Below are 56,259 nucleotides of genomic sequence, written 5' to 3' on the forward strand. Positions count from 1 at the left end.
CGCCGCTCCTCTTGAAGCTCGCCGAGCAATATGGCCGCTTCGGTGCGGAGACCGAGGCGGAAAAGTTCGAGCTGCTGCGCTGGCTGTTCTGGGACAACCACAAGCTCACCGGCTACATGGCGACCTATCGCTTCATGCGCGCCTTCACCGAGAAGAACGATCCGCAGGTGCTGAAGCATTTCCGCCGCCGGCTCGACGACTTCCTCGGCATTCTCGACGGGCATCTCCAGCACAACGCCTTCGCGATCGGCGCGAGGCCGACCGTCGCCGACATCTCGATGATGGCCTATCTGCACTATCCGAGCGACGAGCACGGCTTCGATTTCGCCGCGAGCCATCCCGCGATCCATGCCTGGCTCGGCCGCATGGCGGCGCTGCCCGGCTGGAAGCCGGCCTATGAATTGCTGCCGGGCAAGCGGATGACGAATTACGCGAAGTGAGGGCTTTTGCGCCGATCCTTCGACGCCGTCATGGCCGGGCTTAGCCGTCCGAAGGACGGCGTCGCTTCCGCTCGCCTGTGTCCCGGCCATCCACGACCTTGAGCGCGGGGACGAGAACGTGGATGCCCGGGACAATCCCGGGCATGACGAAGAGAAGCGCAGCTACCTCAGTGCCAGCCAGCCCAGCGTGAACAAAATCCCGCCGACGATGACGACCACCGCGACCGCCCAGGTGCTGACGCGGACGCTGCCGGTAATCTGCTTGGCTTCCTCATTGCGCGCGATCTCGCGATTGCGCTCCTTGTCGGCTTCGCTGGTGTCCGTCATGGGTCATCCAAATCGCAATCGGGTGTTATCTTGCGCGTGATCTCTCCGGAAAACTTTCCGGATCACACGCTAACGCGTCTTGATGAAGCACATGCCGATGCGGCGCGAGGCCGCGGCAGCCTGACAGGTCAAGCCTGTAGCACAGCTCCATGACGTAAAACTCTTGTCCCGCGTTCCCGATCCCGCATTTTCCAGGGAACAATGTGCGCCCCAGCCGTCCTGATACTCGGTGCCGGCGAGCTCGGCGCTGCCGCGGGTCTGCGGCCGGCTGGCAAATCCGCGTGAGAAATCAGGCTGTTTGCCGGCGGCGAATGCGGTCAGGATGTCGCGGCGACGGAGTTGGTCGCCGATAAAATGCGGCGAGGCCGGCACGATGGTGGAATTCGACGGCTTGTCCGCCAGCCAGTCGACGCCCGGGAAATGGAAGCCGCCGATGCCGCGGGTCTGGTGGCAGCCGGCGCAGGTCACGTCGTTGAGGCGGCGCTGGAAGCCCGCGACCGAGCGGATGTTCTGCAACTCGCCACGCGCTGCGGCCTGCTTCAGCGCACCGACAACGTCGTTGTCGGTGAAGACCGGGCTGTCCTTGCCCTCCCCTTTTCCTTCCCCCTGCATCATGCCGAACTCCGGCTGCATCGCCGAAGCATCGAGGCCCGCAGGCGTCGGCACGACCGCAGCCCTGGCCAGAAATTTCTCGGGGATCAGCACCGTGCCGCGATCGAACTCGCGAAGGTTTTCCGGCGCCAGCAGCCACGCCTTGAAGTCGCGCCGGAGATCATCATCGGCGAGGATGCGGTCACGGTCGATCTGGTTCTCCAGCGTCGATTCCTCGAAGGTCTTCGTCGCGGGATCGTACTTGAACACCTTGAGCAGGTAGTCGGAGCGGAAATCGTGCAGCGCCGATTTCGGCGCGATCGAGATCTGGATGTTGGTCTCGATGCGGTCGAGCATCGCATCGGTGGGATGGACGCCGCCGCCGATCAATCCCTGCCAGTCGCCGTTGTCGAGCCAGCGCCGCGCGACCTCGGCGCAGGTGACCGGCTTGCCGTTCGCATCCATCTGGCGTGCATCGCGTGCCTTCAGCACCAGGTTGAACGTCATCGGCAGGCGCGTTCCGGTCCTGCTGCCGTCGGGCTTGGCCTCGAAGCGCGCCAGACGGTAGATCAGCCGGATCTCGCCGCAGGATTCCTCCGAGACGTAGGCGCGGTCCATGCGGTTGACGATCCCGGCCAGCACGAAGCGCGTGTCGGGGGATTTCAGGTTGGCGCGATCGAACAGCTGCACGTCAAAGCCTTCGCCGACGCCGATGGTCTCGGTCGGCCAAGCCGCTTTTTGCTGCGCGACGTAGCGCTCGAACTCCGCGTCGATCGCGGGCGGAATCTGCTTGAGCTGCGGCAACGAGGAGAACAGCAGATCGGTCGTCAGCGGAAAGTTCGCGTTGCGCTCCGGCCAGAGCAGGCGCGAGATCGTCAGCGTATCCTGCTCGTCGAGCCTGCGCAGGAGAGCGGGATCGGTGATTGCGGTGCCGCGCGTCAGCGGCGCACTCTCCGCTGCGACAAGCGAGACAGTGCCGGCCAACAACACGACGGCAGCAAGGAGAATTCGCAACGCGCGGCTCATGCCTGAGGTAACACCGCGCAAGGACACCTATTCAAGTAAAAAGGCGCCTCACATGGTGGTGAAGCGCCTCTTCAAAAGTCGAATATCGACAGCTCAGCGCGCGACGATCAGGCCCTTGCTGGTGACGACCACCCAGCGGCCGTCCTGGCGACGGATCGCATCGACGCGGCCGACGCCCGGGATGGGATCGCCGGCATAGACCTCGTAGAGGCCGTCGCGGCCTTCGATCAACGCGCCGCCATTGGCGACGTCGCGCAGCCTCCAGCCTTCGAGCGTCGGCAGGCGTCCGACCTCGGTCTTGGGTGCGGCGGGAACGGGAGCCGGTGCGGCAGCCGCGGTCGCAACCTGCGCCGGCGCGATCGAGCCGGTGGTCTCCCTGGCGGGTGCAGCGGCGGCCTGCGCGGGGGCTGCGGGCGGCGTGGCGCGAAGCTTGTCCACGGTCTCGGACAGTTTTGCCAGCTTGGCCATCGGCTCGGCCTGCGCCTTCTCGAGCTTGTCGAGACGGTCATTGGCACGGTTGGACTGGCTGAGGCCGGTCTTGGAGCTATGCTCGACATTCGCCTTGAGCGCGACGAGATCCGCATCGATCCGCGCGACGGACGCATCGAGCGCGCTGGTGTCGGCGACCTGCACCGGCGCGGCGGCCGGGGCAGCAAAATGCATCATGCCGGCGGTCGCCAGCGCGCCGCTGATGGCGCCGACGCTTGCGGCAATCGCCACCACGGCGGCCATCGCGGACAGGCGACGCGTGCTGCCGGTCTCGCGCGGCGCGTCCGCCGTCGCATGCGGAGCAAACTCCTCGCGCTCCCAGGCGCGGTCGGCCGGAGCCATGACGATGAGCTTGCCCAGCTTCGGCTCGGGCTTGGCTTCGGCTTTGATTTCGGGCTTGGCGTCGAACTTCGGCACCACGATCGGCGGCGGCTCGACCTTGGGGGTCTCCGCCTTCACCGGATCGGCCTTGGGCAGCGTCTCATGGTCGGGGGCGATCGAGGGGGCCTCGATACCGGCGGCAGCCTCTACGGCCTGCGGCGCTGCGGCATCGACAACACCGGAATCCTGGGCAGCCTGCTCGGACATTGGTTCGCTCACGGCTCAAATACTCCAGTCTGGATTGACCTTTTGGTAACTTTCATTGCTTGCGAAATCCTTACCTTCGGACCCGCTTACCGAAATTTTAGGAACTCTTCCGGGGCCGAATTGGGCCGGGAAAGTGGAACCGGTGTGGCGAGCGTGAAACAGTTTGTCACCACGAAGATGAACGGCGGCGCAATGGGTGGGGCGCGACACGAGGGCGCAATTCCCAACCCGTCATCCCCGCGCAACGGCGAAGCCGTTGTCGCTGGAGGTGCGAGCCCTGCGGTGCGGAGCACTGCAGCGGGAGCCTCGAAGGATGAACGGCCGAGCGGATGCAGCCGGGCCGTCGCCCTTCGAGGCTCGCTGCGCTCGCGCCTCAGGGTGACGGAGAAAGTGGAGAGCGCGCTGCTGCCACATCGTCATTGCGAGGAGCGAAGCGACGAAGCAATCCAGAGTCTCGCCGCGGCGGACGGTCTGGATTGCTTCGCTGCGCTCGCAATGACGGCGGCTGGAGCGGCGGACTACATCACGACCGGCGCATCCGGCAGCTCGTTCGCATGCGGGCCCTGCGGCGGAAAATGCCGTGCCAGCTCGCGCGACACTGCGGCGATGCCGCCGATCACACCCTGCTCGAACCGGCCCGAGGCGAACTCGGCCTCCATCGCACGGCAGATGCGCTCCCAGCCTTCACCGCCCACCTTCGCGTCGATGCCGCGGTCGGCGATGATCTCGACATCGCGGTCAGCGAGCAGGAGATAGATGAGGACACCGTTGTTGTGCGCAGTGTCCCAGATGCGCAGATGCGAGAACACGTCGAGCGCCCGATCGCGCGCCGGCTGGTTGCGGAACAGCGAGCCGCCGTCGAGCGCGCCTTCGACCACGAAGCGGACCTGCCCGGAATGCGTGCTCTCGCCCTGCCGGATCGCCTGTTCGATGCGGTCGAGGACGGCTTGCGGGAAGATCTGCCTGGCCCGCCAATGATGCTGCACGAGATGTGTGGCAATGCGCTTGATGCTCATGACCGCTACCAGCTCCCCGAGGCGCCGCCGCCGCCGAAACTGCCGCCCCCGCCGCTGAAGCTGCCGCTGTCGCTGCTCGACGATCCGCTGCTCCAGCCGCCTCCCGACGAGCCGCTCGACCACGAGCCCCCGCGCGACGACCGCGTGGCTGGCCCCATTGCAGAAAATAGATCGGCAATGAACCCGATGACGAAACCGACGGCGCCGAGCGCCAGCGCCAGCGCGGCCGAGCCGAGAATGATCCAGCTCAGCACCGCGATGATGCCGCCGGTCGCCAACGATCCGACCAGCCGACCCAGCATGGCACGGAAGAACCCGCCGACACCGAGGGAGGCGAACAATGTGACGATGAAGAGCGGCGCGAGATCGTCGATATTGCCGAAATTCACCGTGGGGGACGGAACGGGCAGCGGCTCGCCGTCGATCACCTTGATCATGCGATCGACACCATCGGAGATGCCGCCGCCGAAATCGCCGGTCCTGAATTTCGGCGTGATGATCTCGTCGATGATCCGCCGCGAGGTGACGTCGGTGAGCGCGCCTTCGAGGCCGTAGCCGACCTCGATGCGCAAATGCCGGTCGTTCTTGGCGACGACGAGGATCGCGCCGTCGTCGACCTTCTTGCGGCCGATCTTCCAGGCCTCCGCAACGCGGATCGAATATTGCTCGATCGTCTCCGGCTGCGTCGTCGGCACGATCAGGACGGCGACCTGACTGCCCTTGCGCGTCTCGAAATCGCGCAGTTTTTGCGTGAGCGCGGCAATGTCGCCGCTGGACAGCGTCCCGGTCTGGTCGACCACGCGGCCGGTGAGCTGGGGGACGGCGACGTCGGCGGAGGCGGGCGTGAGGGAGACGGCCAAGGTGAGGATGAGCGCGAATACGGCGATCGCCCGCCACAACATCGCTGTCATCGCCCGCGAAGGCGGGCGATCCAGTATTCCAGAGGCGGCAGTGCTTGAACCGTGAAGCCGCGGCGTACTGGATTCCCCGCCTTCGCGGGGAATGACAGTTGTGGGTGGGGTGAAGCGCATTCGAAAAAACGGCGCGCGCTTACTTCGACGGCGCGGGGGCCGGGTTGAAATCCACCTTCGGCGCGGTCGAGATCTCCTTCTCGTTCGCGACCGAGAAGTTCGGCTTCTCCTTGTAGCCGAACGCCATCGCGGTGAGGTTGGACGGGAACGAGCGGATGGTGATGTTATAGTCCTGCACCGCCTTGATGTAGCGGTTGCGGGCGACCGTGATGCGGTTCTCGGTGCCCTCCAGCTGCGACATCAAATCCTTGAACAGCGCGTCCGACTTGAGCTGCGGGTAGTTTTCCGTGACCACAAGCAGCCGCGACAGCGCGCTTGAGAGCTCGCCCTGGGCGGCCTGGAACTTCTGGAACGCGGCGGGGTCGTTCAAGACCTCCGGCGTCGCCTGGATGCTGCCGACCTTGGCGCGGGCATTGGTGACGCCGAGCAGCACGTCCTTTTCCTGCTGGGCAAAACCCTTCACCGAGTTGACGAGGTTGGGCACCAGATCGGCGCGGCGCTGATACTGGTTCACGACCTCGGACCAGTTCGACTTGATCTGCTCGTCCTCGCTCTGGATCGCGTTGTAGCCGCAATTGGTCAGGCTCAGCGAGGCCAACGCCGCCAGCACGGTCAGGATCTTGCGCATTAAATTTCTCCCGGTGGAATCTGGCGCAAAGTAGCAGATTGAGCGTGAAAAGCAGCCGATTTACGCAAGCCTCTTGCCTATCCGCAGGCGACATAGTCAACTCTCGGCAACAAGACGAAAAACGCCAGGGGAGAGCGCGATGAGCTCGTTCGAGACCATCCTCGTGGAGAGGCCGGAGCCGGCGATCGTCCGTGTCGTGATGAACCGGCCCGAGGCGCGCAACGCGCAGAACCTGCAGATGACCTACGACCTCAACGCCGCCTTCGACGAGGCGGTGCAGGACGACGCGGTCAAGGTGATCATCCTCGCCGGCAACGGGCCGCATTTCTCCTCCGGCCACGATCTGCGGCCGGGCGGCAAGAACACCGCCGGCACGGATTTTCCGCCGATCGGAAATTGGGGCGGCTTCGCCCAACCGAATGCCCATGGCCGCTTCGCGCGCGAGCAGGAAATATATCTCCAGATCACGCGCCGCTGGCGCAATCTGGCAAAGCCGACCATTGCCGAGGTGCACGGCAAGTGCATCGCGGGCGGATTGATGCTGGCCTGGGCCTGCGACCTCATCGTCGCCAGCGACGATGCGCAGTTCTGCGACCCTGTCGTCACCATGGGCGTCTGCGGCGTCGAATGGTTCGTGCATCCCTGGGAGCTCGGCCCGCGCAAGGCCAAGGAGTTCCTGTTCACCGCCGACAGCTGGAGCGCGCAGGAGGCGCATCAGCTCGGCATGGTCAACCAGGTGGTGCCGCGCGCGGAGCTGTCGGCGCGTGTGCTGGAGCTGGCGCGCCGGATCGCATCAAAGCCGTCGTTCGCGCTCAAGCTCACCAAGGAAGCGGTGAACCGTTCGGTCGACGTGATGGGGCAGCCCGCCGCGATCGACCAGGCCTTTGCGCTGCATCAGCTCTGTCACGCCCACAATCTCCAGGAGTTCGGCATGATCGTCGATCCATCGGGTTTGCATCCCTCCGTGCGCAAGCCGCCGGCGGCCGCGGAGTAGACACCATGGATCTCAACCTCAGCGACGAGCAAAAGCTGTTGCGCGAAAGCGTGGAGCGTTTTGTAGCCGAGAGCTACGATGCCGATCACCGCCGCAAGATGGCGAACGATCCGCTCGGATACAGTCCGGCGGTCTGGAAACAGTTCGCCGAGCTCGGCTGGCTCGCGCTGCCGATCCCCGAGGAGTTCGACGGGCTCGGTGGTGGCGCGGTCGAGATCGGCATCCTGATGGAAGCGTTCGGCCGCGGGCTGGTGTCGGAGCCCTATGTGGCAACGGTGGTGCTGGGCGCGGCGCTGATCGATCGATGCGGCAGTGCAGCCCAGAAGCAGGCCATCCTGCCCAAGGTCGCGGACGGCTCGCTGAAGCTGGCCTTTGCGCATTCCGAGCGCGCCGCGCGGTTCGATCTTGCCAAGGTCGCGACCACCGCGAACAAGACGTCGCAGGGCTGGCGCCTTGCCGGCAGCAAGATCGCGGTGCTCGACGGTCACGCCGCCGATGAGATCATCGTGTCGGCGCTGATCCATGATCATCACGGCCCTTCGGGACGGATCGGACTGTTCCTGGTGCGGGCGACCGCACCAGGCCTTTCGATCAGCGACTATCAGCGCCTCGGTGGCGGCCGGGCCTGCAACATCGAGCTGTCAGGTGTGGAGCTGCCGGACGACGCGCTGCTCGGCGACGGACACGACGCCCTGCCCGCGATCGAATGGGCCGTCGACCGCGCCATGGCCGCTCTCGGTGCGGAAGCCGTCGGCATCATGCAGACGCTGCTCGACACCACGCTGGAATATACCAAGATTCGAAAACAGTTCGGACGGCCGCTCTCCGCCAACCAGGTGATCCGCCATCGCCTTGCCGACATGGCGATGCAGGTGGACGAGTCACGCTCGATGGCGCTGCGGGCGGCGTTGAAGGTGGAGAGCCCGCCACTGGATCGCGCACGGGCGGCTTCCGGCGCGAAAGCGAAGATCGGCAAATGCGCGCGCTTCGTCGGCGAGCAGTCGATCCAGCTTCACGGCGGCATGGGCGTCACCGAGGAGCTCGAGGTCGGCGCCTATTTCAAGCGCCTCGTCGCCTTCGACGCGCTGTTCGGCGGCAGCGCGCATCACTATGCCCGCCACGCCCAGCTTGGCCGCACATCCGTGCCCGCCTGACAGTAGGAGCGCATCATGGACCTGACGTTCAATGCCGAAGAGCGCGCCTTCCAGAGCGAGGTGCGCGGCTTCATCGCCAAAAATCTCACCGACGAGATGAAGCGCGCCACCGCGCTGACACCGTCGGTGTTCTCCGACCCCGATATCGGCATGGCCTGGCAGCGCGCGCTGCACAGGCAGGGCTGGGGCGCGCCGGGCTGGCCGGTCGAATATGGCGGTCCGGACTGGACGCCGGCGCAGCGCTGGATTTTCGAGACCGAGTCCGCGCGGGCCGGCGTGCCCAATGTCAACGTCATGGGTGTGAAGATGGTCGGCCCCGTCATCATCGGCTTCGGGAGCCCTGAGCAGAAGAACTTCTACCTGCCGCGCATCCTCTCCGGCGAGGACTATTGGTGCCAGGGCTATTCCGAGCCGGGCTCGGGGTCCGACCTCTCCTCGCTGAAGACGCGCGCGGTGCGGGACGGTGACGACTACATCATCAACGGCACCAAGATCTGGACCACGCATGCGCATCACGCCAACCGCATGTTCGCGCTGGTGCGCACCAGCGACGGCGAGCGCCAGCAGGACGGCATCAGCTTCATCCTGATCGACATGACGACGCCGGGCATCACCACGCGCCCGATCCTCACCATCGGCGGCGACCATGAGGTCAACCAGGTGTTCTTCGACGACGTGCGCGTGCCCGTCGCCAACCGCGTCGGCGATGAGGGCAAGGGCTGGACCTACGGCAAATATCTGCTCGAGTTCGAGCGCGGCTCCGGCATCGCCTCGGCCAAGCTGCGCGAGGGGCTGAAGGCGATCGCCGAGCTCGCCGAATCCGACCTGACCGGCCGCGCCATCGACAGCCCCGATATCGCGAGCCGCATCTCCGAAGTCGAGGTCGACATCGATGCGCTGGAGATGACCGAGCTGCGCGTGCTCTCGGCGCTGCAGACCGGACAGAATCCCGGCGCGGTGTCGTCGATCCTGAAGCTGCGCAACAGCGAGATCCGCCAGGCCGTGACGCGGCTGGGCGTCGACGTGATCGGCCACGACGCCCTCGCCGTCGAGCCGATGCGCCCGCTCTACAAGCTCAACCACGAGCCGGCGACGCCCGAGGACATGCTGACCGTGGTGCCGGAATATCTCAACGGGCGGGCCTACACGATCTTCGGCGGCACCTCGGAGATCCAGCGCGACATCATTGCGAAGATGATGCTGGGGATTTAGGGCTAGTAGCCCGGATGGAGCGCAGCGCAATCCGGGACGGTGTTTCGGCGAGGCAGCGGCCCCGGATTTCGCTTCGCTCCATCCGGGCTATAGCAGCCAGTTCCACACTCCGCCGTCGTCCCGGCGAAGGCCGGGACCCATAACCACCGAGTTCAATTTGGCGAAGGTTGGTGGTGACTAGCTCGCGCCTCACTCCTGCCTGGGAGTATGGGTCCCGGCCTTCGCCGGGACGACATCGAGTTTGAGGCAACAGCCGAGCCGAATTACCCCGCCTTCGCGTCCCTGATCGCATGCCAGATCTTCTGCGGCGTCAGGGGCGTGTTGAGCTGGGTGATGCCGAGTTCGGCGAGCGCATCCATCACGCCGTTGGTGACGCAAGGCGGGCCGCCGATGGCGCCGGATTCGCCGCAGCCCTTGGCACCGAGCGGATTGGTGCGGCAGGGCGCGGAATCGTCCAGCGTCACCACGATTGCGGGCACGTCGTCGGCGCGCGGGATGCAGTAATCCTGGTAGCTCGCGGTGAGGAGCTGGCCGTCGGCATCGTAGGACACGCCCTCATACAGTGCCTGGCCGATGCCCTGCGCGACGCCGCCATGGATCTGGCCGGTAACCAGCATCGGGTTCACGGCGACACCGACATCATCGACGGTGGTGTAGCGCACGACCTTGGAGACGCCGGTCTCCGGATCGATCTCGACCTCGCAGATATGGGTGCCGTTCGGCCAGCTCGGTCCGTCCACCTCACCTTCCGAATCGACGCTGAGCTTGGCGCCGCCTTCCTTCTCGGCGAGATCGAACAGGCTGATGCGGCGGTCGGTGCCGACCACGGTGAGCATGCCGCCCTGATACTCGATGTCCTCGACCGAGGTCTCCAGCACGTTGGCCGCCTTCTCGCGCGCCTTCTGGATCAGGTCGTTGGAGGAGACCGCGACCGCCGTGCCGCCGACGAACAGCGAGCGCGAGCCGACGCTGCCAAAACCCATGGCGAGATCCGTGTCGCCCTGGACGACGTCGATCTTGTCCATGGCAATGCCGAGCGTGTCGGAGATCATCTGGGTGTAGGTGGTCTGCAGCCCCTGCCCCATCGCCATGGTGCCGGAATGCAGCACGACGCGGCCCTGCGAGGTCGCATGCAGGCTGACCTTCTCGGTGTGCGCGCGGCCGCCGGTCCACTCGATGTAGGAGGTGAGCCCGCGTCCGTAGAGCAGGCCCTTCTTCTTCGCAGCCTTCTTGCGCGCGGCAAAGCCGTCCCAGTCGGCGAGCTTGACGGCGCGGTCGAGCATGTGGGCGAAGGCGCCGGAATCGTAAACCTGCCCGGCCGCGTTGGTATAGGGCAGCTGACCCGGCTTGATGTAGTTCGCTTTCCGGATCGCACGCGGATCCATGCCGATCTTGCGGGCTGCGGCATCAAAGAGACGCTCGACGATGAACACGGCTTCGGGACGGCCCGCGCCGCGATAGGCACCGACCGGCGCGGTGTGGGTCATCACCGACTGCACCTCGAAATGCACCAGCGGCAGGTCGTAGACGCCGGTCTGCACGAACGGCCCGAGCACCAGCGGAATGATGTTGGCCGCGCCCGAGGAATAAGCGCCGGTGCAGCCGATCGACTTGACGCGATAGGCCAGCACCTTGCCCTTCTCGTCGAGCGCAAACGATGCCGTCGAGGTCAGATCGCGGCCATGGGTGCCACCGACGAACTCGTCGGTGCGGTCGCCGCGCCAGCGGATCTTCTTGTTCAGCTTGGTCGCGGCGTAGGCGACGATGCCGTCCTCGGGATAAAGGTTGGTCTTCTGGCCGAAGCCGCCGCCGATGTCGCCGACCAGCACGCGCACGCTGTCCTTGGGACGCTTGAGCACGGCTTCCGCCAGCACGTCGCGGGTCGAGGCCGGGGTCTGCGACTGCACATGCAGCAGCAGACGTCCGGTCTTCTTGTCGATCTCGGCAATGGTCGAGCGCGGCTCCATCGCCGAGGGCACGAGGCGCTGGCTGACGATGTCGAGCTCGACGGTGTGGGCGGCCTTGGCGAACGCCTCGTCCGCCTTGGCGGCATCGCCATAGCTCATCGCGCCGACGATGTTGTCGGGCGCCTCCGGCCACACCACGGGCGCGCCGGGCTTCACGGCTTCGACGGGATCGACCACCGCAGGCTGAACGTCGTATTCGACCACGATCGCTTCCGCCGCGCTCTGCGCGTCGGCGCGCGAGGCGGCAACCACCGCAGCGACGGCCTCGCCGGCATAGCGCACGATCTCATGGGCGAGCAGGCGGCGCGGCGGCACCGTCATCGGCTTGCCGTCGGGGCGCTTGAAGATGCTCAGGGTCGGGATGGTGCCGATGTCGTCCTTGATCAGGTCCGCACCGGTGTAGACCGCGGCAACGCCCGGCATCGCGGCCGCAGCGCTGGTGTCGATCGAGACGATCTTGGCATGCGCATGCGGCGAGCGCAGCACATGCAACCACAACGCGCCATCTTCCGGCTTGTCGTCGATGAATTGCCCCTTCCCGGTCAGCAGCCGCTGGTCTTCCAAACGCTTGACGGGCTGGCCCGCTCCGAAACGCAAATTGCCGGGAAGAATGTTCATTCCGTGGGGTCCTCAGGGTCTTTTCGAAACTGCGGGCAGCCTTTTAGCGGATCGACCAGAGGCATGCCAGCCACGGATTTAGGCGGGATATCCGCGGTTTCGTCATGCCCGGCTTCTCATGGGACGTCATTCCGGGGCGTCCAAAGGACGAACCCGGAATCTCGAGATTCTCAGGTGCGCAACTGCGCACCATAGTTCGATGCTGCGCATCGCCCCGGAATGACGACTATGGAGAGAGCTCCCTGAGCGCCGCCTCCACGACCTTGCGCGCATCTGATGTCAGCGGGGCCTGCGGCGGGACGGGATCGCCGACGTCGTAGCCCTGGATCGCCAGCCCGGCCTTGATGCAGGCGGCGAGGTTGAAGCGGGCGAAGGCCTCGTTGATGCGCCACAGCCTGCGCTGGAGCGCCATGGCCTCGTCCCAGCGGCCGGCCCTGCCGAGGTCGTAGAGCTGAACGCTCTGGCGCGGGATGATGCAGGCCGGGCCCGCCATCCAGCCGACCCCGCCGATCAGCATCACCGCCGCCGGGATGTGCGCGGAGGCCGAGAACACGCGCAAGGCATCGCCGCAGCGGTTCATGATCGAGAGCAGCCGGCCGGTATTGGTCGAGGCGTCCTTGATGTAGCCGATGCGCGGATGTTCGGCGAGGCGCGCGATGGTGTCGAGGGTCAGGTCGGAGCGCTGGAATTGCGGGTTGGTGTAGATGACGACGGGAATGTCCACGGCATCCGCGATGGCGCGGAAGTAGGATTCCACCTGGGCATCGGTCAGCGGGAAATAGGCTTCCAGGATCGCCAGGATGCCGTTGGCACCGAGTTTTTGATACGCCCTCGCCTGCGCCACCGCATCCGCGGTCGAGGTGGAGGCGACCCCGGCCACAACAGGCACGCGGCCCTTCGCGGCTTCGATCGTGGACTTGACGATCGCGCTCCGCTGCGCGGCATTCAGGTAGGCGAACTCGCCGGTCGAGCCCAGCGGCGTCAGTCCATGCACGCCGGCGCCGATCAAATCGTCGCAGAGCCTTGCGAGCACGTTGGTCCGAACGTTGCCATCGGCATCGACGGGGGAGACGAGGTAGGGAAAGACGCCGTGGAATTCGGACATGTCGGGGCTCCGGAGGCTGGCACCCCGGAGGTATTAGCAATGCCCGCCCCGGCGATCAAACCTTGAGCAGGCGCACCCGCGTGCCCCAGGGATCGATCGCCTCCAGGCCATCGGCAAGCGCGGTGACCTTCACGCCGCTCTTGCGCAGACGCTCTTCCTGGGCGGCGAGCAGCTCCTGCTTCGCCATCACCAGCGAGAACCAGGCGAGCCCGGTCGCGGATTCGTCGCGCTGGCCGGCGCCCTCGCTCTGCCAGACATTCATGCCGAGGTGATGGTGGTAGCGCCCCGACGACAGGAACGCCGCGCCGTTGCGCTTGCGGGTCGGGTCGAGGCCGACCGTGCCGTGATAGAATCGCTCGGCCTCGGCGAGATCGCCGACACGCAGATGCATGTGGCCGACGCGCAGCCCGTCCGGCGCCTTGGCATAGTCGGGAACGCGCGTATTGGTCAGCGACAGCAAATCGGGGATGTTGAGCTCGTCGGTCGCCATCTTCACGCTGCCCTCGCTCCACTGCCATTGCGAGGGATCGCGGTCGGCATAGACCTCGATGCCGTTGCCTTCGGGGTCGTCGAGATAGACGGATTCAGAGACCAGGTGATCGGCAAAGCCCGACAGCTTGACGCGATGCGCGGCCGCGTTCACCAGCCAACGCGCCAGGTCCTTGCGCGTCGGCATCAGGAAGGCGGTGTGGTAGAGGCCGGCGGCGGTGCGCTGCTCGATCGCGGCATCGGGACGGGCCTCCAGCACCAGCAGCGTAATGCCGGCCGTGCCGAGCCTTGCGGTCGCCGACGAGCGCTCCATCACGGTGAGCCCGATCACGTCGCGATAGTAGTCCGCGACCTTGTCGAGATTCTTGACCCGGAGCGTGACCATGCCGACCCGCATCGGCGTCCGGCTGGCATAGGTCGGGCCGCCGCCTTGCGGGTTGCCCTCGGCGCGCGCGGCCGCGGCGGCCGCCATCGCGAGCGAGCTGGCGCCGGCAAGTTGAAGCAGGGTGCGGCGGGTGAGGTCGATGGTCATCGGGCGAGGCTCGCTGAAATCCTGGAGGCCATGGGGCGCAATTTCGGGATAGCTACACGTTCCCGTGAAGGGCTCCCAATCACATGTTCGTCGGCCGTGGTCCTACGGAGGCCCGTCCTGGTTCGAATCCTGGCCACCCGGCCAGTTTCGCAATCGCCCGCGACATCCCAGATTGAGGACAACGTTCAGGAGCTCGCCATGACCGACTCAACTTCTCTGTCCTCGCTGTCGTCCGCGCTCGCGGACGTGGTGGCGCGCGCCGCGCCGTCCGTCGTCTCCGTGCATTCGCATCGCTCCCGCTCAACCGGCTTCGTCTGGAGGAGCGGGCTCATCGTCACCGCCGACGAGGTACTGGCCGACGAGGGCGAGGTCGAGATCGGCCTCGCCGACGGCAGCCGGGTCGCCGCCACGATCGCCGGCCGCGACCATACGACCGACATCGCGCTGCTGCGCGCCGACATCGCGCTCGCGCCGGTCAAGCTGGACGCCACGGTGCCGCCGCTCGGCGCGTTGTCGATCGTGGTCGCCACCCACCGCGAGGCCCCGAGCGCCGCGCTCGGAATGGTCTCGGCGTCCGGCAAGGGCTGGCGCTCGCTTCGCGGCGGCGACATCGACGCCCGGATCGAGCTCGACGTCCGCCTCGGCGGCAGCCAGCAGGGCGGCCTCGCGCTCGACGCATCGGGCGGCGCCTTCGGCATGGCAGTGCTCGGACCGCGGCGGGTGCTGGTAATACCGGCCGCGACGATCGAGCGCGTCGCGCCGCAGCTCGAGGCGCGCGGCCGCATCGCCCGCGGCTATCTCGGCCTCGGCCTCCAGCCGGTGCGGCTGGACGACGGCGTCGGCGCGATGGTGATGAATGTCGACAAGGCCGGTCCGTCGGCTGCGGCCGGCATCCGCCAGGGCGACGTGATCGTGGCCGTCAACGACCAGAAGCTGTCGGGCGTGCGCGCGCTGTCGCGGACGCTGGGTCCGGCCAGCGTCGGCGCAATCGTCGATGTGGCGGTGCGCCGCGGCGGCGAGCCGGTCAGCTTCAAGGTCACGGTCGGCGAGAGGCCGGAGGCGTGAGCGCGGACAAGACGGCCGAGATCGTATTGTCGCTGGAGATCGACGATCCCGCGCTGGCCGATCGCCTGGCGGCATTGCTCGGCAATGTCGCCGGGATTCGCCTCGCCGCACCCGGCGAGCAGGCTGCCGCGGCGATCGTCGCCCGCGATGTGCGGAGCATGCCCGCGGACATCGCGCTGACGCAGCGCGAGCTCGACGTGCTGGCGCTGATGGCCGAGGGCGCCTCCAACAAGATGATCGCGCGGCGGCTCGGCATCTCCGTGCACACCGTGAAATTCCATGTCGGCTCGCTGCTCGACAAGCTCGATGCGACCGGTCGCACCGATGCAGTGGCCCACGCGGCGCGCCGCGGCGTGATCGAACTATGATGAGCGTTATGGCGCCGAGGTCTTGGGGAAGCGGAGCTGGACCGTCAGGCCCGGCGCATTGTCGTGCAACGCGATCTCGGCGCCATGAAGACGCGCCACCGCGGCGACGAGGCTGAGACCGAGGCCGTTGCCCGGCGTGTAGCGGCTCTGCTCGAGCCGGTAGAAGCGCTTGAAGACGTGCTCGCGTTGTTCGGCGGGAATGCCCGGGCCGTCGTCGGTGATCGCGATCTCGGCGCTGCCATCGGCGCTGCGGCAGGTCACCGTCACCTGGCCGCCTTTGCAGCCGTGCTTGATCGCGTTGTCGACGAGATTGGCGACGGCATCGAACAGGAGGTCGCGGTCGCCGGTCACCGGCACCTCGCGATCCCCCTCCAGAACGAGCTGCGTCGCGACCTGCTCGGCCGCGGCGTCGTAGAGCTCGACCACCTCGCCTGCGATTTCCGTCAGGTTCAGCGCGCGAAAGGCGCTCCGGCGGGCCCGCGTCTCAATCTCCGAGATGCGGGTGATGGAGGCGAACATGCCGAGCACGGCGTCGAGATCGGCGATGGTGTCGCCGATCAGGGCGGCATCGCCCGCGCTGTTGCGCGGGGCATGATAGGCCTTCTCCAGCCGGCCGCGCATGCGCGTCAGCGGCGTGCGCAGATCGTGGGCGACGTTATCGCTGACCTGCTTCACCTCGCCCATCAGCGTCTCGATGCGGTCGAGCATCTGGTTGAGGTTTTCGGCGACGCGGTCCCACTCGTCGTGGCTGCCGCGCAAGGGGATGCGCCGGTCGAGGCCGGACAGCATGATGGCGCGGCTGGTGGCGTTGATCTCTTCGATACGGCCGACCGTGCGCCGTGTCACCAGCACCGCCGCAAGCCCGGCGAGGGCGAGGAGCAGCACGGCGACAGCGACCATCGCAAGCTCGATCATGCCGGTGAAGCCGTCATGATCGACGGCAGTACCGAGCTGGCGCTCGACATAGGCGAGCGTCCCAACATAGACGTAGGCCATGATCGCCGCGACGATCAGCCCGAATGCGGCGATCGCCATCAGCGCCAGGCGGAAGGTCGATGAGCGAAGCGTGTTAGCCAGGAGCACGGAGGCAATATCCGATGCCGCGGATGGTGTGGATCAGCGGATAGGCCTGGGCATCGTCCACCTTGCGACGGACGCGTCCGACATAGACGTCGATGATGTTGGTGGAGGGATCGAAATGCAGGTCCCAGACATGCTGCAGCAGCATCGCGCGGGAGACCACGCGGCCTTCGTTGCGGACGAGATATTCGAGCAGCTGGAATTCGCGCGGCAGCAACGGGATCTTGCGGCCGCGGCGGAAGGCAGCGCGCGCAATCAGGTCGACGGCGAGGTCGCCGACGCGCAGCAGCGTCTCCTTGGCGATGACGTCGCTGCGCCGGCCGAGGGCTTCGAGCCGGGCCAGCAGCTCGATGAAGGAGAACGGCTTGACGAGGTAGTCGTCGCCGCCGGCACGCAAGCCCCGGACGCGGTCATCGACCTCGCCGAGCGCGGAGATGATCAGGAAGGGGGCGGCGATGCCGTCGTCGCGCAATTGGCGCATCACGGTGATGCCGTCGATGTCGGGCAGCATGCGGTCGATGGTGATCACGGCATAGTCGCGCGCGGCGCCGTGGCTCAGGGCTTCGCGCCCGGTGGCGGCGAGGTCGACCTCATAGCCGGAGGTCGTCAGCTCCTCGACGAGCTGGCCTGCGGTTTCCGGATCGTCCTCGACGACCAGGATGCGGCGGTGACCTCCGGTCATGCAAAACTCCGCGCGACGATCGCCACCAGACTATCCCGTTCCGGGGCTGAGCGGAACTGTCCGATGGCGATCGCGACAATGGTGCGGTACGGCGATGCGACTACCAGTAGTCTCCGCACACATTGACCCATCGCCATCCCCAGGGCGTCCAGTTCCTGCGCCAGCAGCCGTCATCGTAGCCGGCGTAGAGGAAAGGCGCGCCGAAGACGGCGAAACGACGGAAGTGGTGATGGCGGAAGAAGCCGTGATGGCCGTGCCAGCCGGCGCCGGCAAAGCGCGGCCCGATCGCCGCATGGGCGAAGCGCGCGCCGCCGAAGGCGGGACCGCCGACAAACCGGGCGCCGCCCATGCCGCCGACACGCATGCCGCCGAAACCGCCCGCGTGCATGCCGCCACCGAAATGCCCGCCGCCGAAATGGCCGCCACCGCCAAAGCCGCCGTGACCTCCGCCGCCGAAGCCGCCGCCATGGCCGCCACCGCCGCCGCCACGGGCCAGCACCGGTGACGCGAGCGCCATCGTCGCGGCGACGACCACCGCGGTGAGGCCCTTGAGAAGCCTGTTGTGCATCGAAGCATCCTCCTTGCAGCGCGGCAGTCTCCGTGCCGCACGAGGAGGATCAGACGAGAGGAAGCGCCCTTCAACTTACAAACACGCCAGATTCTGACGCGGGAGTTAGGGAGGGGACGCGCCACGCTCTCTCCTCGTCATTGCGAGGAGCTCTTGCGACGAAGCAATCCAGACTGTTTCCGCGGAGACAGCCTGGATTGCTTCGCGGAGCCTGTCATCGGATCGCTAACGCGGTCCGACCTCTCCCCGCAAAAAGGCGGGGAGAGGTTAAGAGCTACGCCCGCTTGCCGTTGTTCTTCTCCGCCGCGCGGCGCATCGCCTCGGCGAGCGCGCCGCCGCCGGAGGATTCCTGCTTGCGCGGCGCCGACGAGGTCATGCGGCTGGCGTTGCGCGAGCTGTTGTCGCGCTGCATGCCGGGGGCGTCCTTCTTGGCGCCGACCTCGTCGTCGAGGCGCAGGGTCAGCGAGATGCGCTTGCGGGCGACCTCGAAGTCCAGCACCTTCACCTTGACGATGTCGCCGGGCTTCACCACCTCGCGCGGATCCTTGATGTAGTTCTTCGACATCGCCGAGATGTGGACGAGGCCGTCCTGGTGCACGCCGATATCGACGAAGGCGCCGAAGGCGGCGACGTTGGTCACGGTGCCTTCGAGGATCATGCCCTTCTGGAGGTGCTTGATCTCTTCGACGCCCTCCTTGAACACGGCGGCCTTGAACGCCGGGCGCGGATCGCGGCCGGGCTTTTCCAACTCCTTCAAAATGTCGGTGACGGTCGGCAGACCAAAAGTCTCGTCGACGAAATCCTTCGGCTTCAGCGTGCGGACGATCTCGCTGCTGCCGATCAGCGCCTTGATGTCGCTCTTGGTCGCCTCGAGAATCCGGCGCACCACCGGATAGGCTTCGGGATGCACGCCCGAGGCATCGAGCGGGTCCTCGCCGCCGAGGATGCGCAGGAAGCCCGCGCACTGCTCGAACGCCTTCGGGCCGAGCCGCGGCACGTCCTTGAGCGCCTTGCGCGACTTGAACGGGCCGTTGGCGTCGCGGTGCGCCACGATGCTCTGGGCCAGGCCGGAGCCGACGCCCGACACCCGCGCCAGCAGCGGCGCCGAAGCGGTGTTGACGTCGACGCCGACGGCGTTCACGCAGTCTTCGACCACGGCATCGAGCGATTTGGCGAGCTTGGCCTGGCCGAGATCGTGCTGATACTGGCCGACGCCGATCGCCTTGGGCTCGATCTTGACGAGCTCGGCGAGCGGATCCTGCAGGCGCCGCGCGATCGAAACCGCGCCGCGCAGGGTGACGTCGAGGCCGGGCAGCTCCTCCGAGGCGAAGGCCGAGGCCGAGTAGACCGACGCGCCGGCTTCCGACACCACGATCTTGTTCATCTTCAGCTCGGCGAGACCCTTGACGAGATCGCCTGCGAGCTTGTCGGTTTCGCGCGAGGCCGTGCCGTTGCCGATCGCGATCAGCTCGACGCGATGCTTCATCGCGAGCCGGCCCAGTGTCGCCAGCGACTCGTTCCACTGCCGCTGCGGCTCATGCGGATAGATCACGGCGGTATCGACCACCTTGCCGGTCGCGTCGGTGACCGCAACCTTGACGCCGGTGCGGTAACCGGGGTCGAGCCCCATGGTGGCGCGGGTGCCGGCGGGCGCCGCCAGCAGGAGGTCGCGCAGGTTCGATGCGAACACGCGCACGGCCTCGGTCTCGGCCGAATTCCACAGCCGCATGCGCAGGTCGATGTTGAGATGCACCTGGATCTTGGTGCGCCAGGCCCAGCGCACGGTGTCGATCAGCCAGCGGTCGCCGGCGCGCTTGAGGTCGGCGATGCCGAACCGCTTCATGATCTTGAGTTCATAGGCGCTGGGCACGCCCGGCGGCGGCGCCTCCGCCTCGGGCTGGATCTGCAGGTCGAGGATCTCTTCCTTCTCGCCGCGGAACATCGCGAGGATGCGGTGCGAGGGCAGCTTGGTCAGCGGCTCCGAGAACTCGAAATAGTCGGCGAACTTCTCGCCTTCGGTCTTCTTGCCCTCGCGCACCTTGGAGGCCATGCGCGCGTTGGTCCACATCTCCTCGCGCAAGCTCCCGATCAGGTCGGCATCCTCGTCGAAGCGCTCGACGAGGATGGCACGGGCGCCGTCGAGCGCGGCGGCGGCATCGGCAACGCCCTTCTCGGCGTTGATGAAGCCTTCCGCCACGACCTTCGGATCGTTGCCGGACTCGGCCATGAGCTGATTGGCGAGCGGCTCGAGGCCGGCCTCCTTGGCGATCTCGGCCTTGGTGCGGCGCTTCGGCTTGAACGGCAGATAGATGTCTTCGAGACGCGCCTTGCTGTCGGCGGCCATGATGGTGGCTTCCAGCGCGGCGTCGAGCTTGCCCTGCTCGCGGACCGATTCGAGGATGGCCTTGCGGCGGTCTTCCAGCTCGCGCAGGTAAACCAGGCGCTCCTCCAGGGTGCGCAATTGCGCGTCGTCGAGCGCACCGGTCGCTTCCTTGCGGTAGCGGGCGATGAAGGGAACCGTGGCGCCGCCGTCGAGCAGCGTCACCGCCGCCTCGACCTGCTCCGCCCGTACCCCAAGCTCCTGCGCAATCTTCTGGTTGATATTTGCCACGCGAGAATCCCTCTATCCAAGCACGCGACGCAGACCGAAATCCGGCCGCGGGACGCCGCTTATGGACCAACCAAGGTTGATTCATCAAGGTGCGGCGCGCAACCGTCGACAGAGGATTTTTTTGCTGGAGCGATGCGATCTCGCCACAATCGTGGGGTGGCGGAGGTTGCTATCGCAATGCAAGGTCTCGTAGCCCGGATGGAGCGTAGCGAAATCCGGGTTTGCGCCAGAAGCACGAAGGTCCCGGATTACGCTGCGCTCCATCCGGGCTACGGACTTCCGCCAGGACGACGACAGGGATTGACAGCCGCCCCCGTACCACGGCTGGTTGGCCTCGCCGGACCACCGAACTGCATGCGAGGACTACAATGCCCACCACATCGGTCGGCGTCTTCAAGATCGCCACCAGCGGCCCCGGCGACGTCTCCGGCCTCATGGCCATGATTGGCTCCGGCGCGATCGACCCGACATCGATCCTGGCGATCCTCGGCAAGACCGAAGGCAATGGCGGCGTCAACGATTTCACCCGGGAATATGCCGTGGCCGCGCTGTGCACGGCGCTGGCGCCAAAGCTCGGTCTGTCGCCGGAGGCGGTCGAGCAGCGTATCGCCTTCGTGATGTCGGGCGGCACCGAAGGCGTGCTGAGCCCGCATCTCACGGTATTCACGCGGAGCGCGGCCGAGCGCCCGGCAGGCCTGTCCGGCAAGCGCCTCGGCATCGGCATGGCCCACACGCGGGACTTCCTGCCAGAAGAGCTCGGGCGCTCCGCGCAGATCACGGAGACGGCCAAAGCGGTGAAAGCCGCGATGCAGGATGCCGGCATTTCCGATCCCGCCGACGTGCATTTCGTGCAGATCAAGTGTCCGCTGCTCACCAGTGAGCGCGTCGAAGCAGCAAACGCGCGCGGCAACAAGACGGCGACGACGAGCGCCTACAGCTCGATGGCCTATTCGCGCGGCGCCTCCGCGCTCGGGGTTGCGGTCGCGCTCGGCGAGATCGGCCCTGATGTCCGCGACGAGGACGTGCTGCGGCGCTACGACCTGTTCTCGAACGTCGCCTCGACCTCGTCGGGGATCGAGCTGATGCACAACGTCGTCATCGTGCTCGGCAACTCCGCATCATCCGCGAGCGAATTCGAAATCGGGCATGCCGTGATGGACGATGCGATCGATGCCGCGGCGGTGACGTCGGCGCTGAAGAGCGTCGGGCTTGGCGCCACGCCGCAGCCGGGCCGCGCGCTCGTCAACATCTTCGCCAAGGCCGAGGCCTCGCCGGATGGCACCGTGCGCGGCTTCCGCCACACCATGCTCGAAGACACCGACATCAGCTCGACACGCCACGCCCGCGCCGCTGTCGGCGGCCTGATCGCGGGTCTCGCCGGCACCGGCGCGGTCTATGTTTCCGGCGGCGCCGAGCATCAGGGCCCGGCCGGCGGCGGCCCGGTTGCGGTCATCGCGCGCCTGTCTTAAGGACCCCGCCGACCTCTCCGCCGGGCGCAACCCTGCCCTTCGCCCCGGCTCAGTTGATTCACACGGCCCCTTGCGAAAAAGGTGGCGCCGCTACCCAAGGGGATTTTGACGACATGACTTTGCCGATGAGCTGGAATGAATGGGCGCAGCACGATGGCGTCGCGCTGGCGGCCCGCGTCCGCAAGGGCGAGCTGACGGCAAAGGAACTGGCGCGGCAGGCAGCGGCGGGCGTCGCCAAGGTCAATCCGTCCTTGTCGGGGGTGGTCGAGCTGTTCGAGGACGTGATCGCCGATCCCGCCAAGGACGGCGCCAATCTCGCCGGTCCCTTCGCCGGCCTGCCCTTCCTGATGAAGGATCTCGGCCCGACCATGAAGGGCCGGCTGCAGGAGATGGGCTCGCTCCTGATGCGCGGCAATCGCGCGGCGGCCGATACGTTCCTCACCGGCAAATTCCGCCAGGCTGGGCTCAATTTGATCGGACGTACCACGACACCGGAATTCGGCGTCTGCTCTTCGGCCGACAATCCCGCCGTCTACGTCACGCGCAATCCCTGGAACACCGACTACACCACCTGCGGCTCGTCGGCCGGCAGCGCCGCGATGGTGGCGGCGGGCGTGGTGCCGATCGCGCATGCGACCGACGGCGGCGGCTCGATCCGCATTCCCGCCGGCGTCAACGGCAATATCGGCCTGAAGGTGTCCCGCGGCGTGTTCTCGCTGGCGCCGCACATGTCCGATCTCACCGGCCTCGTCTCGATCCAGGGCTGCCAGTCGCGCTCGGTGCGGGATACCGCCGCCTTCGTCGACCATGCACGCGGGCCTGCGCCCGGCGAGTTCATGCCGTTCTGGACCACGGCGCAGCCCTATTCGGAAATGATCAAGCGCGATCCCGGCAAACTTCGCATCGCGCTGTCCCATACTTGGGGCGACTACACCGCGACGCCGCAGCTCGCCGCCGAGCTGGAGAAGACCGGGCGTTTCCTCGAAGGCCTCGGCCATCACGTCGACTACGCGCTGCCCGAGCTCGACTTCCGCGCCGCCTTCGCGGCACAGACCACCTGCTACATCAGCAATTTCGCAGTCGTAATCTCCAACATGCTCGCGGCGCGCGGGCTGGAGAAGCCGCCGGAAGATCTGATCGAGCCCATGAACATCCGCATCTGGGAAGCCGGCCGCCACACCACCTTCGCCGAGCGGGCGAAGATGCAGGGCGTGTTCAACACCACCTCGCGCGGCTTCGGCAGCTTCTTCGAGCAGTGGGACGTGATCCTGACGCCGATCACCGCGCTGCCGACGCCGAAGGTCGGCACCAAGGAATATCTCACCATCTCCGACAATCCCGACGTGCTCGACTGGTTCGGCAATCTCTGGCGCTTCTTCGCCTTCACGCCGCTCGCCAATCTCTGCGGCATGCCCGCGATCTCGATGCCGATGGCAGCGCAGGATCACGACCTGCCGCTCGGCATCCAGGCCATCGCCAAGCAGGCCAATGACGGCCTCCTGCTGCAGCTCGCCGCCCAGATCGAGCGCGCGCTCGACGGCAAGTGGAACGGCGGCCGGAAGCCGAAGGTGCATGTGAGCTGAGAGATCGCCTCCGGCAGCTCATCCTTCGAGACGCCCGCCGTCGGCGGGCCCTCAGGATGAGGGCCTGTTTCGCGGCGAGATATCAGCCCTTCAAACGGCCCGTCAGTTCTTCACCGCGGGAATGACCTCGGCCGGCTGCTGCTGGCCCTGCTTGTACATCGCGAGTGCCTTGTCGAGTGCTTCGCGCAGCGCCAGCGCGGCGGCCACACTGCAGCGCAGGTGCGCGGTCTGGACCACGTCGACCCTGACGGCGGCACCGATCGGCACCAACAGGTTCGCGGCGAGCTCGATCTGGATCGCGCCGTTGTGATGGCCGAAGCAGGACGCGCCGTCGAAATAGATGATCGGCGCCCGCTCCGAGCTGCTGGTCGAAATGGTGACGGGCCCCTGGTTGGTGCCGGGCGTCTCGGGGTCGGTCATGGGCGCTCCTTGCGGGCATTGGACGAACGAAGAGTTCACCATCGTTGCTTTGGCCCGCCCTGTCGAGGCCAAACCGGTCCGGGCAAAAGCCCCCGGCAAGGCGCATTCGCAGGTTTTGCGCGCCGCCCTGCACTGGTCTAGAACATCGCCATGTCCATGCCACCCACCACGCTGCCGTTCGAGGAACTCGCCGAGGCCATCAAGGGCCGCCGCTCCGACTACGGCCATATCAGCGGGCTCCAGCTCGACCGCTTCGCGCCCAGCGAGGCCTGGTCCAGCCTGCCCTATCGCCCGGTCTTCGTCGGCGACACCGAAACCGGCGTCCTGCATGGCGGCGTCGTCACCGCGATGCTCGACGAGAGCTGCGGCATGGCGGTGCAACTTGCGCTCGACGGCACGCGCGCCATCGCAACCCTCGATCTGCGCATCGACTACCAGAAGCCGGCAACGCCCGGCCTCGACATCAAGGCGCATTCGATCTGCTACCGCACCACGCGCTCGATCGCGTTCGTGCGCGCCACCGCCTATCAGGAGTCCGAGGACGAGCCGGTCGCGACCGCCACCGCCTGCTTCATGATTGGCGCCAATCGCACCAACATGCTCGCCGACCGCCGGATGGATGCGCGCAGCATCCCGACGCTGGAGGCACCCGAGGATCCGGACGGCCCGTTTGCACGCAGCCCGTTCGCGCGCGCGCTCGGCATCCGCGTCAACGACGACGGCACGCTGACGATGCCGTTCTCGCCGCAGATCATCGGCAATCCGATCCTGCCCGCGATCCACGGCGGCATGACCGGCGCGTTCCTCGAGACCACCGCCATCATCGGCGTGGCGCGCGAGCTCGGCGCTGCCGCGCCGCCCAAGCCGATCGGACTCACTGTCAACTATCTGCGTTCCGGCCGCGCGCTCGATACCTTCGCCAACGTCTCGATCGTGAAACAGGGCCGCCGCATCGTGGCCTTCGAGGCCCGCGCCTGGCAGGACGATGCGGACAAGCCGATCGCCACCGCTTTCGGCCATTTCATGCTACGCCAGACGCCCGGAAGTGACGAGGAATAGCCGTATTTTCCCTTGACGGCAGGGGGGCTCGGCCACGACGATAGCGCGGTTCCCACGAGAGGTATTGGGTTGCGGCATCCGCTCGACATCATTGCCATGTTCGCCGCACTCTGGCTGCTGGCGTCGATGGTGCTCGACGCGCTGACGCCCAAGGAACTGACGGCAGTGATGATCGGCATCGCCATCGGGCCCGCCATCATCATCACCGCCGTGTTCTACTATCTGCGCTGCCCGCGCCTGGATTTCACGGTGATGTTTGCAGCGCTCTGGCTGATATCCGACATCGCCATGGCCTTCATTTCGCCGAAAGAGCTGCCGCATTTCCTGATCGTGCTCGGCTTCGTCCCGGCCCTGCTGATCGGCATCGTGCTGCACTGGCAGCGCTTCCAGCGCCGCCACGAGCGGCTGCAGGTGCCGGCGCCGAAGCGGGGCTAGAGCGCGATCGTTAGCGCGGCAGCAGGTTCGTCTTTGCGAGATCGAGCACCTCGTCGCCGCGTCCGTTCATCACCGCGCGCAGCACCCACAGGCTGAAGCCCTTGACCTGCTCCGCCGTGATGGTCGGCGGCATCGACAGCTCCTGCTTGGCGGTGACGACGTCGAGCAGTGCAGGTCCGTTGTGCGCCAGCATCTCCTTCATCGCGCCCGGAAGCTCGCCGGGATCCTCGACACGCTTGGCGAAGATGCCCATCGCGCGCGCCATCGCCGCGAAGTCGGGATTCTCCAGATCGACATTGGTGTCGACGAAGCCAGCCGCCTTCATCTCCAGCGCGACGAAGCCGAGCACGCCGTTGTTGAAGACCACGACCTTCACCGGGAGCTTCTCCTGCGTCAGCGTGATCAGATCGCCCATCAGCATGGTGAAGCCGCCGTCGCCCGACAGCGAGATCACCTGGCGGCCGGGCTGCGCAGCCTGCGCCCCGATCGCCTGCGGCATGGCGTTGGCCATCGAGCCGTGCACGAAGGAGCCGATCAGCCGCCGGCGGCCGTTCATGTCGAGATAGCGCGCCGCCCACACCGTCGGCGTGCCGACATCGGCGGTGAACACGGCGTCATCGCTCGCATGGTCGCTGATGACCTTTGCGAGATATTGCGGATGGATCGGCTTGGCTCCCGGCGTGCCCTTGGCAAGCGAGTCCAGACCTTCGCGCGCCCTCTTGTAATGCGCGACGGCGTCGTCGAGATGTTTTCGCTGCGTCTTGGACTTGAGCAGCGGCAGCAGCGCCTCGATGGTCAGCTTGACGTCGCCGACGACGCCGAGATCGATCTTGGCGCGCCGTCCGAGATTTTCCGGGCGGATGTCGATCTGGGCGATCTTCGCATCGGCCGGGAAGAACTGCTTGTAGGGGAAGTCGGTGCCGAGCATCACCAGCGCGTCGCAGGCATGCATGGCGGCATAGCCCGAGGAGAAGCCGATGAAGCCGGTCATGCCGACGTCGTAGGGGTTGTCGTATTCGACATGTTCCTTGCCGCCGAGCGCGTGCACGATCGGGCTCTTGAGCGCTTCGGCCAATTGCATCAGCGGCGCATGTGCGCCGGCGCAACCGCGGCCGCAGAACAGCGTGATGCGTTCGGCGCCGTTGAGGAGATTCGCGAGCGCCTGCAGCTCGTCGGCCTGCGGCACCACCTTCGGCGCGACAAGTGCAAGTCCGCGCGCCGTCGAGAGCGCGCGCTTGGGCGGGCTGCGGAACGCAACGTCGCCGGGCATCGCGACGACGGCGACGCCGCGCAGGCCGACCGCCGCGCGGATCGCGTTCTCCAGCACGTAAGGCAGCTGGCTCGCGTCCGAAACCAGCTCGCAATAATGGCTGCATTCGCGAAACAGGTTCTGCGGATGGGTTTCCTGGAAATAGCCGCCGCCGATCTCGGCGGTCGGAATTTGCGCCGCGATCGCCAGCACGGGAACACGGCTGCGATGCGCGTCGAACAGGCCGTTGATCAGATGCAGATTGCCCGGACCGCAGGAGCCCGCGCACACCGCAAGGCTCCCGGTCATCTCGGCTTCGCCGGCGGCCGCAAACGCTGCGACCTCCTCGTGGCGGACATGGATCCATTCGATGGTGCCGCGGCGGCGCAGCGCCTCGGTCAGTGCGTTCAGGCTGTCGCCGACAATGCCGTAGATGCGCTTGACGCCGGCCTGTTCGAGCGTTGCCACGAACAGATCGGCGATGTTGTTGATTGCCATGTCGGTCTCCCTGATCTCGCTGGTGCAGCAAGATAGGACAACGCATGGCGTCGCCGCCATCACGGCTTGTTTATTGCGCCCTCAGTCTTTCGCAATCGCCCGATCGTAGGCCACCATCGTCACCCTCGCGCGCGCCGCGACGTCGGCCGCCGTCATGCCCGGCTTGTAGAGGCTGGAGCCGAGACCGAACGCGGTGACGCCGCCCTTGATGTACTCGGCAAAATTCTGGTCGGAGACGCCGCCGACCGCGGCGATCATCACGCCGGCCGGCAGCACCGCCTTGATCGCGGCAATGCCGGAAGCGCCGAGCACGCTCGCGGGAAAGAACTTCAGGCCCGACGCGCCGGAGCGCGCGGCAAGCAGCGCCTCGGTCGGCGAGAACACGCCGGGCAGCGTCACCATGCCGTGCTGATGCGCACGCGCCAGCACCTCGGTGTCGACATTGGGCGACACCATCAGCCGGCCGCCGGCATCGTTGAGACGATCGACATCTGCGGCGGTCAACACGGTCCCGGCGCCGATCAGCACGCCTGAGGGCGCAAGCTTCGCCGCAAGCCCGATCGAACGGAACGGATCGGGCGAGTTCAGGGGAATCTCGATCGCGGTCATGCCGGCCTCGATCAGAACGCCGACGATCGCCTCGGTCTCCTCGGGCTTGACGCCACGCAGGATCGCGACCAGCGGACGCTTCATCGGCGGAAAGGGAACGCTCATCGCAAAAATCCTTCTACTTCGTCCAGATCGCCGCGGCCGCCATCGACAGGCCGCGGCGGACGGCTTCATCCGCCTCGACCTGTTGCACCGTGACCGACAGCGTGTCGAAGGCGAGCCTGTACAGCGCCGCAAGCCGCCCCGATGCAACCAGCGTGATGCCGCTTTCCGGCACGGCGCCCGAAAGGCCCGCCGCAAGCTCGACGCCGATCAATGTGCCCGACAGCGTTTCGCGTGCCGCGGCCGGCGTGCCGCCGAACAGCAATTGCCGTGCCCGCGCGCCGAACAGGAGATTGGCTGCGAAGGCCGGTGCTTCGAACGCGGCCTTCACCGCCGCCCTGAAGCTCGAGACGTCCTCGGCGTCCTCGGCATTGGCAACCGCGAGCGACAGGATCGTCTCGCGCGAGACCACGCTGAAGAGCTCGCCGGTCATGAAGGTGGAGAAGCTCGCGACCGTGCCGTCCTTCACGCGCACCCATTTCGAATGCGTGCCGGGCATGCAGACCATCGCCTCGCCGGCGGCCTGAAGGCCGAGCGCGCCGAGCAACTGCGTCTCCTCGCCGCGCATCACGTCAGGCGCGGCCGCATCGCGCTGCGCGATACCCGGCAGGATGCGGATGTCGCGCGCCTCGCCCGGCACGCGCGCCGCCTGCTTGAGGATGGCGGCGAGCGGCGCCGGCGTGTCGACATAGCCGGCCTCGACCCAGCCGGTCTTGGCGCCGGCCATGCCGCAGATCAGGACCGGCAAATGAGCCGGCGCCTCGACCGCGGCAAGATGGGTTTGCAGCACGGCTGCGAAGCCAGTCTTGGCCGCAGCCAGCATGCCCTCGCCGCTGCGGCGCTCGGCCAGCACCTTGCCGGCGCGATCAACCAGCCACAGGCGAAAACTGCTGGTGCCCCAGTCCACCGCGACATAGGCGGGTTCGGTCATCGTATCCTCGTCTCACCGGCAAGACGCCGTCTCGCGACAATGAGACGCCGTCCAGCAAATCCGCCCCGGGATATCGGCTATTGCCCCGGCAAACCAGCCTTTTCTCGCAAGCCAGGGGCGCGAGGCGCGCTGGCACACCGCTTGCTGAAGCCTCTCCACTCACATCCGTGAACCGCGCACAAGACGCGTCAATTATGGAGAGGAAACCCATGGAGATCGGCTACTTCACGATGCCTTCGCACCCGCCGGAGTGCGGCCTGAAGGAAGGCAACGACTGGGACCTGCAGGTCATGCGCTGGCTCGACGAGCTCGGCTATCAGGAGGCCTGGGTCGGCGAGCACCACACCGCGCCCTGGGAACCCAATCCCACGCCGGATCTGCTGATCGCGCAGGCCCTGATGCAGACCAAGAAGCTTCGCATCGGGCCGGGCGGATTCTTGCTGCCCTATCACCACCCGGCCGAGCTCGCCAACCGCGTCGCCATGCTCGACCATCTCTCCGAGGGCCGGCTGAATTTCGGCGTGGCGGCTTCGGGACTGCCGAGCGACTGGGCGATGTTCAACGTCGACGGCATGAGCGGGCAGAATCGCGACATGACCCGCGAGGCGCTGGAGATCATCCTGAAGCTGTGGACCGAGCCCGCGCCCTTCACCCACAAGGGCAAGTTCTGGACGGTGACCAAGCCGGACACGATGTTCGACTTCCTCAAGCCGCACATCAAGCCGCTGCAGGCGCCGCATCCGCCGATCGGCGTGGCCGGCCTCTCGAAGAACTCGGACACGCTGAAGCTCGCCGGCGAGCGCGGCTTCATTCCGATGAGCCTCAACCTCAACCCGGCCTACGTCTCCAGCCACTGGGATTCGGTCGAGGTCGGCGCCGCCAAGACCGGGCGCAAGCCGAACCGGCAGGACTGGCGCCTCGTGCGCGAGGTGTTCGTCGCCGATACCGACGAGGAGGCCTGGAAGCTCTCGACCGGCGACATGATGGGCCGGATGATGAGCGAGTACTTCCTGCCCCTGCTCGGCCATTTCGGCTTCAAGGACTATCTGAAGCACGCCCCTGATGTGCCCGACAGCGACGTCACGGTCGAATATTGCGCCAAGCGGAACTGGATCGTCGGCTCGCCCGCGACCGTCGCCGAGAAGATCGAGAAGATCTACGACGAGGTCGGCGGCTTCGGCGTGCTGCTGGTGTTCGGCTTCGACTACAAGCACAAGGCCGAGGCCTGGCACCACTCGCTCTCGCTCTTGAAGAACGAGGTGATGCCGCGCCTGAAGCATCTCGGCTCCGCGAAGAAGGCGGCTTGACGCGGGTGCGGGTGCGGCGCGATCGTGCCGCACCCGCATTCATTTCGGAGATTTCCGCGTGACGGTCGACGCCAATCCTCTCGACGCAAAGGATTTCAAGCAGGCGATGCGCCAATGCGCCGGTGCCGTGGCGCTGGTCACGGTCGGCGCCGAGCACGGCACGCGCACCGGCCTGACGGTGACCTCGGCCTGCTCGCTGTCGGACTCGCCGCCGTCGCTGATCGTCTGCGTCAACCGCAACGCCAGCGCGCATGCGCGCATCCGCGAGGAAGGCGCGTTCGCGATCAACTTCCTGCACGAGGATCACGCGATGCTGGCGCTGACCTTCAGCGGCCAGAAGGGCGTCAACGGCGACGACCGCTTTGCGTTCGGGCAGTGGACGAGAGGCGTCACCGGCGCACCGGTGTTGACCGACGCGGTCGCCGCCTTCGACTGCGTGCTGGCGCAGGAGTTCGAAACCAAAACGCACTCGATCTTCGTCGGCGAGGTCCGCGCTGTATCGCATGCGGATGGCGCCAAGCCGCTGGTCTATCTGCGGAGCAGTTTTCATACGCCCCAGGAGATCCGCGAGACCGTGACAGTCGGCGACCTCGATTCCCGGCATCTGAGCTGGACGGATTTTTCGTAAGGGCGGCCGCAGGCTCGGTGCGCTTCCCTTCTTCCCTTGTGGGAGAAGGTGGGATAGGCGGCCTCCGGCCGCCGTTCTTAAGAACGCCGAAGCAAAGCTTCGGCTATGGCGCCGGATGAGGGGTTCTATCCGCGAGTTCAGTATCGTAGGGTGGGCAAAGCGAAGCGTGCCCACGATCTGCTACATTCGGTTAGAGATCGTGGGCACGGCGCAAGTGCGCCTTTGCCCACCCTACGATTCCGAGCCAGCGGAGAGAGACCTCTCACCCGTCTCGCCGCATACGCGGCGAGCCACCCTCTCCCGCAAGGGGAGAGGGGAAGAGCGGTCGCCGCGTGCCTACTGCGCCGTCTCGATCTTCAGCAGCTTGATCTTCCGATATAACGTCGCGCGGCTCAGCTTCAGCGCGCGCGCTGCGTCCGTCACGCGGCCGCCGTGCTTGCGCAGCGCCTCGACGATCGTGGCGCGCTCGGCTGCGGCGAGATCAGGCTCCGTCGTTCGCCCGCCGAACGGCGGCAGATCGAGGTCCGCATCGGTGATGACGCCGTGCTCCGCCGTGCAGCCGGCAAGCCGCAGCACGTGGCGGAGCTGCCGCATGTTGCCGGGATAGGGATAGGCCGCGAGCAGCGACCAGGCTTCGTCCGAGAGGCGGCAATCGGGCGCCTCCTCGCGTGCGATCTGACGGATGACATCCTCCCTGTCCGCGCGCTCGCGCAATGCGGGCAGCTTCACCTCCAAGCCGCGCAGGCGGAAATAGAGATCGGCGCGGAAGGCGCCCTCTTCCGCCATGCGGCCGAGGTCGCGATGGGTGGCGCTGATCAGGCGGATGTCGACCGGCACCGGCTTGAGCGCGCCGAGCGGCCAGACCTCGCGGTTTTCCAGAACGCGCAGCAGGCGCGTCTGCAGCGCGATCGGCATGTCGCCGATCTCGTCGAGAAACAGCGTGCCGCCGTCGGCCTGCACGATCAGGCCTTTGGAGCCGTCGCGCCGCGCGCCGGTGAAGGCCCCGGCTTCATAACCGAACAGCTCGGCATCGATCAGGCTTTCCGGCATCGCCGCGCAGTTCAACGCGACGTAGTTGTTGCGGGCGCGATTGCTCGCCGCATGAATGGCGCGCGCGAACACGTCCTTGCCGACGCCGGTTTCGCCATGCAGCAGCACCGGCAGATTGTGATCGCCGATGCTCATGAGTCGCTTCACGCTTCTGACGAGGCCCGGATCGCGGCCGGCAAGCCGATGCAGGGCCTCGAAGCGGCCGGCAGGCGCATCGCGGCGCGGCGCATGCGATCTTGCACGCAGCGGCGGGGCAACATGTCCCTGTCCCAGCGGACTGCCGTCGGCGCGGCGCAGCTCGACGATCTCGTCCGCACCGCGCGCGGCATGATGATCGAACTTGATGTAGCGCGACAGGTCGATGCCGGAGGCGATCAGGCCGTCGGTGAGGCCGAGCAGCGCACGCGCAGAGCGGCAGGCGCCGACGATGCGGCGGTCGTCGTCATAGGCGACGAGGCCGCTGCCGCCATCGCCGGGCACGGTCGCGATCCAGGCGTTGCGGAAATGGCCGCGGAAGATCGCGCCCTCCATCCGCCGCGTCGCCTCCATCGTCACCGCGAGCGCAAGCTGATGCGCGGCGCGCTCGAGATCCTCGCGGCAGGAGGTGATGTTGACCGCACCGGCGAGCCGTCCGGCCTGGTCGAACAGCGGTGCCACCGCACAGGAGAACATGTGCCATTGCGCGCGAAAATGCTCGTCGCGGTGCACCAGGATCGGCTTCTGCTCGGCGAGCGCGGTGCCCAGCCCGTTGGTGCCCTCGAACGTCTCGGCGAAGTTCGAGCCGGTGTAGATCTTCCAGTCCAGGAACATCCTTGCATCGGCTTCGCCCGGCAGGCGGCTAAACAGCATGGTCGCGTTCGCATCCGCGAGATTGACGCAATAGCCGGCATCGCGCAGCACGCGGGCGAGATCGTCGAGCTCGGGCGTCGCGAGCCTGATCGTCTCCTCCATCGGCTCGGCGACATGCCGGATCTCGGCCTCGGTCAGCGTCTGCGGCGGGCCCTGGCGGGCGGGATCGAGCTTGTGGCCGATCAGGCAGCGGCGCCAGGAATTGGCAATCCGCGAAGAGGCATCGACGTCGGCCACATGATTGGCGACGGACAAGACACGGGCGACATGGTTCGAGGCCGAAAGGCTGGCCATCGCGGACGTCTCCACCCTGTATTATTGTGCAAAGTCTGGCAGCACGGGCGGGGATGTCAATCGGGAACAGGGAATGCCGAGTGGCGCACCTCTTTCGATTGTCATCCCGGGGCGGCTCGAAGAGCCGAACCCGGGATCTCGAGATTCCGGGTTCGATGCTTCGCATCGCCCCGGAATGACGGAAGGAGCTAGATTTGCTGCACCGCCCTCACCACGTGTCGATGCACGGCCGCTTCTTCTCCGTCCGCGCCGGCGGCTTCGGCACCGAGCGGAGCCCTGCCATGATCCAGCGCCGCGTCTCGGCGGGGTCGATCACGTTGTCGATCTCGAACACCGAGGCGATCGAGACCGCCTTGCCGTTGGCATAGAGCTCGGCGACCTTGTTGCGATAGTAGGTCTCGCGCTCCTCGGGATCGGCGATCGCCTCCATCTCCTTGCGGAAGCCGAGGCGGACATAGCCTTCCAGGCCCATGCCGCCGAACTCGCCGGTCGGCCAGGCCGCGGTAAAGAACGAGGCGTGGAAGCCGCCGCCGATCATCGACTGCGCGCCGAGGCCATAGCCCTTGCGCAGCACGATGCCGAACAGCGGCACGGTGAGGCTCGCACCCGTCACGAACATGCGCGAGACGTGGCGCACGATCGCGGTCTTCTCGGCCTCGGGGCCGACCATGAAGCCGGGCGTGTCGCAGAGCGAGACGATCGGCAGGTCGAAGGCATCGCAAAGCTGCAGGAAGCGCGCGGCCTTGTCGCCGGCATCGGCATCGATGGCGCCGCCGAGATGGCGCGGATTGTTGGCGATCAAGCCGAACGGCTTGCCCTCGATGCGGATCAGCGCGGTGATCATGCCGACGCCGTAGTCGCGGCGCAGCTCCAGCACGCTGTCCCTGTCGGCGACGAGGTCGATCACGCTGCGGATGTCGTAGACGCGCAGGCGGTTCTCCGGGATGGCGCGGCGGAGCAGGCGCTGGTCCGCGGCTTCCCACTCCGTCACCGCGCCCTGGAAGTAGGACAGGTATTTCTGCGCGACTGAGGTCGCCTCCTCCTCGTCGTCGACCAGGATGTCGATGACGCCGTTCGGCGACTGGAACGAGACCGGGCCGACCTCGGCCGGGTGATAGACGCCGAGCCCGCCGCCCTCGATCATGGCCGGGCCGCCCATGCCGATCGAGGCGTTCTGGGTGGCGATGATGACGTCGCAGCAGCCGAGCATCGCGGCGTTGCCGGCGAAGCAATAGCCGGAGACCACGCCCACGACGGGCACGAGACCGGAGAGCCGCGCGAACTGCACGAAGGACGGACCATCGAGGCCGGTCATGCCGAGCCGGTCGGTGTCGCCGGGCCGGCCGCCGCCGCCCTCGGCGTAGAACACCAGCGGCACGCGCCAGTCTTCCGCCAGCGTGAGCATGCGGTCGATCTTCTTGTGGTTCATGTGCCCTTGAGTGCCCGCGAGCACGGTGTAGTCATAGGCTACGACGATGCAGCGCGCGGCCTCGCCGCCGAATTTCTCGGCGTTGACGGTGGCGACGCCCATCACGAGACCATCGGCCGGCGTGTTCTTGATGAGATCGTCGAGCTTGCGCCGGCGCCGCTGCGCCGCGATGGCCAGGCTGCCATATTCCATGAACGAGCCGTCGTCGACGAGCTGGGCGACATTCTCGCGCGCGGTGCGCTGGTTGGTGTTGCGGCGGCGCTCGACCGAGGCGGGGCGGTTTGCGTCGAGCGTGTTGGCCTGACGCGCGATCAGCTCGGCGAGGTCGGGACGGATGTGGTCGAGATCGACATCGGCCTCCGTCGCCGAATGATCGGCCGCAACGTCGAGCGGCTCCAGATACATGATGGGCTCGCCATGCATCAGCGTGACCCCGTCGCCGGCTGCAAGCTTCACGACACGGCCGCCCTGCTCGGCCATGACCAGATGCTCCATCTTCATGGACTCGATCACGGCGAGCTGCTGGCCGGGCCGCACGATCTCGCCCTCCTTCACCTGGATGGTGACGATGGTACCCTGCAGGGGCGCTGCGACCATCACCGTGCCTTCGGGCACGATCTGCGCGACATGCGCTTCCGCATCGTGGCCGCCGCGCTCCGTCGCCGCGAAGTAGAGCGGCTTGGCGGCGCCATCGGCCGCCTCGACCAGCTTGGCGATATTGCGATCGATGAAATCGGTCGCGATGCGGTTGGTCCTGAAATCGGGATGCGCCAGCACGGCCTGCAGGAAGGCGATGTTGGTGACGACGCCGTCGATGCGGAACTCGCGCAGCGCGCGCGAGGCTTTTGCAACGACGTCGTGCCAGGCCTCGCCCGGCGTGTGCACGATGACCTTCGCCAGCAGCGAATCGAAGGCCGCGCTGGTCTTGTAGCCGGCATAGCCAAAGCTATCGACGCGGACGCCGGGCCCCGACGGCGGCTCGAACACGGCGAGCACTCCGCCGGTCGGATGCGTCGCACCCGTCTCGTCCAGCGTTTCCATGTTGACGCGAAGCTGCATGGCGTAGCCGCGCGGCTTCGGGATCTCGCCTTGCGCAAGACCGAGCGAAGCGAGCGAACTGCCGGCGGCGACCGCGAGCTGGGCGCGGACGAGGTCGAGGCCGAGCACCTCTTCCGTCACGGTATGCTCGACCTGGAGCCGCGGATTGGCCTCGATGAAGGCAAAACTGTCGTCCGCCGTTCCGTCGACCAGGAACTCGAAGGTGCCGAGATTGTCGTAAGCCGCGGCCGTTGCAAGCTGCTTCGCCGCTTCGATGATGCGGCCGCGCAGGGGATCGCTCAGCGACGGGCTCGGCGCCACCTCGACCAGCTTCTGGTGCCGGCGCTGGATGGTGCATTCGCGCTCCCAGAGATGGGAGATCGCGCCGTGCTTGTCGCCGATGATCTGCACCTCGATATGGCGCGCCTGGCGGATCAGCCGCTCGGCGTAAACGCCGTCGAAGCCGAACGCCGCCTTGGCCTCGGACTGGCAGCGTGCATAATATTCCGCGAGGTCGGACGCGTTCTCGACCACGCGCATGCCGCGGCCGCCGCCGCCGGCCATCGCCTTGATCACGATCGCCGCATTGCTGCCGAGCGAGGTGAAGAACGCCGTGATCTCCTCGAGGCTCGACGGCCCGCTGGTGCCGGCGATAACAGGTACGCCGCAACGCTTTGCCAACTGCCGGGCCGCGACCTTGTCGCCGAACAATTCGAGCGCGGATGCCTTCGGCCCGACGAAGGTGATGCCCGCATCGGCGCAGGCCTTCGCGAATGCCGCGTTCTCGCTGAGGAAACCGTAGCCGGGATGCACAGCGTCGCAGCCGGCCGCCTTCGCGGCTTTCACGACGGCGTCGATGTCGAGATAGGCGCGTGCGCCGCGTCCCGGGATTTCGACCGCCTCGTCGGCGACACGCACATGCAGCGACAGTGCATCGTCCGCGGGATGGATCGCGACCGTCGTAATGCCGGCATCAGCCGCAGCACGCGCGATGCGGATGGCGATCTCGCCGCGATTGGCAATCAGGAGTCTCTTGAACGACATCGTCTCTCTCACTCAGACGGCAGCGGGCAGATTTGGATCGAGGTCCTGCTTCTTCACCTTGCCGGTCGCCGTGAGCGGCAGGGCTTCGATAATACGCACTTCCGGGACCTTGTAGACGGCCATGCGCTCGGCGCACCAGGCGCGGAGATCCGCCGCGGAGATGGTGCCGACCGCCTCCGGCTTGAGCTGGATATAGGCGACCGGCACCTGCCCCTTGTCCGGATCGTCGCGCCCGACCACGCCCGAGCCCAGCACCTTCGGATGCTGTCCGAGCAGAGCCTCGATCTCCGGCGGAAACACGCTCATGCCTTTGACCTTGAGCATTTCCTTGCGGCGGCCGAGGAAGTGCAGGAAGCCGTCCTTGTCGATGGTGCCGATATCGCCGGTGCGCAACCAGCCGTCGATCAGCGACTCCGCGGTCGCCTCCGGCTTATTCCAGTAGCTCTTGAGCAGCGACGGCGTGCGCACGCGGATCTCGCCTTCTGCGCCGAGCGGCAGCAGCGCGCCGGTCTCGAAATCGGTGATCTTGAACTCGGCGCCGGGGACCGGCAGGCCGACGAAGATCGGCTGGTTGTTGAGATCGAAATCGTCGTCCTGGAAACCTGCCGTGAATGTGTTGGAGGTGTGGGTCTCGGTCATGCCCCAGGCCGCCTCCATCAGGATCGTGCCGGTGAGGTCCTTCCAGCGCCTGCGATAGTCGGCATTCAGCTTCTTGACGAAGGAGACGACGCGGACCTGCTTCAGCGACGACAGGTCGAACTCGCTCCAGCGCGGATGGTCCATCAGCTCGACGGCGCCGTCCACCGGCATTGCGGTGATCGTGACCTTGTATTTGTCGATCGCAGCCATCGCGCCGACGGCGTCCCAGCGCGCCAGCAGCACCAGCGTCGCGCCGGAGAACAACGGAAAGATCAGGCCGAAATTCTCGCCCGCGATCCAGAACTCCGGAAAGAACGACAGGAACACACTGCTCTCGTCCGACAGCACCGAGATGCCGTAATTCGCCGCAGCCGTATAGACCATGTCGCGATGGGTATGGACGCAGCCCTTGGGCATGCCTGTGGTGCCGCCGGTGTAGTTGAGCGCGGCGACGTCGTCGAGGCCGGGCGGCGGCAGCGGCGTCGGCGCGGACAACGCAGCAAGCGCCGGCAGCAGGTCGGTCGCACCCGACACGGCGATGCGCGGGGTGCGGATCGAGTCAGGCGTGGGGAAGGCCGGCGCGGAGGGCACCACATCGGCAAAGCTGGTGACGATGATCTCGCGCAGCCGCACCTCGCCCTTCACCTGCTCGACGACGGGGATGAGCTGGTCCAGCGCCACGATCACCTCCGCCTGGGTGTCGTTGAGCTCGTAGGACAATTCGAACGCGCGCGAGAGCGGGCTCACGGGAACGTGGACGGCCCCCAGCTTCAGGATGCCGAAGAACACGATGTGGAATTGCGGACAGTTCGGCAGGAAGACGGCGACACGATCGCCCTTGCGCACGCCCTTCGCCGCGAGCAGCGCGGCAAAGCGGTCGCTCTGCCGATCGAGCTCGGCATAGGTCGTCACGTGCCCGTAGAAGATCACCGCGGGACGATCCGGGCTCTGCTTCGCCCAGGCGCGCAGATATTCCGTCAGGGGAACCTCGCCGTGCAGATAGTTCGGCGAGCGCGGCATGCCCTTCGGCCAGGCCTTGTCCCACAGGCCCCGCAAGGTGGCGAGATAGTCCTGCTCGTTGAGACCTGGGGTCATGGCGTCCGTCCCGTGCTGCTTGTTCTTTTCGCAACGGCACGCAACGTGTCGTCACTCGACATCGTTACACGTCGAGCACGGCAGACTTCATGTCAAGGAAAACAGTTTTCCGCATCACGGCCGATGCCGCGACGCGGAAAAAGGTAATCGTACAGCGCTTTGCGTTACGCCGCCCGCACGCCGGCAACGAAGGTGCTGACCTCGTCCTGGAGCGATTGCAGCTTCTTCGTCAGACGCCCGCTCGATTGCAGCACGAGGCCGGCGGCCTGGCCGGTCTCCGCCGTCGCGTCGGTGACGCCGGAGATATTCTGCGAGACCTGGTCGGTGCCGGAGGCCGCCTCCTGCACGCTGTGCGCGATCGCCTGCGTCGCGGCGCCCTGCTCCTCGACCGCGGCTGCGATCGAGGACGAGATCTCGTTGACCTCCATGATGGTCTTGCGGATACTCTCGATGTTGCCGACGACCTGGTTGGTCTCGCCCTGGATCGCGGTGATCTGCGCGCCGATCTCGTCGGTCGCCTTCGCGGTCTGGCTCGCCAGCGACTTCACTTCGCTCGCGACCACTGCAAAGCCCTTGCCGGCCTCGCCCGCGCGCGCCGCCTCGATGGTGGCGTTGAGCGCGAGCAGATTGGTCTGCGAGGCGATCTGGTTGATGAGGTCGATGACCTCGCCGATCTTGTGCGCGGCGGCGGCGAGGCCCTGCACGGTGTCGTTGGTGCGCTGGCCGTCGGCAGCGGCCTTGTCGGCCACGGAAGCGGCCTGCGCGACGCGCTGGCTGATCTCGGTGATCGAGGACGACAGCTGGCCGGCGGCGGAGGCCACCGTCTGCACGTTGCTCGAGGCCTGCTGGCAGGCGGTCGCGACGAAGCTGGCGCGATCGGTCGCCTTGTTTGCGGTTTCCGACATGCCTTGCGCGGCCTGCTGCATCTCGCGTGCCTCGTTGAAGACGTCGCGGACCACGGCCTGGACGCTCGCCTCGAACTTGCCGGCGAGATCGGCCATGGTCTTGCGCTTCTCGTCGTCGGCGCGCTGCTTGGCTTCCTGCTGCTCGGCGTGCATCCGGCCCACCGCTGCCGCGTTGTCCTTGAACACGGCGAGCGCCTTGGCCAGGCCGCCGACCTCGTTGTTGCGATCGGTGTAGGGAACCTCGAAGGCGCTGTCGCCGGCGGCGAGGCGCTCGGTCAGCGCGGTGATTTTTGCCAGCGGCTTCGTGACGCTGCGGCCGATGACGAAGGACGCCGCCAGCACCAGCACCAGCACCGCGAGGCAGACCAGCCCAAACGTCATCGCGTCCTGGCGGAAGACGGCATCGACGTCGTCGAGATAGATGCCGGTGCCGATGATCCAGCCCCAGGGCGCGAAGCCCTTCACATAGGAGATTTTCCCGACCGGCTGGTCAAAGCCGGGCTTCGGCCAGAGGTAGCTGTAGAAGCCCGCGCCCTGCTTGCTGACGACGTCGACGAAGCCCATGAACAGTGCATTGCCGGTGGGATCCTTCATCCCCGACAGGTCCTTGCCGTCGAGCTCCGGCTTGATCGGGTGCATGACCATCTTGGGGGTCATGTCGTTGATCCAGAAATACTCGACCTTGTCGTAGCGGAGGCTCTTGAGCTGCGCCATCGCGGCGGCCTGCGCCTGCTCGCGTGGGAGTTTTCCTTCGCTCTCGAGCTTCTGGTAGTGGGCCAGGATACCGTAGCCGACATCGACCATGTGCTGCGTCTTGGCCTGGCGGTCGGCGATCATCTGCGCGCGCAGTGTCGAGAGCGCGATCGGCGCCAGTGCGATCATGCCGAGAAGGCTGATGCCGACAATCAGGACCAGCTTGAAACTGATGCGGGAGAAAATCATCGAAGCTCACATGATGGGGCAATAGTGGTATGCCAACTTATCCCGAAGGCCTTAGCAAAGCTTTAAGCATTCGGGTTCCGTAAGAGCCCGCCGGACAGGGATTCGCGGCCACACCGAGGTACGGCTGTTTAGATCTAGAAGACCTCGATATCGGGCCTCCCGGCGTTGACTTGGCGGAGCCTCTGGCCGAACGATCCGTGCAGACGTCAGCGTCATCCGCGGCGCGAGCGCAGCCGAGGACGGCAGCCAAGGACGAGAGGCTCCATGCATCGATCGACATCCACGCCGGCCCTCGACGTGCCCGCGCTGTGCGCGGCGGAGCGGCTCTTCATCTGGGGATTTCGCGCCAAGGCGCGGCGCGGGAGCGCCGTGCCGACCGCCGCCGACATCCAGCAGGTGTATGACCATTTTCGCGTCGGCGACGCCGTGCCATCGCTGGAATCCATCATCGAGATCTTCGCCTGTACGGCGCACACGGCCATCGAAGTGCACTGCCCCACCTGCCCGCGCATGTCGGAGAGCGAGTGCGGAATCCTGCGGGCGATTGCTGCCGCGCAGAAGGAGCGCGACGATGTCGCGCGCGAACAGTTCGAGTGCTGGCTGCCGCCGGTGGGGGCGGATTGGGCGCTGGCGCCGGTGCGCGGGCTCGCGACGATCTTCCGCATGGCGGGTCTCGTCATGCCCGACCGGCACGTTCGCACTTTCGACCAGGACCAGATCATGGCGATGAAGAGCTGGTTCGTGGGCAGCCCCACATTGCATTGACGGGATCGTCCATGATGCAGGCTGCTCGCGCTTCTGTGCCGGTCCCGGATGCGGACCTGCCGCGACTCTGTCCACTTCAGACTGCGCTTTGCGCGCGCCCGAGCGTCGAAAGCTACGATCAATTCTCCCGCGTCGCGCTATCGTTGCTCCGCTTCATCGGAGCTGCTTACGCGACCGGCGCATCCGACTGCTGGGAGGCGGCCTATCGCTTCGCCGACGAAGCGCCCGGCATCGCCGACAGTCCGCTGCTGGTCGCGCGCGCCGCGGCGCTGGTCAGACTCCTGCGGAGCGGGCGGCCCTGCGAGCTGTGCTTCATGCCGCCGTCGTGCCGGCGCCTCTCGAAGGACGAGGCCGAGCTGATGCAGTGGCTGGCGGTGGCACGCAGCGCGCAGCCCGGCGACCTCAAATCCGTTGTCTGCCGCTTCGTCGGTGCGGGCAAAGAGGACGCGACGACGCAGGCTGTCAGTGCGCTGGCCTGCTGCTGAGACCTAGCCTCCCTTCTTGTCGAGCACGAGATCGATGGTGTGGCTCGCGATCTTGCGCAGCTGCGTTTCGTCGCCATAGGCGCGCTCGAGCACGGCGAGGCCACGCGTCACCGTGATGATGTGCAGCGCTGTGCTTGCGGGATTGCCGTGGAATTCGCCGCGCTTCGCGGCCGCTGTCAGCGTGTCCTGAACCAGCGCGGTGATGCGCGAGACGAGGCTGGCGAAAGCCTCGCGCGCGTCTTCATCGAGCCCTTCGCCTTCCGCTGCGCCAAGCTCCATCAGGCCGCGCGTGGTCGGGCAGCCCCGCGGCGGCGAGCCGGAACGGAAGTTAGTGATGGTGAGGTCGAGGAACGCGGTGAGCCGTTTGCGCAGGCTGCCTGTTCCGAGCGCTTTTTGCAGGGCGAGGAGATAGTCGCCGGCGTAGCGCTCATAGGCCTGCAGGAACAGGGCTTCCTTGCTGCCGAACGCATTGTAGAGGCTGCCGCGCTGCACCCCGGCGTCGCGCGCGATGTCCGACAGCGAGGTGCCACGCACGCCCTTGCGCCAGAACTGGTCGAACGCGATGCGCAGGACATCGTCATGGTCGAACTCGCGCGGCCTCAAATGCTGCTCCCATAGTATTTGACACACCGTCAAGAATGTGTTTTCTCGACATCGTGTCAAAAACAAATTGGGATTGATATCCCGTTTCGTCAACAGGCCAGCGGCCGGCGCGGATGATGCGCCTGGCCGGCCGGGCGCGCATGCACAGGGATCAGCTCATGCCTCTGCTTCACATCTCGATGCGCGCCGGGAAGCCGGACGCCTACCGGCAGGCGATCCTCGACGGTCTCTACCGTGCCATGCGCGAGGCGCTGAACGTGCCCGAAGGGGACGAGTTCATGACCATCAGCGAGCTTGCGCCCGCCAACTTCCGCTGCGGCAACGCCTACGGCGTCAACCGCAGCGAGGATGCCGTGCTGATCCAGATCACCGTGTTCGCCTCGCGTACTCCCGAGCAGAAGAAGGAGCTGTACCGGCGGATCGCCGAGTTGCTCGGCGACAATCCAGGCATCCGGCCCGAAGACGTGTTCGTCAACGTGCTCGATGCCCCCGCGGAGAACTGGTCGGTCGGCCACGGCATCGCGCAATTTGCTTGATGCCGTGACCTGACTGGATTTGCCCGAGCTTACGGACACGTGTCCCAGAAGCCCTGGGTTCGCGTGAAGTCGGTGTAGTACCAGCACAGGTTCGATGCCGGCGGCTATCCGGCGGCAATGCTGCACTTCGTGCAGCGCGCATCGATGACACACGCTATTCACGCGCAACGCATGCGTCCATGATCCCGTCGAGTTCGGTCTGCGAGAGCACGCCGAGTTCGGCGATGAAGACGATCCGCGTTCGTGGCACGTCTGCTGCGGGCGCTTCGCCCGGCGCCAGCGTGGCGCGGCCGCCGGCGAATTGAAACACCATCTGGCGGCCGGGCTGCTCGATGGTCTCGAACAGACCCTTTGCCCGCGCCAGCTTTGGCGCAAGCTTGCCGATGGCCTGCTGCAGGCGCGGCAGCGAGATCCGCTGCTCGGACGTCCAGCTCAGCGTCTCGAAGCGCTCTTCCGACGGCCGCTTCGGCCCCGGGTCACGCGCGGGCGCGCGATCGGCGGTCGCGGGAAACAGCAGGGCCGAAGGAATCTCGCCGTGCTTCGCCTCGACCACGACCGCGGGAACGCGCTGGGCACGAATGGCTTCACGCATCCGCACGCCGGCGCCCTCGCCCGCCAGATCGAGCTTGCTCAGCGCCACGATATCGGCGACGCGCAATTGCGATCGCAGCAGCGCATCGTCGAGCGCGGCCGGCGGCGTGCCCGCGTCCATCACGCAGAGCACCGTCTCCAGCGGCGCCTCGCGCAGGATCACCGGATCCATCAAATTGCGCACGATGTCGGAGGGATCGGCGACGCCGCTGGTCTCGATGACGATGTATTCGGGCCTTGGATCACGCCGCAGCAGCGTGGACAGCGTGCGCAGCAGATCGCCTTCGAGCGAGCAGCAGATGCAGCCATTGGCGAGACTTACCACGCCGTCGCTGGCACCCGCGATCAGCTCCGCATCGATGTTGATCGCACCGAAATCGTTGACCACGGCGGCGATCCGCCGCCCGTCCGCATGCGCGAGCAGATGGTTCACGACCGTGGTCTTGCCGGCCCCGAGGAAACCCGTCACCAGGAGGACCGGGACCGGCATGGATCAGCCCCCGACGACGGGGCGGCGCACCGGCTTTCCGGGCCGCGCCGCGACATCCAGCACGCCGTCGCTGATCAGCACCTGGCCGCTGACGACGAGATGCCGCACGCCTTCGGAGGGGCGGTTCATTGCCGTGAAGGTGGCGCGGTCGGAAAGCTTCTCGTAGTCGAACACCACGATGTCAGCATCCGCGTCCTTGGCGAGCCGGCCCTTGGCGCGCATCGCGGGCGTGCTCTGCGACAGGATTTCGGCCGGGATCAGCGCGCATTTGCGCACGCCCTCGAGCAGGGACACGGCCTTGCGTTCGCGCACCCATTCGCGGATGAATTTCGTGAAGCAGCCGGCCGAGCGCGGATGCGAGGTGGCATCGTCAGGCAGCGGCCAGGCATCGCCGGTGTAGGTCTTGCCGTCCGACGTTGTCCACGGCATCGCGTCGGATGCTATGGCGCCGCCGGGATACAGCACCGACATGTCGAGCAGGTCGCGGTGATGTGCATTGTGCTCGGTGTCGAGGATGTGCCAGAGCACCAGCGAGGACGGCTCTTCCGCCTGCGCCTTCAGGAGCTCCTCGCGGTCGTGGAAGCGATAGCCGTCGGTCACGCGCTGCACGGAATCATAGCCGGTGCCATTGCGCTCGACGAATTGGGGATCGCTGAAGAACGCCGCGGCCAGCACGGTCGAGCCGGTGCCGTAGGGATAAGCCTCGACCGTGATCGGCAGGCCCTGCGCCTGCGCCTTCTCGATCAGCACGCGGCAACGCTCGATGTCGGTCTTGCTCGACGAGTTGAAATGGCAGATGTGCATGTGCGCGCCGGTGGCGCCGGCATAGCCGATCAGGCGGATATAGGCTTCGACCGCGCTCTCGGGGTCGATGCGCGACATGAAGGCGACGTGGGTGAAGGTCGGCACGTCCTGTTTGGCTGCGAGCTGGCAGACCGCGGTCAGCTCCTGCACGCCGGCGCCCGGCGCGTAGGCGTTCAGGATGCCGATGCCGATGCCGCCCTCGTTGAGGCCGCGCGAAAGACGCTCGAGAATGCCCGAGACTTCCGCATCGGTCGCGACATTGTCCATCCAGCGGCGGTCGCGCATGGCGTTGCCGAACGCCTCGAGCGAGCTCTCGGCATTGGAGCCCGTCATCGCGCCGATGCGCGCGAAGGCCCAGTTGGTGGCGGCGCCGTAATTCAGCACGCGCCCCTTGCGCGCCTGGCGCTCGTACCAGGAGCCGACCGGGAGCACGCCGGCCTCGAGATCGAGCGTCGTCGTCACGCCGTCGAACGCCTGCATGCGGTCGGCCGGGATCGACTGGCCGTGGGCGTGCAGATCGATGAAGCCGGGTGCGACCACGAGGCCGGTGGCGTCGATCACCCGCTCGGCGCCGCCAAGACCCGTGCCGACGGCCGCGATCCTGCCGTCCACCACCGCCACGTCGCCGACGGCGTCCATCCCGCTCGCGGGATCCACCACCCGACCGCCAGAGATCACCAAACCGCTCATCTCGTCACTCCGAAAAGCTATTGCAAATGACCTCCGAAGACCCGGCAGCAGCTCCGGAGGCGCGGGGCGCATAGTGCAGATTTTGGCGGGAACGACCACCACCACGGATGCCGATGCTGCATGCTTGCATGTGAGGCCGCGAGCGCAGGGAGTGTGTGGGGATCGACGCGCAACATATTGGCATGCGCGCGCATCCTCGCGGCATGATCTGCCCGAGCCTTGCTTCGCTTCACACCCTCGGAAGAAAGGGCGCAGGGAAGACCGGGCGCCGGCTGGCACCCACAAAACCCCTGCGCTGAACGAATGCACACGCAATGCACAGGGGAGACACAGGGCAGCCGAGACCAGGCCTTCCCTGCGCGATGGTTTGACGGCCTATGCCGCGCTCTCCCGGGAGCCGAGTTCCTTCTGGCCTCCCTCGCCTCCGCGAAAATCACGCCACCGCGCCGGTTGACGCGCGTGACGCCTTCGCGAGGGCTTGACCGTAGCAACGACGGCCAGGACCACACGGTTTCGCCGTACGCAGGCTTTCTCGCATCGCCCCAGGGCTCCCTGGCCCGAGGGCTTCGCAAGACATTGAGCGCCGTCCGTCTTCGCAAGTGCCGTCATGCTCACGAGGTTCATCTCGCCCTGCACGCAACAAGCCCGCCTTCAACGCCGCCCGCGTCCACCGCAACTCCCGACCCGCGCTCGAAACGACGTACGACCGCCCCTTTGGTGGGCTGGGATGGGCGAGACATACGACAAATCCGAATTTCGGTAAAGTGGAATATTTTTACCAGGGGGACTTGACGACGAAATCGATTGTCCGAAACGCCAATGAAAGTCTGATCTCGCCAAAACGCTTCTTCGCTGTGCGTCGAGACCTAGCCCTGAATTTGTTCTCCACCAGGAACAGGGCCTTACGCCCAAAGATTAGTTGGCAATCAAAGGGCCGCGACATATTGGTCGAGCGGCAGCATCTTATCATCTGATAGTTGCAAGGGGGCATGATGAAATCGCGGCACTTCCACCTTTGGCAGCGGCAATGGCGTCAGTTGGGCGCAGAGCTTAAGCGATCCGGGAATCAGGACGCAGGTGTAAGCCTCCCATCCCTCAGAGATGTCCCTTGTCTAGTGTTACTTGGAGCACCAGGTCTCGGCAAGTCGAGCGAGATTCGGTTGGAGGCACAGAACACTCTCGCGAGCGGTGAACTCGCAGATATCATCTCGCTGGGCCGCATCACAGGAATAGTCGCAATCTCAGAAATAGCCGGAGGCTACGAGCCAGCTCCCAGCGGAACCTTCCAGGTCGGGGACGTCGAGCTTCATCAAACATTACTGTCACCACTTTTTACCCGAGTCACTGATTCTCTCTTCGCGTGGAGCCATCAGACCTTCGCCGAATTTCTCGCTGCCTACTACCTGATCGAGCGCGGCCTCGCCCCTCAGAATATCCTGGAGTTTCTACGTTCCTCAGAAGATCGACGGATTCCTCCCCAATTGCACGAGGTTTCCGCCTGGCTTGCGAGCATGGACGATACTTTGTTCAACACGCTTGCCGAAACTGACCCAGATATTCTTCTTCGCAGCGACGTCGCATCAGCATCACCACAAGCACGAGAAGCGCTGGTGAACGGCCTCCTACTACGGTTTGATCGCGCTGAACTGCATGATTTTAACACGCAAGATAGATTTCGATATGATCGCCTTGATCATCCTAAACTCGGCGAGCAACTCCTTCCGTACATTCTCGACTCACAAAAGAATGTAGTTGTTCGTCGATTTGCGATCGATATCGCAGAAGAGAACGGCGGAGTAGGAATTGAAGATAAGGGCGGGCTGATTTCAGCTTTTAGTTGTGAGGTGGATTCTGCCGTTTCGAAATGGCAACGAGAAGACTACGAAAGAAAGCAGTCCAAGCTGGCTAAGGCAGAGAATGCCGCTCGAAAGCTTTCGCAGCAGATGGAAGAACTGTTGCTGGGTGGCTCGTCAGCGAAGCAAGACGTTCCAGCTGAGAGGAGCGCTACTCACTGACCTTAGGAAATTGCTTAATCGGATCGACGTTGCGCTACCGCCCTTAGGGCGTACGGTTTCATAGTCGCTCAGGAAGACGCTGCTCCCTTCATGCTCGATCCAACAGCCGAAGCCGTATGAGAGCGATCTGATCTGTTCTCGTTGGGCCGACGCGGCGAACGCGAGTGCCACGACTTGGAACCGACCGCAAAGCCGCCGCCGCCGTGTTCTCGCCCCCATTGTCATTCAGGGAGACGGCGGGGCGGCGTTACGGTGGGCAAGTTCCCTGGGGTTCCCTGTGATCGTCCGACGTCTTCAGCAACCTTACTCCCGTCATTCCGTTTCGCGCCGCGCTCTCCTCGGCGGATTTGTGTCGGCGGGAAGCGCCCTCGCGCTCGGCGGATGCACCGGCCTGGGTGCGACCGGCGCGCGCTACGACGCCTCGTCGCTCTCCGCCGATCCCACAGTGCTTGTCACCACCACGCGCAAGCCCGTGGGCGGCGGCCGCACCAAACCATGGTTCGGGCCGGAGCGCGCGACGAGCATGACGGTCGCGCGGGCGAGGCTGGTGGCTCCGGACGAGAGCCGTCTTTCGCTCGCCTCAGTCGGCCTCGGCGATTGGCGTCTCGACCGGATCGAACCGGTGTCGGCTGATTCCGGCGATCTCGCCGCGCAGGCCGGCGCAGGCGACGTGCTGATCTACGTGCACGGCTTCAAGCAGACATTCGAGACGGCGGTGCTGGATGCCGCCCATCTTTCCGACGGGATCAGGTTCCGCGGCCGGACCATGGTGTTCTCCTGGCCCTCCAAGGCGGGATTTTTCGACTATGCCTATGACCGCGACAGCGCGATGTGGTCTCGCGACGATTTCGAGCGCGTGCTCTCCGCGCTGGTGTCGGCGCCGAGCGGCGGCCGCGTCAACATCGTCGCGCACAGCATGGGAACCATGCTGACGCTCGAAAGCCTGCGCCAGCTCTACGCGCGATACGGCGACACGGTCACGGGCAGGATCGGCGCGGTCGTGTTTGCCGCGCCCGATATCGACATGGACGTGTTCTCGTCGGCGATCCAGCGCATCGGCCCGCTCGCCGGCAAGATCACCGTGATCGCCGCGACGAACGATCGTGCCCTCGCGCTGTCCGGCCAGATCGCCGGCGGAATGACCAGGGTTGGCGCGGCCGAGAAAGCCGCCATCGCGCGGCTCGGCGTGCGCGTGGTCGATGCCTCGCAGGAAGGCTGGGGCATCATCAACCACGATCTGTTTCTGTCGAACGCGGAAGTGCAGCGGGTGATCCGCCGCTCGATCGACGGCACGACGGCGTGAGCGAGCGGCTGCAAGGCGTCAGCCGGACACATTCTCCGACGATCTCGCCGCGGCGGCCTCGGCTTTTCGCCACTGTGCCGGCGTGATGCCCATGTGGCTCTTGAAGGCGCGCTGGAACGCCGCTTCGGATTGATAGCCGACAGCTTCCGCGACGGCGCCGGTCGAAAGCGATGATGCCCTCAGTTCGTTCGCCGCGCGCGCCATCCTTATATCGGTGAGGAGATCGGCGGCCGAGCGGCCGAGCTTCTCCTGGAATTGCCGCGCGAGCGTCGCGCGCGACATGCCGCACAGACGCGCCAGCTCGGGCAGCGACCATGCACGCGCCGGCTCGTTGAAAAGAGCCGCCATCGCCGGCGCGAGGCGCGGATGACCGGCGAGCGCGAGCAGACCGCGCGGCGCATCGCCGGTAAGGCTGGCGAGCCGCAAGACCAGCGCGAACATCGCACTCGAGAGCGCGTTCAGCATCGCGCGGCCGCCGAGACGATCGCCTGTGGACTCGCCACGCATAAGCGCAACGAGACCGGCGAGTTGCCTTGCCGTGTCGTCGTCGCCGGCATCGTCACCCGCATGCACGACGAGACGCGGCGGGAGATAGCTGCGCAGGAGGCGGTCGTGCGGCGGCGCGATGGCGAAATGTCCGCACAGCAGATCGAGCCGGTCGCCCGCGCCGGGATTTTCGCTGATGGTGAAATTGAGGACCGCGCGGTTCTGCGCCGGTTGCGGCGCGGCCCCGCTGCCGTCGTGCATGACGTGACGGGGATTGGCGGGAAGCAGCAGGATGTCGCCGGCTTTGAGCCGCAGCGGCCGGCCTCCAGCCGGATCGTCCAGCATCGCCGAGCCGGCAAGCACGGCGTGATAGGGGATTTCGTTGGCCGCACCCGGTCCCTGGTCGATGCGCCAGGGCGTGCCGTAGGAGCAGCGCAGATCGAGGCGCCCGCGCACCGGCATCATCTCGAACAACCGGCTCAGCCAGTCCACGGCGCTCCTCCACGATCTCTATATGAGACGATTGAGCATATAATCGAGAAATACAGGCATTAATAGTATCAATCGCCGATCCTATTGTCACTCCGCGATCGTTCATCACCCGAACCGAGGAGTGCCCACAATGTCCCGTCTTTCCGTTCCCAGTCTCGACTCCGCAACCGGCGCGACTGCCGAGGTCTATGGCCAGATCAAGAAGGCGATCGGCAGCGTGCCGAACACCTTCGCCGCGATCGGTGCCCATGGGCCGGACGCGCTCAAGGCCATCCTGCTCGCCGACAGCGTGCTCGCTTCGGGCTCGCTCTCCAAGCGGGACCAGGAAACCATCAAGCTGGTTATCTCCGGGGTCGCCGGTTGCGACTACTGCGTGGCCGCGCACAGCCTGCTCGGCAAGCTCGCGGGCCTGAAGCCCGAGCAGCTGAAGCAGATCCGGGAAGACCAGCCGACCGGCGACGACAAGCGCGATGCGCTGATCCGCTTCGTCCGCACGCTCGCGCAGTCCAGCGGCACCGTCAGCGACGCGGATTTCGCCGCGATCAAGGCCGCCGGCTACACCGACGCGCAGCTCGTCGAGATCAGCCTGGCCTTCGCGACCACCGTCTTCACCAACGTCTTCAACCGCATCAACGACACCGAGATCGACTTCCCCGCGATCGCGTGAAGCGACCGCAAGTCAGATCTTGCATGAAAGGATCACGACCATGAGCGCAATTGCCAGCACCACACACAATCCGCTTGTCCGCGCGCTGCAGAAGTCCGGCCTGCTCGCGGAGGACCTCGACTACCATTTCGTGCGAGCGTCGATGGTGATCATGTTTCTCTTCTTCGGCTACCAGAAGTGGTTTCCGTACGAGTTCGAGAGGCTGGTCCCGTTCATCAGCAACGGGCCGCTAATCTGGTGGCTCTATCCCGTCTTTGGCCACGCCGGCGCCAGCTATTTCCTCGGCGTGTCCGAGTGGACCTTCGGGACACTGCTGTTCGCCGGCTTCTGGAACAGGCCGCTCGGCATTCTCGGCGCGCTGGGCTCAACCGGCACCTTCATCGCCACGGTCACCATCATTCCCTTCATGCCGGACGGCTGGGACGTCGCAGCCGGAGGCTTCCCCGCGATGACGGGCAACGTGCCCTTCCTGATGAAGGACGTCGTTCTGCTGGCGGTGTCGTTCTATCTGCTGAGGCAGGACGTGGTGAGGCTGATCCGGCAATGACGCCAGGATCGATAGGCCATCCAAGCATCGCCGGCGAGCGTCGCGCTTGCCGGCGACGGTCTAATCCTTGCGAAATCTGCAGCGTTGAGTTGGCCGCAACCAACCGGAAATCACAGCGCTTTTTGAAAGCCGCTGGCGCTCCCTAGGGGAATCGAACCCCTGTTTCAGCCTTGAGAGGGCCGCGTCCTAACCGCTAGACGAAGGGAGCGTGAGGGACAGGACATAGCCGCGAATTTTGCCCACGGCAAGCCTCGATGGGGTGCGAAAATCCCGGATATTCACGATGAGTGCGGTTCAGGCTTAACGGCGCGACGGCCTTGTCGGGTGCGCGCGCCCCGCAAAACCGCCGGGAACACTCACGGCGTCTTCAGTTTCTCGATCGCGGCGGCACCGGCGGCAGGCTCAAACCGGAACAGGCCGGCGCCGGCGAAAGAGGCCTTGAAGGGCGATGACGAGCGGATCTGCTCGCCGCTGCTGCCCGCGATAGCCTGGTTGAGCAGGTCCTGCACGGGGGCGCCGCCGCGCCGGGTGCCGACGCCGAAGTAATAGGTCTTGCCGGCCTCGATCGGGACTTCGATCTCATAATCCGCCATCGCCAGCTTCATGTGGGTGGCGATCTTGGTGAGGCCGGGCGGCCGGTCGACGACGAAGAACGTCCCCATCTCGACCTTTCCGGCGGACTTGCCGTCGATCAGAATCTCGGTGGAGGCGGCGAGCCCGCCCATCGCGCCCAAAATGCCCTTCTCGCGCAGGAAATAGAGCCGCGCGTTGCGCGAGCCTGCCGGCTTGGCCTTGGCCTGTGCTGCGGGTTGCTTGGCCGGCGCCGCGAGTCCGGCCTGTTTGACGGGAGCGGCCGCGAGCTGCTTGGCCGGCTCTGCAAGCGCCGCAAATCCAGCACAGCCGAACGTTCCGACGACGGCTATCATCGCGACGACGAGTGACTTGATGCGCCCCATTCCCGGTCCCGGCTCAACTTCCCCTGCAAAAGCTAAATCAGAAGTTGCGCGGCAAGACAACGCAGAGACAAGGCGGAGCGGGCACGATCCCCAGATCGCGCCGCCCTTAGGGCTCGTTGGCGAATTTCAGCTTTCCGGCGGGCTTCAGGGTGTGGGCATCGAAGGTACGGATCTCGGTGACCCCGCCGACATCCAGCGTGACCACGAGGCGGTCGCCGGCGACCCCGGTCGATACGATCCTGGCGCCCTTCGGCAGGGTGGCGGTGACGTCGCCGGCGGTCTCGACCGCCCTTCCCTCCGACTTGAAAAGGCGGTAGCCCACCGCGATCAGGACGGCGCAGACAGCCAGCGCCGTCGTCAGCCCCGCGATCAGCATCATCCGCCGCACCCGCGCAAATAGCGCGGCCTGCTCGGGGGTCGGTTCGGGAACAGCGGTATCAGACGTCGTCATGGAAAGCTCAGGTTCAGCGCAGAGGTTGGAGGTCGTGGTCGAAGGCGACGAGGGCTCGCCCCGGCTCGACCGCGTGCTGGCGGCGCGCCTGCCGGAGCTGTCGCGATCGAGGCTCAAAGCCCTGATCCTTGCGGGCGCGGTGAGCCTGAAGGCCACCGCAGTCCGCGACCCCGCTTATCATGTCGCCTCCGGCGATACGATCATAATCGACGTGCCGGAGGCCGCGCCCGCCGAGCCGAAGGGGGAGGAGATCGCCCTCGATATCGTGTTCGAGGACGACGACATCATCGTCATCAACAAGCCCAAGGGGCTGGTCGTGCACCCCGCGGCCGGGCACGAGACCGGCACGCTGGTGAACGCGCTGATCGCCCATTGCGGCGCCTCGCTGTCGGGCATCGGCGGGGTGCGCCGGCCCGGCATCGTGCACCGGCTGGACAAGGACACCACCGGACTGATGGTGGTCGCCAAGAACGACATGGCGCATGCCTCGCTGTCGGCGCAGTTCGCCGATCACGGCCGCACCGGCGAGATGCGGCGCGGCTACATGGCCTTTGCCTGGGGTGTGCCGAACCGTCATCGCGGCACCGTCGATGCGCCGATCGACCGCCATCCGCATGCCCGCGAGAAGATGGCGGTGCGCCAGGGCGGCCGCGAGGCGGTGACCCATTGGGAGATCCTGGAAAGCTTTTCCGGGCGTGACGGCAAACCGGTCGCCGCCCTGCTCACCTGCGAGCTCGAGACTGGCCGCACCCATCAGATCCGTGTCCACCTCGCCCATATCGGCCACCCCCTGATGGGCGATGCCGTCTATGGCCCGCATTTCAAGACCAAGGCGAACCAGCTCGGGCCGGAGTCGCAAGGCGCCCTGGCCGCCCTTGGACGGCAGGCCCTGCATGCCTATCTCCTGGTATTGGAGCACCCGAGGACTGGAGAATTACTCCACTGGGAGGCGCCTCTGCCGGAGGATTTGCTGCTCCTCCAAGGCGCTCTCAAAGCGGCGCTATGACGCAGGCCGTTTAAGAAAGGCGTTACATTACAAAAAGTTATAGCTGCCACACGGGGACGTGACGTCAGCAATCCTTCCCTTTTCGCCCCCCCATGGGGTATATTGCGCCTGCGTTGGAAATGACCAACGGAACATCGCAGCCCGGCCGGCTTTGACACAGCGGTCGTCTGCCTGGCCCGCCGCTATCGGGGGCCTGAACCTTTTGGAGGGCGCACTATGGCCCGTACCGCTGCTTTGCCGGTCCTCAATGGAGAATCCGGCCTTTCTCGCTACCTCGCCGAGATCCGCAAGTTCCCGATGCTGGAACCCCAGCAGGAATACATGCTCGCCAAGCGTTGGCGTGAGCATGACGATCGCGACGCGGCGCACCAACTCGTCACCAGCCATCTCCGCCTCGTGGCCAAGATCGCCATGGGCTATCGCGGCTACGGCCTGCCGATCTCCGAGGTCGTCTCGGAAGGCAATGTCGGCCTGATGCAGGCGGTGAAGCGTTTCGAACCCGAGAAGGGGTTCCGTCTCGCCACCTACGCGATGTGGTGGATCAAGGCGTCGATTCAAGAGTACATCCTGCGTTCCTGGTCGCTCGTGAAGATGGGCACCACCGCGAACCAGAAGAAGCTGTTCTTCAACCTGCGCAAGGCGAAGAGCAAGATCAACGCGCTGGACGAGGGCGATCTCCGCCCCGACCAGGTGAAGATCATTGCCAAGCGTCTCGGCGTGACCGATCAGGACGTGATCGACATGAACCGCCGCCTCGGTGGCGACGCGTCGCTCAACGCCCCGATCCGCGACGACGGCGAAGCCGGCGAATGGCAGGACTGGCTGGTCGACAATACGCCCAACCAGGAAGCCATGCTGGCCGAGCACGAGGAGTATGATCACCGCCGTGACGCGCTGAACGGCGCCATGGGCGTGCTCAACCCGCGCGAACGCCGCATCTTCGAGGCCCGTCGCCTCGCCGATGAGCCGATGACGCTGGAAGACCTTGCCGCCGAGTTCGGCGTGTCGCGCGAGCGCGTCCGCCAGATCGAGGTCCGCGCCTTCGAGAAGGTGCAGTCCGCGGTCAAGGGCACGATCGCAAGGCAGGAACAGGCCGCGCTGGAAGCCGCGCACTAAGTGCGAGGCTTGCCGCGGTAAGAATTGGCGGATCGACAAAGACGAAAAGCCGGCGGCAACGCCGGCTTTTTTGTTGGCGGCGGTACTGTTCGCCTGACGCAAAGCGCGGCCACACATTTGGTGTCATGCCCCGGCTTGACCGGGGCATCCAGTACTCCGCGGCGGACGTGGCGAGAGCGAACTCTCAAACGCAGGTCTCTGGGATACTGGATCGCCCGGTCGAGCCGGGCGATGACAGTTGTGGGTACGGCGATGAGCGCGAGTCGACTACGAAGCAGCGCTCAATAAAACGCGCGAAAATAATCCGCGAGCGATTCCGGCTCGACCTGATTCTCCAGCTGCGCCGGGGTCTCGTCGAGCAGTGCGCTGGCCTGCGTCTTGTAGTCGGCGGAGACGACGTCGGGCTGGTCAGTGCCGCGGCTGAGCATGCCGCGATAGGCCTCATATGCGGCCTGCGTGCCGATGAAGATGCAAACGCAATGCAGCGGCTCGGCGTAGAGATAGCGGGCGTTTCCGCCGTTCCGGTGCACCACGAAGCGATGCGGCGGCAATGCGCGCAACGCTTTCTGACCCGCCGCGTCATTGGCGACCTGCACGCGGAAGCCGGCGGAGGCGAGATAAAAGCTGTTCTTGTCGAGGAAGGGCTTGCTCGGCGTCTCCAGCGCCACCAGCAGCGACGTACACAGCGACAGCACGATCGCCGGCATCACGCCGAACGCGCGCAAGCCGCGCCACGACGTGCGGGCAAGCCCGACGCATAACGTGCTGCCGGATGAGACCGCCATCACATTCCCCTCCCCTTCGCTGCCGTAAAACGAGCTTGCCTTGAACCCGCGCGTCCGGTCAACCGACCCAGAAAGACCGGACCGACAACATCGAGCGAGTGGACGCGCCGTGTCGATCATCCTGCAATCCACCGTCGGCGGCTTTTCCGGCCAGTTCATGCGCAAGCTGCCGCTGGTCGAGCAGGCGATGCGCGAGCACGGGCTCGAGCCGTCCGAGTTCGTGATCTCCAAGGATTATGCGGGCACCGCGACGATCCCGCTGATGGGGCCGTTCTTCTTCAGTTACAGCGTCTATTTCGGCGAGGAGACATTCACCGTCACCGAGCCGAACGACATGGTGTTCCTGGACTACTTCCTCAAGCGCGTGCTCGCTGCGGACGGCCCGCCGGAAGTGCCGCGTCGGCCGGGCTTGATCCGGCGGCTGTTCAGCTGGATGGCGCAGCCGGTGTAGTGGCTCTTCCCTCTCCCCTTGCGGGAGAGGGTGGCATAGGCGGCCCTCGGCCGCCGTTCTCAAAAACGCCGATGCTTTGCATCGGCTGTGGCGAAGCGGCGAGACGGGTGAGGGGTTGCCTCCGCGAACGAAACCCTCAACGTCGGTGCATTAAGGAGAGATACCCCTCATCCGGCGCTTTGCGCCACCTTCTCCCGCAAGGGGAGAAGGAAGAAGGCACCGCTTCACGGCGACAACCGCCTACTCGCCCCAGACCCTGGCCAGCGTCGCGAGCCAGCAGCCTTCGCAATAGCGGGCGTCCTTGTAGTCGATCCAGTTGTGCGCATAGACGTGGTCGAGCGGGATGTCGTAACGCGCGCGCAGCACCTTCACCAGGATCTTCCAGGCCGCGACCTGCGCCTCGGTCGGTCCGGTCGCGACGTCGGGATAGTTGCCGGCGAACTCGACGCCGATCGAATTGTCGCGCACCACCTGGCGATGGGTCGGCCGATTGTCGATGTACTTGTTGTCGTTGCGGTTGGCGCCGTCGCCATGGGTCGGCACCAGGTTTTCGGCGACCGCCCAATAGACTGTGCCGTCGGTCTCGACCCACACGGTGACGCCGCGGCGCGTCGGGTTCTTGGCCTGCTCGGCGGCGCCGCCGCGCGCCGAGCCCGCCGGCCCCTCGGTCTGGTGCACGATGATGTTGCGCCACGGATGGGCGCTGCGGACATCGCCCCACGGCGCGAGCCAGACGATCTTGAGGCCGGGAATGTCGGGCGTGCCGGAGGCGCGCGCGAGCTTTGCGAACTCGGCGTCGGCTGCAGCGGCTGGGGCGGTCAGGAAGAGTGCGGCGAGAATGGCCGCGAGCAGGCGAGACATCAT

51 protein-coding genes and 1 tRNA gene (2 of these 52 running past the window's edge) are annotated in these 56,259 nt (G+C 66.1%); 22 read left to right on the forward strand and 30 right to left on the reverse strand.

Annotated elements, in window-relative coordinates:
- Positions 1-440 carry the 3' portion of a glutathione S-transferase family protein gene (locus tag JQ617_RS33335; protein WP_212030074.1) on the forward strand. 208 nt of this gene lie to the left of the window's left edge, so only the last 440 of its 648 coding nucleotides appear in the window; the start codon falls outside the window, past its left edge; its stop codon occupies positions 438-440.
- 162 nt (positions 441-602) lie between these two features.
- Here JQ617_RS33335 and JQ617_RS33340 read toward each other — a convergent pair whose 3' ends face one another.
- The 6 genes from JQ617_RS33340 to JQ617_RS33365 all read right to left on the reverse strand — a co-directional run bounded on the left by JQ617_RS33340 (position 603) and on the right by JQ617_RS33365 (position 6,136).
- Positions 603-767, reverse strand: a complete 165-nt coding sequence (locus JQ617_RS33340; RefSeq protein ID WP_212030075.1) for a hypothetical protein — start codon at positions 765-767, stop codon at positions 603-605.
- A 69-nt stretch (positions 768-836) separates the two neighbouring features.
- Complete coding sequence (locus JQ617_RS33345; RefSeq protein ID WP_212030076.1) at positions 837-2,384, reverse strand: hypothetical protein; 1,548 nt, start codon at positions 2,382-2,384, stop codon at positions 837-839.
- Positions 2,385-2,477: 93 nt separating this feature from the next.
- Positions 2,478-3,461, reverse strand: a complete 984-nt coding sequence (locus JQ617_RS33350; RefSeq protein WP_212030181.1) for a hypothetical protein — start codon at positions 3,459-3,461, stop codon at positions 2,478-2,480.
- Positions 3,462-3,979: 518 nt separating this feature from the next.
- Complete coding sequence (locus JQ617_RS33355; protein WP_212030077.1) at positions 3,980-4,477, reverse strand: TPM domain-containing protein; 498 nt, start codon at positions 4,475-4,477, stop codon at positions 3,980-3,982.
- Between the two features lie 5 nt (positions 4,478-4,482).
- Positions 4,483-5,388, reverse strand: coding sequence for a TPM domain-containing protein (locus tag JQ617_RS33360; RefSeq protein WP_212030078.1), 906 nt, complete (start codon positions 5,386-5,388; stop codon positions 4,483-4,485).
- A 139-nt stretch (positions 5,389-5,527) separates the two neighbouring features.
- Positions 5,528-6,136 (reverse strand): LemA family protein, encoded by a 609-nt coding sequence (locus JQ617_RS33365; protein ID WP_212030079.1) that lies wholly within the window; start codon positions 6,134-6,136, stop codon positions 5,528-5,530.
- Between the two features lie 139 nt (positions 6,137-6,275).
- Between JQ617_RS33365 and JQ617_RS33370 the strand changes: the two genes are divergently transcribed.
- From JQ617_RS33370 to JQ617_RS33380, 3 genes are read left to right on the forward strand one after another with little or no spacing between them, the layout of a single operon-like run.
- Entirely contained in the window at positions 6,276-7,130 is an 855-nt protein-coding gene (locus JQ617_RS33370) for an enoyl-CoA hydratase (RefSeq protein WP_212030080.1), read from the forward strand.
- A gap of 5 nt (positions 7,131-7,135) precedes the next feature.
- Positions 7,136-8,284 carry an acyl-CoA dehydrogenase family protein gene (locus JQ617_RS33375; protein ID WP_212030081.1) on the forward strand — a complete coding sequence of 383 codons (1,149 nt, stop codon included), beginning with the start codon at positions 7,136-7,138 and terminating at the stop codon, positions 8,282-8,284.
- Positions 8,285-8,299: 15 nt separating this feature from the next.
- Positions 8,300-9,496, forward strand: coding sequence for an acyl-CoA dehydrogenase family protein (locus JQ617_RS33380; RefSeq protein WP_063693924.1), 1,197 nt, complete (start codon positions 8,300-8,302; stop codon positions 9,494-9,496).
- 263 nt (positions 9,497-9,759) lie between these two features.
- Here the strand turns inward: JQ617_RS33380 and JQ617_RS33385 are convergent, their stop codons facing one another.
- The 3 genes from JQ617_RS33385 to JQ617_RS33395 all read right to left on the reverse strand — a co-directional run bounded on the left by JQ617_RS33385 (position 9,760) and on the right by JQ617_RS33395 (position 14,207).
- Entirely contained in the window at positions 9,760-12,081 is a 2,322-nt protein-coding gene (locus JQ617_RS33385) for a xanthine dehydrogenase family protein molybdopterin-binding subunit (protein ID WP_212030082.1), read from the reverse strand.
- Between the two features lie 226 nt (positions 12,082-12,307).
- Positions 12,308-13,186: a dihydrodipicolinate synthase family protein gene (locus JQ617_RS33390; RefSeq protein WP_212030083.1), complete on the reverse strand. Its 879-nt coding sequence runs from the start codon at positions 13,184-13,186 to the stop codon at positions 12,308-12,310.
- A gap of 55 nt (positions 13,187-13,241) precedes the next feature.
- Entirely contained in the window at positions 13,242-14,207 is a 966-nt protein-coding gene (locus JQ617_RS33395; RefSeq protein WP_212030084.1) for a VOC family protein, read from the reverse strand.
- A gap of 198 nt (positions 14,208-14,405) precedes the next feature.
- Between JQ617_RS33395 and JQ617_RS33400 the strand changes: the two genes are divergently transcribed.
- Positions 14,406-15,272 carry a S1C family serine protease gene (locus JQ617_RS33400; protein ID WP_212030085.1) on the forward strand — a complete coding sequence of 289 codons (867 nt, stop codon included), beginning with the start codon at positions 14,406-14,408 and terminating at the stop codon, positions 15,270-15,272.
- A complete protein-coding gene (locus JQ617_RS33405) occupies positions 15,269-15,640 on the forward strand; it encodes a response regulator transcription factor (protein ID WP_212030086.1) in 372 nt (123 codons plus the stop codon). Before JQ617_RS33400 ends, JQ617_RS33405 begins: the two co-directional genes overlap by 4 nt.
- A gap of 6 nt (positions 15,641-15,646) precedes the next feature.
- On the opposite strand, the gene JQ617_RS33410 is transcribed toward JQ617_RS33405, so the two are convergent.
- From JQ617_RS33410 to JQ617_RS33425, 4 genes are all read right to left on the reverse strand, one after another.
- On the reverse strand, positions 15,647-16,723 hold the full coding sequence (locus JQ617_RS33410; RefSeq protein WP_212030087.1) for a sensor histidine kinase: 1,077 nt from the start codon (positions 16,721-16,723) through the stop codon (positions 15,647-15,649).
- Entirely contained in the window at positions 16,710-17,402 is a 693-nt protein-coding gene (locus JQ617_RS33415) for a response regulator transcription factor (RefSeq protein WP_212030088.1), read from the reverse strand. Before JQ617_RS33415 ends, JQ617_RS33410 begins: the two co-directional genes overlap by 14 nt.
- Positions 17,403-17,502: 100 nt before the next feature.
- Complete coding sequence (locus JQ617_RS33420; RefSeq protein ID WP_212030089.1) at positions 17,503-17,970, reverse strand: hypothetical protein; 468 nt, start codon at positions 17,968-17,970, stop codon at positions 17,503-17,505.
- Between the two features lie 274 nt (positions 17,971-18,244).
- Positions 18,245-20,581 (reverse strand): Tex family protein, encoded by a 2,337-nt coding sequence (locus JQ617_RS33425; RefSeq protein WP_212030090.1) that lies wholly within the window; start codon positions 20,579-20,581, stop codon positions 18,245-18,247.
- A 368-nt stretch (positions 20,582-20,949) separates the two neighbouring features.
- Between JQ617_RS33425 and atzD the strand changes: the two genes are divergently transcribed.
- Both atzD and JQ617_RS33435 read left to right on the forward strand, forming a co-directional pair.
- Complete coding sequence (atzD, locus tag JQ617_RS33430; protein WP_212030091.1) at positions 20,950-22,050, forward strand: cyanuric acid amidohydrolase; 1,101 nt, start codon at positions 20,950-20,952, stop codon at positions 22,048-22,050.
- A 113-nt stretch (positions 22,051-22,163) separates the two neighbouring features.
- On the forward strand, positions 22,164-23,633 hold the full coding sequence (locus JQ617_RS33435; protein ID WP_212030092.1) for an amidase: 1,470 nt from the start codon (positions 22,164-22,166) through the stop codon (positions 23,631-23,633).
- 102 nt (positions 23,634-23,735) lie between these two features.
- Here the strand turns inward: JQ617_RS33435 and JQ617_RS33440 are convergent, their stop codons facing one another.
- Positions 23,736-24,053 carry a hypothetical protein gene (locus tag JQ617_RS33440; protein ID WP_063693936.1) on the reverse strand — a complete coding sequence of 106 codons (318 nt, stop codon included), beginning with the start codon at positions 24,051-24,053 and terminating at the stop codon, positions 23,736-23,738.
- A 150-nt stretch (positions 24,054-24,203) separates the two neighbouring features.
- On the opposite strand from JQ617_RS33440, the gene JQ617_RS33445 reads away from it, so the two are divergent.
- Together JQ617_RS33445 and JQ617_RS33450 are read left to right on the forward strand one after the other, a co-directional pair.
- A complete protein-coding gene (locus tag JQ617_RS33445; protein ID WP_212030093.1) occupies positions 24,204-25,112 on the forward strand; it encodes a PaaI family thioesterase in 909 nt (302 codons plus the stop codon).
- 69 nt (positions 25,113-25,181) lie between these two features.
- Complete coding sequence (locus JQ617_RS33450; protein ID WP_212030094.1) at positions 25,182-25,547, forward strand: hypothetical protein; 366 nt, start codon at positions 25,182-25,184, stop codon at positions 25,545-25,547.
- A 10-nt stretch (positions 25,548-25,557) separates the two neighbouring features.
- On the opposite strand, the gene poxB is transcribed toward JQ617_RS33450, so the two are convergent.
- The 3 genes from poxB to JQ617_RS33465 form a co-directional block, all read right to left on the reverse strand.
- Positions 25,558-27,294, reverse strand: coding sequence for a ubiquinone-dependent pyruvate dehydrogenase (gene poxB / locus JQ617_RS33455; protein ID WP_212030095.1), 1,737 nt, complete (start codon positions 27,292-27,294; stop codon positions 25,558-25,560).
- 81 nt (positions 27,295-27,375) lie between these two features.
- Complete coding sequence (locus JQ617_RS33460) at positions 27,376-28,008, reverse strand: 2-dehydro-3-deoxy-6-phosphogalactonate aldolase (protein WP_212030096.1); 633 nt, start codon at positions 28,006-28,008, stop codon at positions 27,376-27,378.
- A gap of 13 nt (positions 28,009-28,021) precedes the next feature.
- Complete coding sequence (locus tag JQ617_RS33465; protein WP_212030097.1) at positions 28,022-28,936, reverse strand: 2-dehydro-3-deoxygalactonokinase; 915 nt, start codon at positions 28,934-28,936, stop codon at positions 28,022-28,024.
- Positions 28,937-29,145: 209 nt separating this feature from the next.
- Here JQ617_RS33465 and JQ617_RS33470 point away from each other — a divergent pair, with 209 nt between their 5' ends.
- Together JQ617_RS33470 and JQ617_RS33475 are read left to right on the forward strand one after the other, a co-directional pair.
- The gene (locus JQ617_RS33470; protein ID WP_063693942.1) at positions 29,146-30,243 is read left to right on the forward strand and encodes an LLM class flavin-dependent oxidoreductase; all 1,098 of its coding nucleotides are present in this window, start codon (positions 29,146-29,148) and stop codon (positions 30,241-30,243) included.
- 58 nt (positions 30,244-30,301) lie between these two features.
- On the forward strand, positions 30,302-30,871 hold the full coding sequence (locus JQ617_RS33475) for a flavin reductase family protein (RefSeq protein WP_212030098.1): 570 nt from the start codon (positions 30,302-30,304) through the stop codon (positions 30,869-30,871).
- A 336-nt stretch (positions 30,872-31,207) separates the two neighbouring features.
- Here JQ617_RS33475 and JQ617_RS33480 read toward each other — a convergent pair whose 3' ends face one another.
- The 4 genes from JQ617_RS33480 to JQ617_RS33495 all read right to left on the reverse strand — a co-directional run bounded on the left by JQ617_RS33480 (position 31,208) and on the right by JQ617_RS33495 (position 40,156).
- On the reverse strand, positions 31,208-33,064 hold the full coding sequence (locus JQ617_RS33480; RefSeq protein WP_212030099.1) for a sigma-54-dependent Fis family transcriptional regulator: 1,857 nt from the start codon (positions 33,062-33,064) through the stop codon (positions 31,208-31,210).
- A gap of 208 nt (positions 33,065-33,272) precedes the next feature.
- Positions 33,273-36,575, reverse strand: a complete 3,303-nt coding sequence (locus tag JQ617_RS33485) for an acetyl-CoA carboxylase family protein (RefSeq protein WP_212030100.1) — start codon at positions 36,573-36,575, stop codon at positions 33,273-33,275.
- 12 nt (positions 36,576-36,587) lie between these two features.
- On the reverse strand, positions 36,588-38,309 hold the full coding sequence (locus tag JQ617_RS33490; RefSeq protein ID WP_212030101.1) for an AMP-binding protein: 1,722 nt from the start codon (positions 38,307-38,309) through the stop codon (positions 36,588-36,590).
- Positions 38,310-38,473: 164 nt separating this feature from the next.
- A complete protein-coding gene (locus tag JQ617_RS33495) occupies positions 38,474-40,156 on the reverse strand; it encodes a methyl-accepting chemotaxis protein (RefSeq protein WP_212030102.1) in 1,683 nt (560 codons plus the stop codon).
- Between the two features lie 264 nt (positions 40,157-40,420).
- On the opposite strand from JQ617_RS33495, the gene JQ617_RS33500 reads away from it, so the two are divergent.
- Together JQ617_RS33500 and JQ617_RS33505 are read left to right on the forward strand one after the other, a co-directional pair.
- Entirely contained in the window at positions 40,421-40,921 is a 501-nt protein-coding gene (locus JQ617_RS33500; protein WP_212030103.1) for a hypothetical protein, read from the forward strand.
- Between the two features lie 11 nt (positions 40,922-40,932).
- Positions 40,933-41,406 carry a hypothetical protein gene (locus JQ617_RS33505; RefSeq protein WP_212030104.1) on the forward strand — a complete coding sequence of 158 codons (474 nt, stop codon included), beginning with the start codon at positions 40,933-40,935 and terminating at the stop codon, positions 41,404-41,406.
- 3 nt (positions 41,407-41,409) lie between these two features.
- Here JQ617_RS33505 and JQ617_RS33510 read toward each other — a convergent pair whose 3' ends face one another.
- Entirely contained in the window at positions 41,410-42,009 is a 600-nt protein-coding gene (locus JQ617_RS33510; RefSeq protein WP_212030105.1) for a TetR/AcrR family transcriptional regulator, read from the reverse strand.
- 158 nt (positions 42,010-42,167) lie between these two features.
- Here JQ617_RS33510 and JQ617_RS33515 point away from each other — a divergent pair, with 158 nt between their 5' ends.
- Positions 42,168-42,545, forward strand: coding sequence for a tautomerase family protein (locus JQ617_RS33515; protein WP_212030106.1), 378 nt, complete (start codon positions 42,168-42,170; stop codon positions 42,543-42,545).
- 154 nt (positions 42,546-42,699) lie between these two features.
- Here the strand turns inward: JQ617_RS33515 and JQ617_RS33520 are convergent, their stop codons facing one another.
- Both JQ617_RS33520 and JQ617_RS33525 read right to left on the reverse strand, forming a co-directional pair.
- Positions 42,700-43,626 carry a CobW family GTP-binding protein gene (locus JQ617_RS33520; protein WP_212030107.1) on the reverse strand — a complete coding sequence of 309 codons (927 nt, stop codon included), beginning with the start codon at positions 43,624-43,626 and terminating at the stop codon, positions 42,700-42,702.
- A 3-nt stretch (positions 43,627-43,629) separates the two neighbouring features.
- Positions 43,630-45,192 carry an amidohydrolase family protein gene (locus JQ617_RS33525; RefSeq protein ID WP_502754908.1) on the reverse strand — a complete coding sequence of 521 codons (1,563 nt, stop codon included), beginning with the start codon at positions 45,190-45,192 and terminating at the stop codon, positions 43,630-43,632.
- A gap of 1,088 nt (positions 45,193-46,280) precedes the next feature.
- Here JQ617_RS33525 and JQ617_RS33530 point away from each other — a divergent pair.
- Complete coding sequence (locus JQ617_RS33530) at positions 46,281-47,135, forward strand: NACHT domain-containing protein (protein ID WP_212030108.1); 855 nt, start codon at positions 46,281-46,283, stop codon at positions 47,133-47,135.
- Between the two features lie 277 nt (positions 47,136-47,412).
- Complete coding sequence (locus JQ617_RS33535; protein WP_212030109.1) at positions 47,413-48,438, forward strand: alpha/beta hydrolase; 1,026 nt, start codon at positions 47,413-47,415, stop codon at positions 48,436-48,438.
- Between the two features lie 18 nt (positions 48,439-48,456).
- On the opposite strand, the gene JQ617_RS33540 is transcribed toward JQ617_RS33535, so the two are convergent.
- On the reverse strand, positions 48,457-49,416 hold the full coding sequence (locus JQ617_RS33540) for an AraC family transcriptional regulator (protein ID WP_212030110.1): 960 nt from the start codon (positions 49,414-49,416) through the stop codon (positions 48,457-48,459).
- Between the two features lie 130 nt (positions 49,417-49,546).
- On the opposite strand from JQ617_RS33540, the gene JQ617_RS33545 reads away from it, so the two are divergent.
- Together JQ617_RS33545 and JQ617_RS33550 are read left to right on the forward strand one after the other, a co-directional pair.
- A complete protein-coding gene (locus JQ617_RS33545) occupies positions 49,547-50,083 on the forward strand; it encodes a carboxymuconolactone decarboxylase family protein (protein ID WP_212030111.1) in 537 nt (178 codons plus the stop codon).
- A gap of 40 nt (positions 50,084-50,123) precedes the next feature.
- On the forward strand, positions 50,124-50,630 hold the full coding sequence (locus JQ617_RS33550; protein WP_212030112.1) for a YkgB family protein: 507 nt from the start codon (positions 50,124-50,126) through the stop codon (positions 50,628-50,630).
- Positions 50,631-50,763: 133 nt separating this feature from the next.
- On the opposite strand, the gene JQ617_RS33555 is transcribed toward JQ617_RS33550, so the two are convergent.
- The 3 genes from JQ617_RS33555 to JQ617_RS33565 all read right to left on the reverse strand — a co-directional run bounded on the left by JQ617_RS33555 (position 50,764) and on the right by JQ617_RS33565 (position 52,037).
- Positions 50,764-50,838 (reverse strand) — tRNA-Glu (locus tag JQ617_RS33555).
- 148 nt (positions 50,839-50,986) lie between these two features.
- The gene (locus tag JQ617_RS33560; RefSeq protein WP_212030113.1) at positions 50,987-51,586 is read right to left on the reverse strand and encodes a DUF2846 domain-containing protein; all 600 of its coding nucleotides are present in this window, start codon (positions 51,584-51,586) and stop codon (positions 50,987-50,989) included.
- 106 nt (positions 51,587-51,692) lie between these two features.
- Positions 51,693-52,037 (reverse strand): hypothetical protein, encoded by a 345-nt coding sequence (locus tag JQ617_RS33565; RefSeq protein WP_063687519.1) that lies wholly within the window; start codon positions 52,035-52,037, stop codon positions 51,693-51,695.
- Here JQ617_RS33565 and JQ617_RS33570 point away from each other — a divergent pair.
- Positions 52,036-53,043 carry an RluA family pseudouridine synthase gene (locus JQ617_RS33570; protein WP_212030114.1) on the forward strand — a complete coding sequence of 336 codons (1,008 nt, stop codon included), beginning with the start codon at positions 52,036-52,038 and terminating at the stop codon, positions 53,041-53,043. The genes JQ617_RS33565 and JQ617_RS33570 overlap by 2 nt on opposite strands.
- A 216-nt stretch (positions 53,044-53,259) precedes the next feature.
- Positions 53,260-54,159 (forward strand): RNA polymerase sigma factor RpoH, encoded by a 900-nt coding sequence (rpoH, locus tag JQ617_RS33575; protein WP_063687515.1) that lies wholly within the window; start codon positions 53,260-53,262, stop codon positions 54,157-54,159.
- A 281-nt stretch (positions 54,160-54,440) separates the two neighbouring features.
- Here the strand turns inward: rpoH and JQ617_RS33580 are convergent, their stop codons facing one another.
- Positions 54,441-55,064, reverse strand: coding sequence for a hypothetical protein (locus tag JQ617_RS33580; RefSeq protein WP_249157750.1), 624 nt, complete (start codon positions 55,062-55,064; stop codon positions 54,441-54,443).
- Here JQ617_RS33580 and JQ617_RS33585 point away from each other — a divergent pair.
- Positions 55,054-55,395 carry a hypothetical protein gene (locus JQ617_RS33585; RefSeq protein ID WP_212030115.1) on the forward strand — a complete coding sequence of 114 codons (342 nt, stop codon included), beginning with the start codon at positions 55,054-55,056 and terminating at the stop codon, positions 55,393-55,395. The genes JQ617_RS33580 and JQ617_RS33585 overlap by 11 nt on opposite strands.
- 240 nt (positions 55,396-55,635) lie before the next feature.
- Here the strand turns inward: JQ617_RS33585 and JQ617_RS33590 are convergent, their stop codons facing one another.
- Positions 55,636-56,259, reverse strand: the 3' portion of a protein-coding gene (locus tag JQ617_RS33590; protein WP_212030116.1) for a peptidoglycan recognition protein family protein. 3 nt of this gene lie beyond the right edge of the window; only the last 624 of its 627 coding nucleotides appear in the window; the start codon falls outside the window, past its right edge — the gene reads right to left on this strand; its stop codon occupies positions 55,636-55,638.

Origin of the sequence: Bradyrhizobium sp. KB893862 SZCCT0404 (assembly GCF_018130885.1) — a bacterium.
Classification (GTDB): Bacteria; Pseudomonadota; Alphaproteobacteria; order Rhizobiales; family Xanthobacteraceae; genus Bradyrhizobium; species Bradyrhizobium stylosanthis.

What these genes read in the sequence shown, in the direction of transcription:
- JQ617_RS33505 (WP_212030104.1), top strand. Translation starts at nt 40,933, where the DNA reads ATGATGCAGGCTGCTCGCGCTTCTGTGCCGGTCCCGGATGCGGACCTG.
- JQ617_RS33365 (WP_212030079.1), bottom strand. Translation starts at nt 6,136, where the DNA reads ATGCGCAAGATCCTGACCGTGCTGGCGGCGTTGGCCTCGCTGAGCCTG.
- JQ617_RS33395 (WP_212030084.1), bottom strand. Translation starts at nt 14,207, where the DNA reads ATGACCATCGACCTCACCCGCCGCACCCTGCTTCAACTTGCCGGCGCC.
- JQ617_RS33445 (WP_212030093.1), top strand. Translation starts at nt 24,204, where the DNA reads ATGTCCATGCCACCCACCACGCTGCCGTTCGAGGAACTCGCCGAGGCC.
- JQ617_RS33380 (WP_063693924.1), top strand. Translation starts at nt 8,300, where the DNA reads ATGGACCTGACGTTCAATGCCGAAGAGCGCGCCTTCCAGAGCGAGGTG.
- JQ617_RS33460 (WP_212030096.1), bottom strand. Translation starts at nt 28,008, where the DNA reads ATGAGCGTTCCCTTTCCGCCGATGAAGCGTCCGCTGGTCGCGATCCTG.
- JQ617_RS33340 (WP_212030075.1), bottom strand. Translation starts at nt 767, where the DNA reads ATGACGGACACCAGCGAAGCCGACAAGGAGCGCAATCGCGAGATCGCG.
- JQ617_RS33415 (WP_212030088.1), bottom strand. Translation starts at nt 17,402, where the DNA reads ATGACCGGAGGTCACCGCCGCATCCTGGTCGTCGAGGACGATCCGGAA.
- JQ617_RS33375 (WP_212030081.1), top strand. Translation starts at nt 7,136, where the DNA reads ATGGATCTCAACCTCAGCGACGAGCAAAAGCTGTTGCGCGAAAGCGTG.
- JQ617_RS33500 (WP_212030103.1), top strand. Translation starts at nt 40,421, where the DNA reads ATGCATCGATCGACATCCACGCCGGCCCTCGACGTGCCCGCGCTGTGC.
- JQ617_RS33345 (WP_212030076.1), bottom strand. Translation starts at nt 2,384, where the DNA reads ATGAGCCGCGCGTTGCGAATTCTCCTTGCTGCCGTCGTGTTGTTGGCC.
- JQ617_RS33390 (WP_212030083.1), bottom strand. Translation starts at nt 13,186, where the DNA reads ATGTCCGAATTCCACGGCGTCTTTCCCTACCTCGTCTCCCCCGTCGAT.
- JQ617_RS33580 (WP_249157750.1), bottom strand. Translation starts at nt 55,064, where the DNA reads ATGATCGACACGGCGCGTCCACTCGCTCGATGTTGTCGGTCCGGTCTT.
- JQ617_RS33485 (WP_212030100.1), bottom strand. Translation starts at nt 36,575, where the DNA reads ATGTCGTTCAAGAGACTCCTGATTGCCAATCGCGGCGAGATCGCCATC.
- JQ617_RS33470 (WP_063693942.1), top strand. Translation starts at nt 29,146, where the DNA reads ATGGAGATCGGCTACTTCACGATGCCTTCGCACCCGCCGGAGTGCGGC.
- JQ617_RS33480 (WP_212030099.1), bottom strand. Translation starts at nt 33,064, where the DNA reads ATGGCCAGCCTTTCGGCCTCGAACCATGTCGCCCGTGTCTTGTCCGTC.
- JQ617_RS33440 (WP_063693936.1), bottom strand. Translation starts at nt 24,053, where the DNA reads ATGACCGACCCCGAGACGCCCGGCACCAACCAGGGGCCCGTCACCATT.
- JQ617_RS33350 (WP_212030181.1), bottom strand. Translation starts at nt 3,461, where the DNA reads ATGTCCGAGCAGGCTGCCCAGGATTCCGGTGTTGTCGATGCCGCAGCG.
- JQ617_RS33420 (WP_212030089.1), bottom strand. Translation starts at nt 17,970, where the DNA reads ATGCACAACAGGCTTCTCAAGGGCCTCACCGCGGTGGTCGTCGCCGCG.
- JQ617_RS33570 (WP_212030114.1), top strand. Translation starts at nt 52,036, where the DNA reads ATGGAAAGCTCAGGTTCAGCGCAGAGGTTGGAGGTCGTGGTCGAAGGC.
- atzD (WP_212030091.1), top strand. Translation starts at nt 20,950, where the DNA reads ATGCCCACCACATCGGTCGGCGTCTTCAAGATCGCCACCAGCGGCCCC.
- JQ617_RS33545 (WP_212030111.1), top strand. Translation starts at nt 49,547, where the DNA reads ATGTCCCGTCTTTCCGTTCCCAGTCTCGACTCCGCAACCGGCGCGACT.
- JQ617_RS33355 (WP_212030077.1), bottom strand. Translation starts at nt 4,477, where the DNA reads ATGAGCATCAAGCGCATTGCCACACATCTCGTGCAGCATCATTGGCGG.
- JQ617_RS33465 (WP_212030097.1), bottom strand. Translation starts at nt 28,936, where the DNA reads ATGACCGAACCCGCCTATGTCGCGGTGGACTGGGGCACCAGCAGTTTT.
- poxB (WP_212030095.1), bottom strand. Translation starts at nt 27,294, where the DNA reads ATGGCAATCAACAACATCGCCGATCTGTTCGTGGCAACGCTCGAACAG.
- rpoH (WP_063687515.1), top strand. Translation starts at nt 53,260, where the DNA reads ATGGCCCGTACCGCTGCTTTGCCGGTCCTCAATGGAGAATCCGGCCTT.
- JQ617_RS33550 (WP_212030112.1), top strand. Translation starts at nt 50,124, where the DNA reads ATGAGCGCAATTGCCAGCACCACACACAATCCGCTTGTCCGCGCGCTG.
- JQ617_RS33525 (WP_502754908.1), bottom strand. Translation starts at nt 45,192, where the DNA reads ATGCGCCCCGCGCCTCCGGAGCTGCTGCCGGGTCTTCGGAGGTCATTT.
- JQ617_RS33400 (WP_212030085.1), top strand. Translation starts at nt 14,406, where the DNA reads ATGACCGACTCAACTTCTCTGTCCTCGCTGTCGTCCGCGCTCGCGGAC.
- JQ617_RS33520 (WP_212030107.1), bottom strand. Translation starts at nt 43,626, where the DNA reads ATGCCGGTCCCGGTCCTCCTGGTGACGGGTTTCCTCGGGGCCGGCAAG.
- JQ617_RS33360 (WP_212030078.1), bottom strand. Translation starts at nt 5,388, where the DNA reads ATGACAGCGATGTTGTGGCGGGCGATCGCCGTATTCGCGCTCATCCTC.
- JQ617_RS33515 (WP_212030106.1), top strand. Translation starts at nt 42,168, where the DNA reads ATGCCTCTGCTTCACATCTCGATGCGCGCCGGGAAGCCGGACGCCTAC.
- JQ617_RS33495 (WP_212030102.1), bottom strand. Translation starts at nt 40,156, where the DNA reads ATGATTTTCTCCCGCATCAGTTTCAAGCTGGTCCTGATTGTCGGCATC.
- JQ617_RS33565 (WP_063687519.1), bottom strand. Translation starts at nt 52,037, where the DNA reads ATGACGACGTCTGATACCGCTGTTCCCGAACCGACCCCCGAGCAGGCC.
- JQ617_RS33560 (WP_212030113.1), bottom strand. Translation starts at nt 51,586, where the DNA reads ATGGGGCGCATCAAGTCACTCGTCGTCGCGATGATAGCCGTCGTCGGA.
- JQ617_RS33370 (WP_212030080.1), top strand. Translation starts at nt 6,276, where the DNA reads ATGAGCTCGTTCGAGACCATCCTCGTGGAGAGGCCGGAGCCGGCGATC.
- JQ617_RS33490 (WP_212030101.1), bottom strand. Translation starts at nt 38,309, where the DNA reads ATGACCCCAGGTCTCAACGAGCAGGACTATCTCGCCACCTTGCGGGGC.
- JQ617_RS33435 (WP_212030092.1), top strand. Translation starts at nt 22,164, where the DNA reads ATGACTTTGCCGATGAGCTGGAATGAATGGGCGCAGCACGATGGCGTC.
- JQ617_RS33385 (WP_212030082.1), bottom strand. Translation starts at nt 12,081, where the DNA reads ATGAACATTCTTCCCGGCAATTTGCGTTTCGGAGCGGGCCAGCCCGTC.